Below are 57,671 nucleotides of genomic sequence, written 5' to 3' on the forward strand. Positions count from 1 at the left end.
TGTAATCCCTACCATAAGAAGACTAAAAATGAAAGCCAATTCGGACATGATGTATCAAGATATTAAGTTTTTGTTTTCTTTTGAATATATGAATCTAAATCAGATATAAACACCGATATATACAAAGCCGTTTATATGCGGTATTTATATCTGACTATTATCTATCAATACCCCGGATTATTTTCCAAAGGATTACCAGTATTGGCATCAATGAATGATTGCGGCAGCGGGAAAAGGACAGGAGTTTCATATTCATCCATACCACGTCCTGCAATACCAGCTATCTCATTGAGTTCACGCATGCGACGTTTGAAATAGTTATTGGTATCACGTTCGTCACCACCATTTTCTTGGCAAACACGTACCAATGTATGACGACGTTCTTCCTCCGTAAGCAGTTCACGGCTGCGTTCATCAAGAATGAAATCCATACCACCGATTCTAAGATCATCTTCAGTAATACTTACAGCATTGGAACGATTACGTACTTTATTTATCCATTTAATGGCCTCGCCTACTTGATTACTCTTGTAAAGAGCCTCTGCATAAAGTAAATATGTATCTGCCAAACGTAAATAAACAATGTCCGCATAGTGTCCATCATTAGCTGCATTAGCCAAAATAGGTGGAGTATAATCCCATTTACGAGTAGTAGGCCAATCATATTTTTTAATGGAAGTAGAAGTTAGCATGGCTGCATTAACCGTAGTATCAATAAGTGCAGTACCACCTAAATCAAATACCTTAGTTACATTGCCGGCAGCATCTACATCATTAATACTCCATACGATAGCATTGGCAGATACACGGTCATCTTGTTCTCCCATTCCTTTATAATTGTACAAACGAAGTGCTCCTCTGGAAGGAACTACACGTCCGGCTCCCTTACCACCATTAGCTTGCCAAAAGACTTGTGCAAATGAACCTTCACCACCGTTATTGATATAGTCCGGATTATGCTGGTTTGTCTTTTTACAATCGCCATCATTAGCATAATAGTTCTTATAAGTTGTAGTCATATAGACATTTGCAGTACCATAGGCACTATTCTCCTCTTCTGTGTTAATGAAAGCCAGTAACACCTCCGTATTTCCATCAGCATACATAGGAGTATAAAATACGTCAATAAAAGGACATCCATCATTGGAAGCATTACTACCAAAGCGTTGATTTATAAGGGAATATTCTCCACTTTCCACTAATGGTTTCAGTACTGAAACTGCTTTTTCAGCATTACCTTCTGCCAAATAAAGTTCACCCAAATAGTGACGTGCCACAGCACCAGAGACTTTACTATTATTAGAAGTACGCAAAGGAAGGTTATCGACTGCAAACTGGAAATCTTCTGCCATCACTTCGCGAATACTACTCAAGGAAGCACGGTCCCAATCATCACGATAATTCAATCCTGTAATTTCTTGTGTTGAAAGGGGCACTGCACCAAATGAATAGGTAAGGTGACGGTAAGCCCAAGCACGGAAAAAGCGAGCTTCGGCCAACACCTCATTTTTACGATTTTCAGCATCAGCACCACTTCCCCAGTTAATGCCATCATTGTCAGCTCTTGAGATAACCATATTGGCAGTGTTGATGATACGATATCCCCACTGGAAAATATTATTCCAAATAGCAAGATCAGTGTAAGTTATCTCTTTGGGATTGTAGAGGAACTTCATTTCCGCATGACTATTATTGGCCCATGAATTATCTACCCCTCCACCCCAGGCAGAATGCAGACAGAGCGCAATACTTCCTCCCATTGCATCAGCACGGCGATACTCTGCACGCATAAGACCATAAAGAGGCGTTATCATCGATTTAAATCCATTGTAATCTACAAGTAAATTTTCAGGATAAAGTGCATCACGAGGATCTTCCTTAAGAAACTTATCCTCATTACAGCCGCCCATAGTGAGCAATAATACTGTAAACACTAAGACATTGAAATATGTTATTTTTTTCATATGTGCAATTTCATTTTAGCTTTTTATGATATATTACTCTCATCAAATATCTAACTTTAGTCCAAAAGTGAACGAACGTACTGGAGGAGCAGCCAATTGATCATTGAGAAATTCCGGATCCATACCTGTCCAGCCAGTTATTGTAGCCAAATTCTTAATGTTCATGTAAAGATTGAGCCGTTTGATGAAAGTACGACGCAACCATTGTTGTGGGAAATTATAACCCAATGTAACGTCGGAAATACGTAAGAAATCTGTCTTTTCATAGAAACTGGCTCCCTCTGGATTCACATCACTATTCAAACTATTTTTCGGATAGCTATTCGTAGGATTCTCTGGAGTCCAAAAATCCACCAAAAAGCGGTTCTGGCGATATGAATTATGGCTTGTATCATACAAGGCATTCAGATGGGTTTGTCCTAACTGAGCCGTTAAGAACACACTCAGAGTGAAGTTTTTGTACTCAAAAGTGTTCATCAAACTCATATTTACTTTAGGAATAGCCGACCCTATAATAGTCTTATCAGCCGTTGTAATATCGTTACCATCTACATCAAGGTATTTCACATATCCAGGATACGAATTACGATAGTTAGGATCTTGCTGCCCTGTCGGGTTAGACGGATCAGCAATCTGCCATACACCGATAATTTTATAATCATAGTTCACATTGATAGGTTCACCAATAAACCACTTGGAAGCCACATCATCAACCGGCTTTCCATTAGCATCATACAAACCAACATCTACAATCTCCGAACGATAGTGTGAGAGGTTGAAAGAGGTGCTCCAGCTAAAACTCTTATGTGTAATGTTATTAGAAGTTATCTGGAATTCAAAACCACGATTACGGGTCTGTCCACGATTCTCAGTAATAGAGCCAGTACCATTAATGGTAGGAATAGAACGGGAAAGCAGCAAATCTTTGGTTTTAGACCAATAAATATCAAATGAACTCTGAATACGTCCATTCCAAAGTGCAATATCAAAGCCAGTATTAATAGATGTAGTAGTTTCCCAACCTAAACCGGGCGAAGCTAACTTCGACGGATAGAAACCAAACTGTGCAGTATGATCATCATTCAGATAATTGTAAGTTGAAAGATTAGGTAGTGTACTATAAGCACTGATAGCCTCATTGCCATTTTTACCCCATGACAAGCGATATTTCAGATTGCTAATGGTTTCACTTATAGGCTTGTCTTTAAAAAAAGATTCATTGGAAATATTCCATCCAATAGCGGCTGAAGGAAAAACGCCGAATTTAGAACTTTCACCAAAAGCGGAGTAACCATCACGACGAGCAGTAAGAGTCAACAAGTAACGATCATCATAAGTATAATTCAAACGCCCCATTTGTGAAATATGATTTTCTTTATAATAATTGGAATTACCAGACATTGTGGCAGCTTTAGAAATCTGGTAATAATACATCACATCATTGGGAAAATTCTTACCTTCCATTGTATTCTGTTCATATTCCTTGCTTTGAGCAGAATATAATCCTGTGAAAAATATACGATGTTTGCCAAATTCACGTTGATAAGAAATAATATTCTCCAAAATCCATTCTTCTGAATGCCAGTCATCAGTATTCAATACGCCATTAGCACTAGCTCCTTCGTAGGTATCCAAACCTTGATAATTCTTATAGGAGCTGTTTTGGTAAGTGAAGCCTGTATTCAATTTATAGCTCAGCCCTTTAATAAAGGGAAACTTTACCTCAAGCACATTATTAGTGATAACCTTTGCACGAATATCTTTTGTCTTATTATTAAGAGATCCCAACGGATTAATGCTGAAAGCTGAAGAGGAGTCCTCAGTAGCAGAAAGTGTAAGTGAACCATCCTCGTTATAAGCACGTCCCAACGGAACTTGTTTTATAGCCCGCCAAAAAGAAGCACTGCTACCACTACGATCGTAGCGACCTAACTGTGTAGTAGTAGAAAATTTCAACCAACTATTAAACTCCTGATCAAGATTGAAACGTACATTATAACGCTTGAACTCATTGCCTACCGCAGTTCCTTTCACATCCGTATAGTTCAATGAAATGAAATAGCTGGTTTTGTTAGCTCCACCACGGAAAGAAAGGTTATGCTGTTGTTTTATACCGGTCTGTGTTGCCAACTTCATCCAATCAGTACTCTGACCGGCAGCATACATAGCTAATTCAGTAGGAGTAAAGTTATCTAACCAAGGTTCAGGATTCTCTTCTGTAGGAGGAGTAGTATTGGTAGCCTTGAAAGCTTCAGATTTATACTTATAGAATTCTTTGCCATTCATCATACGAGGTAAATTGATAGGCTGGTCAATAGTAACATAAGTATCGTATGATACCGTCAATCTGTCTTTCTTACCGCGCTTAGAAGTAATAAGGATTACACCGTTAGAACCGCGAGCACCATAAATGGCTGCTGAAGAGGCATCCTTCAATACTTCTATACTCTCTACATCATTGGGATTGATTTCCGACCATGGACCATCAAAAGGTATTCCATCAAGAATAACAAGAGGTTTATTATCGGCCGTAATGGAGTTGTTACCACGAATACGTGTAGTAGTAGACGAACCTTCAGCATTACTACCCGTCACACTAATATTCAATCCTGGAACTGCTCCTTGCAAAGATTGAATCAAATTAGCTTGTGGGCGACTTTCAAGTACATCCGAGTTAACTGAAGCAACCGAACCTGTAAGATCACTTTTGCGCTGTACACCATAACCTACTACTACCACCTCATCCAGTGCCTGGTTATCTTCTTTCAGTACAATCTTTAACGATGATGCGTCTTTCACCTGCAATGTCTTGGATATATACCCAATGAAACTTATCTCCATTACCGCCCCCTTAGTCACTGAAGCGAGTTTAAAGTTTCCTTCTACATCGGTAATGGTGCCCGTACCCGTACCTTGTATCACTACATTGGCACCGATTATCGGTTCTCCTTGTTCATCTGTCACATTTCCGTTAATATTCCATGTCTGTGCATGAAGTGAGCTTGAAAGTGACAGCATCCACATAAGACAGACAAGCAAAATACCACTTGCGTCTCTCGATTTTTGTCTGGTTTTCATAAATTACATTTTTAAGTTAATAGGAACTTGTGTGTAAAAAATCTCGAGAGCAAAATTAGACAATGTAACAACCGATTATATTCACAGGTAGAGGATTTGGTAAATTCACAAAGTTATATATTACTGATTATCTTTCAATTACAGACAGACTCAATAGATTTTCAGTAGTGATTTAAATTAAATCGGTAATCAAAAACATGTATATAGATAATTGCCATTCGATAGTATTAAGCTATTGAATGGCAATTATCTATATACATGTGGGTAAAAAATGAGAGAAACGCTCAGTCTTCAAATTACTTTTTACAAACCTCTTTCACAGCTCGAAGAAATTCCTCCTTACTGAGCGAAGATTTATTTAAAGTTATAGAACGATTATTATATACGGTTTGCAGTGAACAGTGCAAAAATTCTGCAATCTTCTCACTATCCGTTACCCCCATTCGTATCAAAGCATGAATACGAAGTTCTGTATTAAGCCGCCCAGACTTCACTTCAATATGTTCTTCGGGACGTAGCAAACTATTGAAGTGCTCTACAAAATCAGGGTATAAATGTAGAATAATGGAATCAAATTTCTCATAAAAATCCTTCATTTCATCGCTCATGGTAGAAGTAGAACTAATCATCTTCTTTAAATCTTCAAGTTGCCCAGCCTTTAATTTACGGTTTAACTTTTTACGATACTCCTCCATACGGCAAATATAGGATGAACAAAGTTTGAATACCTGACCAATATACTCCTCCTTAATATAATTTGTGTCACGTAGAACCAAATTGAGCTTTTGCAGTTCACTATTAAGACTCTTCAATCTACCATTGGCCACATGTAGCTCAACCAAAGCTTTCCTACGTCTTCTTGTTTGCCTTCTCAAAAAGAAAAGAGCTATCAGCAATACAATAGTGAGAAAACTAATAAATAAAAGGAATAGCTTTAGCTGCTTCTGTTGCATATGATCACGTTCAATGTAGCTTTGATGTATCCTTCTCTGCAACTTCTGCTGATGAAGCAGTCGTACACGGCTCTTAAAAGTTATACCGATATCAGAACAATAAGTACTATAACGATAGGCTCGGTCCAACTGACCTTGTTCATATAAATAGGAAGCCAATGCATACAACGAACCAATATCACGATTCACAGCATATACATCAGCAATACCTGAGAGAATCATATTTTCCAGCCACTTGGTATGGTTGTGTTCTTTTTCATAAAGTAGAGCCAAGTTATAAGCTAAAATAGAATAATTACGACTATTAGGTAGAAGACGTTGTTTTTCCTTTTCCAACTCATCCCTAATGGCAATACGTTGTGCACCGGGAACATCTTGATATTTCCACACACGGCTATAAAGGTAGCGTGGCTCGTCAGGAGTGGCCGTCTGCAATACTGAATCTGAATATAACGCATAAAGTTGACCATAATGCTCATGTAATGCATCATCACCTAATGAATAGAGTTGCAACCGCGAGCAGAGAGTACGCATCTGACCATAATAACGCGAACGTAAGTAGCGAGGCATACTGGAAGAACAGAGTGAATGCATTACTTCAGAGGCTTGACTAAGCAAGCCATTAGCCGTATAAACAAAACCAATACCTAATAAAGATTCAATCTCACGATTCTTATCATGATATTGTCGTGCTAAATCAAGGCTTTGTGTAGTATACTTCATAGCCGAATCTGCATCATACACGCGATATTCTTGATAAATAGCCTGATTAAGTTCATACTGTTTCTCAAATGCCTTAGATTGTCTTAGTGAATGCTTCAACGCCTCTATTCGCTCCTCTTTCTGCAAAATAAGTTTATCAGAATTATCTATCAGACTATCTAATTGAGTAAACAATGCCTCATTTGCCTTAGCAGCACTATCTGAGATATGCTGCTTGCATCCAGCACAAAAAAACAAATATAGTAAGAAGAATAGGTTTAAACAAAAATGGTTTTTCATATTTCTATACTCGTTGGTAGAATTCATTTATTTAATAAATGAATTAAAAAAGTTACATACATCTTTGATTTTTAATATCAAAGTTCTAATTACAATCAATTCTACACACAACTTGTATGCAATATTCGCAAGAATTCTCGACATCTGCAAACAATTAACTAGTAATTTGGCTGCTTAACATAGAAATAACCAAATACGAAACACAAAAGCATCCACTCTTCTATTATACTTATATTGTTACTCTTAAATGCTTAACATTAATGATTATTGGGAGAATAAGAGCAATCGCTCTTAGCACAATACCATTCTATTCCAAAACATTTGTAACATTTCTGTAACATGTATGACATTTCCCTGCAACACCAAACTCTTTCCTTTGCAGCCGGAAATAAAATACATGTCTATGGAAACAATTTATCTGGGTATCGTCATCTTTCTGTTCGTACTCGCGATTTTCGACCTCGTGGTAGGTGTCAGTAATGATGCGGTCAATTTTCTTCAGTCGGCTGTCGGAGCAAAGGCAGCATCTTTCAAAACCATACTGTTCATTGCAGGCATTGGCGTCTTCATCGGTGCGGCACTCAGCAATGGCATGATGGACATTGCACGACACGGCATCTATCAACCGGAGCACTTCTACTTTGCCGAAATCATGTGCATTCTGCTTGCCGTCATGTTGACGGACGTCGTGCTATTAGATGTCTTCAACACTATGGGAATGCCTACCTCCACCACTGTATCCATGGTGTTCGAACTGTTGGGAGGTACGTTCGCACTGGCGCTCATCAAGGTCTATAATAGCGATGCATTGGGACTGGGCGACCTCATCAATACAGACAAGGCACTGTCTGTCATCATGGCCATTTTTGTATCCGTAGCCATTGCCTTCTTCTTCGGTATGCTGGTACAGTGGCTGGCACGTATCGTGTTCACCTTCAACTACAAGAAGAACATGAAATACAGCATCGCGCTGTTCGGTGGTATAGCTGCCACCAGCATCATCTACTTCATGCTGATAAAGGGGCTGAAAGACAGCTCATTCATGACCCCTGAAAACAAGCAATGGATACACGACAATACCGCATTGCTGATAACCGGTTTCTTTGTATTCTTCACCATACTGATGCAGATACTGCATTGGTGCAAGATAAATGTCTTCAAAGTAGTGGTTCTGATGGGTACTTTCGCCCTCGCTCTTGCCTTTGCCGGCAATGACTTGGTGAACTTTATCGGTGTCCCCCTCGCAGGATATTCCTCATTTATTGACTATACAGCCAATGGTACGGCCGCCGGCCCCGACGGATTCCTGATGTCCTCACTCCTCGGTGCAGCCAAAACCCCGTGGTATTTCCTTATCGGTGCAGGCGCCATTATGGTTTATGCACTCTGCACATCCAAGAAAGCCCACAACGTTATCAAGACTTCCGTGGACCTTGCCCGCCAGGATGACGGTGAAGAGAACTTCGGAAGTACCCCGATAGCCCGTACGCTGGTACGCTTCAGCATGACTCTGGCTAACGGAATATCCAAAACGATGCCTGAAAGCAGCAAGCGGTGGATGAACACACGCTTCCAGAAGGATGAAGCCATCATAGCCGACGGCGCCGCTTTTGACTTGGTTCGCGCCTCCGTCAATCTCGTATTGGCTGGTCTGCTCATCGCCTTGGGAACTTCCTTGAAACTTCCCCTTTCCACCACTTACGTCACCTTTATGGTAGCCATGGGTACATCGCTTGCCGACCGTGCCTGGGGACGTGATTCGGCGGTATTCCGCATTACGGGTGTGCTCAGCGTTATCGGCGGTTGGTTCATCACTGCCGGAGCAGCGTTCACCATCTGTTTCTTCGTAGCACTGATTATCCATTTCGGCGGTACGGTTGCCATCCTGGCACTGATTGGTCTGGCAGTCTTCATGCTGATTCGTAGCCAAGTGATGTACAAAAAGCGCAAGGAGAAAGAAAAAGGCAACGAGACCTTGAAACAGTTGATGAAGAGTACGGACAACAATGAAGTCATCGAATTGCTCCGCAAGCATACCCGTGAAGAACTGGTGAAGATTATGGAATTCACAGAAGAGAATTTTGAACGTACCGTCACTTCCTTCCTACACGAGAATCTACGCGGACTGCGTCGTGCCATGGGCTCAGTAAAATTCGAAAAACAACTCATCAAGCAGATGAAGCGTACCGGAACACTTGCCATGTGCCGTCTCGACAACAATACCGTACTGGAAAAAGGACTCTATTACTATCAAGGCAACGACTTTGCCAGCGAACTGGTGTACAGCGTAGGCCGTCTTTGCGAACCTTGCTTAGAGCATATAGACAATAACTTCAATCCGCTGGATGCCATTCAGAAAGGAGAATTTACAGACGTAGCCGAAGACATCTGCTATCTGTTACAAGTATGCCGCCACAAGCTGGAAACGAACAATTATGATGAACTGGAAACAGAGATTCGCAAAGCCAACGACCTCAACGGACAGTTGTCTCACCTGAAACGCGAAGAGCTGCAACGCATCCAAAGCCAGAGCGGCAGCATCAAAGTCAGCATGGTATACCTGACTATGATACAAGAAGCCCAGAACGTAGTGACCTACACCATCAACCTGATGAAAGTAAGCCGCAAGTTCCAAGTAGAAAAAGAAGAGTTATAAGTTATAAGTTATGAGTTATAACGCATGGTACATAACATGCAACTTATAACTCATAACTCCTTAAGCCCCATCTTCTCCGCCCGTTGCAACATAAATGCACGGGCGGCTTCGTATTCATTGGGAATGATGCCGTCCAAAATGGCATCCTTAATGGCACTCTTCAAGGCACCTACCTGCTGGCAAGGAGAAAGGCCGAAAGTCTTCATGATTTCTTCACCACTGACCGGAGGCTGGAAATTACGGATACGGTCGCGTTCCTCCAAATCCTTCAGCTTCTGGCGTACCAACTGAAAATTATTAAGGAAGCGTTTCTTACGCTCCATATTCTTGGAAGTAATGTCGGCTTCGCACAGTGTCATCAGGTCGTCTATATCATCACCTGCCTCAAACAAGAGACGACGCACTGCCGAGTCGGTCACTACATCATCCGCTATCACAATGGGACGCATGTGCAGGCTCACCATTTTCTGCACATATTTCATCTTCTCATTCATAGGGAGCTTCATCTTGCGGAAAATATCGGGTATCATCTTCTCGCCAATGAAATTATGGTTATGGAACGTCCAGCCCGCACGGGGTTCCCAACGCTTGGTGGCAGGCTTGGCTATATCATGCAGAAGAGCTGCCCAGCGTAGCCAAAGGTTGTCGGTCTTCTTGCTGATGTTGTCGAGTACTTCGAGCGTATGGTAGAAATTGTCCTTATGGGCGCGTCCATTGCGCGTCTCCACGCCTTGCAGCCTGACAAGTTCCGGGAATATCAGTTCCAGCAGACCACAGCGGTCCAGCTCAATGAATCCCTTAGACGGAATAGGTGACAAGATGATTTTGTTCAGTTCGTCTGCAATGCGTTCTTTGGAGATGATGGAGATGCGTTCGCGATTACGCTCCAGAGAATCGAATGTCTCATCGTCAATATAGAATCCCAGCTGGGTGGCAAAACGGACACAGCGCATCATGCGCAAAGGGTCATCACTGAAAGTTATATCAGGGTCGAGGGGAGTCCGGATGGTCTTTTCCTTCAAGTCTCCAATACCGCCAAAGGGGTCGACCAACTCGCCATAACGCACCCGGTTCAGGCAAACAGCCAGTGCATTGATGGTAAAATCACGGCGGTTCTGGTCATCCTCCAATGTACCGTCCTCTACAATAGGCTTGCGGGAATCGTGTGTATACGATTCTTTTCTTGCACCCACAAACTCAACTTCCGTACCATAGTACTTCAATTGTGCCGTACCGAAATTCTTGAAGACGGAAACATGCGCCCCACGCCCCAGACGCTTACCCAGCGCCTCGGCCATGGCAATGCCACTGCCTACCACCACCACATCAATATCCTTGGAAGGACGTTGCAGGAAAATATCACGTACATATCCACCGACTACGTAACATTCCAATCCCAATTCATCAGCCGTTTCGGATATCCGCTTGAATATATCATCACTAAAATATTGCTTCAGTTCTTCTGCCGTCAAATCTATCATAAATAATGCGCTAATGTAATGAATACGCAAATGTGTTAATGGTCTATTAGCACATTTGCACATTAAAATGCTGCAAAGATAAAGATATTATTTCTATTTTTGTGGACTCTAACTCCAAGAACAACAAATATGAAAAAAGTAATACTCCTTGCATGCCTATGCTGTACACTCTTCTCTTGCGAAGATGTGGAGAAGAAGGCCGGTGAAAAACTACAAGCTGCCCGCGAAGCGTTTGAACTCGGCAACTACAATGAAGCGAAGATTCTGATTGACAGCATCAAGATGCTCTATCCCAAAGCGTTTGAAACTCGCCGTGCAGGCATCGGCCTGATGCAGGAAGTGGAACTGAAAGAGCAGGAAAAGAGCCTGGTCTATCTGGACAGTATGCTTCAAGCCAAGCAAAAGGATTTCGATGCAATCAAAGGGAAATACACTTTTGAAAAAGATGCCGAATACCAGAATATCGGCAATTACCTTCATCCTTCCCAAGTGATAGAAAAAAATCTGCATCGCTCTTTCCTTCGCTTCCAGGTAGACGAAAACGGAGTCATGAGCATGACTTCCATTTATTGCGGAGCCCATAATATCCACCATGTGGCCATCAAAGTCACTGCTCCCGACGGTAGTTTTGCCGAAACACCCGCCGCCAAAGACAGCTACGAAACCACTGACCTCGGTGAAAAGATTGAAAAGGCAGACTTCAAACTGGGAGAAGACGGAAACGTCATGGGGTTCCTTTATCTGAACAAGGACAAGAATATCAAAGTCAACTATCAAGGGGAACGTCCCTATTCCATCACCATGACTGCCGCCGACCGCCAGGCCCTTGCCAGCGTCTACGAACTGGCACAACTGCTGTCATCCATGACGGAAATAAAGAAGAATATGGAAGAAGCCAATCTCAAAATCGAATTTGTAAAAAAGAAGATGGAAGAGAGAAAAGACAATGCACAAGAATAAAAAGAAGGAAACCGGATGATATATTCATTACTTAGTCATCCGGTTCCCTTTTTATTATCAGTAAAGCCTTACCAAACTAATTTAGGTAAATAACGGCTCAGACATGTACGCAAAGCAGACAGAGTGATGGGTTTTACCAACACTTCCGAGGCTCCGCACTCCAAGGCTTTTTCGCGGTCGGCAGTAAAGGCGTAAGCGGTCTGCATAATGATGGGAAGTTCCTTATCCTTCTTGCGAATAATCACCGTAGCATCCAGCCCGTTCATAATAGGCATTTTTATATCCATCAGAATAGCTTCCGCCTTGTCGCGATTCTCTTCGAACAAATTTACAATATCCTCACCATTCTTTGCCCATAGTATCTCGCATTTCTTGCCGATAATAGCCTTTATCAGTTTAAAGTTACTATCATCATCTTCCGCAACCAGAATAAGCGGACGGTAATCTCCTGACACTTTTTCTATTTCCATGACCTATGCGTTTTGTTTATATAGGGGCAAAGATATAAAAAATAATAGATTTGCACTATCTTTGCAGCTCATTAAAAAAATATATAATGATTTCTATAGACGGGCTGGCCGTAGAATTCGGCGGAACTACTTTATTCAGTGACATATCTTTCGTTATCAACGAAAAAGACCGTATCGCCCTGATGGGTAAAAATGGAGCGGGGAAAAGTACATTGTTGAAAATCCTGGCAGGTGTAAGACAACCTACCCGTGGAAAAATCTCAGCCCCCAAGGACAGTGTCATAGCTTACCTTCCACAGCACCTTATGACGGAAGACGGACGTACCGTATTCCAGGAAGCGGCGCAAGCCTTTGCCCACCTGCATGAAATGGAAGCTGAAATAGAGCGCCTCAACAAGGAACTGGAAACGCGTACCGACTACGAAAGCGACAGCTACATGGAACTTATCGAGAATGTCTCCGCCTTAAGCGAAAAGTTCTATGCCATCGACTCCACCAATTACGAGGAGGATGTGGAAAAAGCACTGCTCGGACTGGGCTTTGTACGCGAAGACTTCAACCGCCAGACCAGTGACTTCAGCGGCGGATGGCGCATGCGCATCGAGCTTGCCAAGCTGTTGCTGCAAAAGCCTGACGTGCTGTTGCTAGACGAGCCTACCAACCATCTGGACATAGAATCCATACAATGGCTGGAAGATTTCCTTATCAGCAATGGAAAGGCTGTCATCGTCATCAGCCACGACCGTAAATTCGTAGACAACATCACCACCCGTACCATTGAAGTGACCATGGGACGGATATACGATTACAAAGTAAACTACTCCAAATACCTGGAACTCCGCAAGGAACGCCGCGAACAGCAACAGAAAGCCTACGACGACCAGCAGAAGTTCATTGCCGAAACCAAGGAATTCATCGAACGGTTCAAAGGCACCTACTCCAAAACCCTGCAAGTGCAAAGCCGCGTAAAAATGCTGGAGAAGCTGGAACTGCTGGAAGTGGATGAAGAAGACACTTCAGCGTTACGCCTCAAATTCCCTCCTTCTCCCCGCTCAGGCAATTATCCCGTCATCATGGAGGGAGTAGGGAAAAGTTACGGTGACCATGTGGTCTTCAAGAATGCCAACCTCACCATAGAACGGGGAGACAAGGTTGCTTTCGTTGGTAAGAACGGTGAAGGAAAGTCAACGTTAGTGAAGTGCATCATGAAGGAAATAGAACATGAAGGCACCCTCACGATAGGACACAACGTGCAGATTGGATATTTCGCACAAAACCAGGCCTCATTGTTGGATGAGAACCTGACCGTATTCCAGACCATCGACGATGTGGCAAAAGGGGAAATCCGCAACAAGATACGCGACCTGCTGGGTGCCTTCATGTTCGGTGGCCCCGAAGAGTCCATGAAGAAGGTCAAGGTGCTTTCCGGTGGAGAGCGCACGCGCCTCACCATGATAAAGCTTTTGCTCGAACCGGTGAATCTGCTGATACTGGACGAACCGACCAACCATCTGGACATGAAAACCAAAGATATCCTGAAGCAAGCGTTACTGGATTTTGACGGTACCCTTATCCTCGTCAGCCACGACCGTGACTTCCTGGACGGACTGGTAAGCAAGGTATATGAATTCGGCAACAAACAAGTGAAAGAGCACTTGAGCGGCATCTACGAATTCCTTGAAAAGAAGAAAATGGACTCCCTCCGCGAACTGGAACGATAAGCATCTGCTAAACCCGGCGTCCGAACAAATGGCCGATACATATTGTTTTCATTTTACTAAACACTTAACTAAGAGATATTAAAATGAAACAATATGATGCCATCATAATAGGATTCGGCAAGGGCGGCAAGTTATTGGCCGCCGAACTGGCCGAACGGAATTGGAAAGTAGCCATCGTGGAACGTTCCCCTCAGATGTACGGAGGAACATGTGTAAACGTAGGATGTATCCCTACCAAAGCTCTGATTCACGAATCGGAATATGCGGAAAAAAGATACTATGACGATTATAAGAACCAGTCCAAACTGTATGCACTTGCCGTGGCGCGGAAAGACAAGCTTGTATCCTTCCTGCGTGAGAAAAATTATGAAAATGTAAAAAACAAGCCTAATATAACCCTCTATGACGGAACTGCTTCTTTCTTGTCCGAAAATACAATCCGTATAGTCTCCGGCAAGGACGAAACGATTCTTGAGGGAAAAGAGATATTCATCAACACCGGGTCCACCCCTATCCTGCCTGCCATCGACGGACTCAAGGAGAGCAAGTACGTATATACCAGTGAGACCTTGCTGCAATCGAACAAACTGCCCGCACACCTGCTCGTCATCGGCGGCGGTGCTGTCGGATTGGAGTTTGCCACTATGTATGCAGGCTTTGGAAGCCATGTCACACTGCTGGAAGCGGGAAACCGCTTTCTGCCTAAAGTGGACCGCGACATTGCCGCCTCCATGCTGGAAGCATTGAACCGAAAACGTATCAATGTCCGGTTGAACGCCCGTGTCCAATCCGTGTACGACACAGCCGAAGGAATAACTCTGACCTATACGGACAGTGCAAACGGCACTCCCTACTACCTGAAAGGAGATGCCTTGCTGGTAGCCATCGGTCGCAAGCCTATGACTGCAGAGCTGAATCTGGAAAAAGCGGGTATACAAACAGACAAGCGGGGAGCCATCGTTGTCGACAACCAATTACGGACTACAGCCCCACACGTATGGGCCCTGGGGGACGTAAAAGGAGACGAACAGTTCGACTACTTGTCCATCGATGATTTCCGTATCATCCGTAATCAACTCTTTGAAAACAAAAAAAGGAGTACAAAAGACCGGTATCCAATCCCCTTTGCCATTTTCACCGACCCACCGCTGGCACATATAGGACTGACGGAAGAGGAAGCGATGAAGAACGGTTATTCCATACATGTGGCACGTATCCCTGCTGCCATGATTCCACGTGCCCGTACGCTACACAGCATAGACGGTATGCTCAAAGCTATTGTAGACATCCATACCGGACGGATTCTGGGTTGTACCCTACTTTGTGCCGATGCACCAGAAGTAATCAATACCGTAGCATCAATCATGAAAACGGGACAGCGTTACCATTTCCTGCGGGACTTCATTTTCACCCACCCCAGCATGAATGAGGGATTGAATATGTTATTCAAACCTTTTTAGCATTTTCTATTTGGTAATTAAGTCCTTAACCTCTATCTTTGCATCCGTCCAAAGATAGAGGAATGAAAAAGAAACAGTACATAACCTATATTCTTTTTTTCATCAGCTTGATAATGCTGGTGATACCCGTCATTCCCCACCATCATCATGCCGACGGAATGATATGCATGAAGAATGATATCACCGCCGATTGCTGCGGACACCGTCATAGCCCGGGCAACGAGCACTGCTGTTGCGACACGGGATGCATGACAACCCACTTTGTACAACAGACGCCCAGCTCTTCCAATGATGTGTGTTCACATCCGGATGCCTTGTGGGCAGTTACCCTACTCATTGAACCTTTTTCCAAGTTACTCATCCTACCCGAGTTTGACATAAGCAGGCAGGAGTGTATCTATCTGGAATCTCTTCATAGCACATTTATCATATGTGCTACGGGACTTCGTGCCCCTCCGTCTCTTCTTGCTTAACTGTTACCGGAACATCACCGGGACAGATTTCTATCCGGCATAAGGAACAATGCAATTTGGTTGCACGCCCTATGCCCTAACTTTGTATTCAAAATCAAAAAGTAAGAACAAATATCATCATGAAAAAAGTTATTTTCATGGGAGTCTTGGGATTATTCCTTTTAGGCTCCTGTAACAGTAAGTCCGGAGACAGCCACGAAGGACATAATCACGAAACAGAAGAGCACAATCATGACGGACATGACCACGAGGGACATGACCACGAACATGAGGGACACAACCATGAGCACGAAGAGCAGGAAAACCATGCCGGAGGAAGCGATGAAATCATCCTGCCACCAGCAAAGGCGCAAGCTGCCGGCGTAGCAGTCAGCACTGTTGAACCGGGTAGTTTCCATCAAGTCATCAAGACCAGCGGCCAGGTGATGGCAGCCCAGGGAGACGAGAGCGTAGCCGTAGCTACAGTAGCAGGCGTGGTTTCCTTCAAGGGAAAAGTTATCGAAGGAATGAGTGTCAGCAAAGGTACTCCTTTGGTGGTATTGTCATCCAAAAACATGGCCGACGGAGACCCGGTGCAGAAAGCCCGGATAGCCTACGAGGTTTCCAAAAAAGAATACGAGCGTATGAAAGCGCTTGTAGGCAACAAAATCGTATCTGAAAAGGAATTCGCGCAAGCCGAACAGATTTACGAAAATGCCCGTATCAGTTACGAGGCAGTCGCAAAGAACCATTCGGCAAGCGGCCAGGCTGTTGTTTCTCCCATCAGCGGTTATGTGAAGAATCTGTTGGTGAAAGAAGGGGACTACGTCAGCGTCGGCCAGCCGTTGGTAAGCGTCACCCAGAACCGCAAGCTTTTCCTGCGTGCGGATGTATCCGAAAAGTACTATCCTTACCTAAACAGCATCGGTTCTGCCAACTTCTGTACTCCTTATAATAATAAGGTATATACATTGAAAGAACTGGGCGGGCGCATGCTTTCTTATGGAAAGGCTTCGGGTGAGAACGGATATTATGTACCCGTAACTTTTGAATTCGACAATAAGGGAGACGTTATTCCCGGCTCGTTTGTAGAAGTATTCCTATTATCCTCACCAATGGAGAACGTGTTGTCTCTTCCTCACAGTGCGCTGACCGAGGAACAAGGCAGCTTCTTTGTCTACCTGCAACTGGATGAAGAGGGCTACAAAAAACAGCTTGTCACCCTGGGTGCCGACAATGGCGAAAGTGTACAAATCCTTTCCGGCATAAAAGCAGGCGATCGCGTCGTAACCCAAGGAGCCTATCAAGTGAAGCTGGCATCGGCAACGAATGCTATTCCGGCACATAGCCATGAACACTAATCTCATGTACAATTTGACAATTTACAAAGTACCATTTCGCTATGCAGTATAAGGGTTACGTGACGAATGGGGAGTGTAAAGTCAGATAAACAAGAAATATTAGATAAAACAGCAAGTGCGGCTGACATTGCGCAGCCCAATTGTACATTGTAAATAGTAAATAAAAAGATGTTAAACAAAATAATTGGTTTTTCTCTTCAGAACCGCATCCTGGTGCTGGTAGCATCGGTGCTGTTGCTGATTGGCGGTACTTATACCGCCATGCATACGGAAGTGGATGTGTTCCCTGACCTCAATGCGCCGACCGTGGTCATCATGACCGAAGCAAATGGTATGGCAGCAGAGGAAGTGGAACAGCTGGTCACTTTTCCCGTAGAAACGGCTGTAAACGGTGCAACGGGTGTGCGCCGTGTACGCTCTTCCTCAACGAACGGTTTTTCTGTAGTCTGGGTAGAATTCGACTGGGATACAGATATCTATCTTGCCCGGCAGATTGTCAGTGAGAAGCTGGCAGTCGTCAGCGAATCCTTACCGGCCAACGTAGGCAAGCCGACACTAGGCCCACAATCGTCCATTTTGGGCGAGATGTTGATTGTAGGTCTGACAGCAGATTCGACCTCTATGCTGGATTTGCGTACCATTGCCGACTGGACCATACGTCCCCGCCTGCTCTCTACGGGCGGTGTGGCACAAGTTGCTGTACTGGGTGGCGACATCAAGGAATATCAAGTGCAGCTGGACCCGGAACGGATGCGCCATTACGGCGTAACATTGAGCGAAGTGATGAACATCACCCGCGAAATGAACCTGAATGCCAATGGTGGAGTGCTCTATGAATATGGCAATGAATATATCGTACGCGGCGTACTTTCTACCGACAAGGTAGACCAGATAGCCAAGGCCGTGGTGCGGAGCAACGGAGTCTCCGGCGCCCCTATCCTGCTGGAAGATATTGCCGACGTCCAAGTCGGAGCCAAACTTCCTAAACTGGGTACCGCCTCGGAACGCGGTAAGCATGCCGTACTGCTGACAGTCACCAAGCAACCCGCCACAAGCACGCTGGAGCTTACAGACAAACTGGAAGCTTCCCTGCAAGACCTGCAGAAGAATCTACCGGCGGACGTAAAGGTTTCCACAGACATCTTCCGTCAAAGCCGTTTCATCGAAAGTTCCATCGGAAACGTTCAGAAGTCGTTGTTGGAGGGAGGTATTTTCGTTGTCATCGTGCTTTTCCTGTTCCTTGCCAACATACGTACCACAGTCATCTCGCTGGTGACACTGCCGTTGTCACTGATTGCCTCCATCCTTGCCCTGCACTATATGGGCTTTACGATAAATACCATGAGCCTGGGAGGTATGGCTATCGCCATCGGTTCGCTGGTGGATGATGCCATCGTGGACGTGGAGAATGTCTACAAGCGTTTGCACGAAAACCGACTGAAACCTGCCGGCGAGCAACTTCCTATTCTGGAAGTGGTGTTCAATGCTTCGAAAGAAGTGCGTATGCCTATCCTCAATTCAACGCTGATTATCATTGTCAGCTTCGTACCACTGTTCTTCCTTAGTGGTATGGAAGGTAGGATGTTGGTACCACTGGGTATTGCGTTCATTGTGGCATTGGCGGCTTCAACTGTTGTGGCACTGACCGTAACGCCGGTACTTTGCTCCTATCTATTGGGAAAAGAGAAAACGAAAAAACAAAACAACGAAAACAGCGATTCTGCCGTAGCACGCAAGATGAAGCAATGGTATGGTTCTGCACTGACTTTCGTATTGGGGCATAAGAAAGGGGTACTGGGAGGTACTATCGGACTATTTGTAGTAGCGCTCGGCTGTTTCTTCACCCTGGGCCGCTCGTTCCTGCCGCCTTTCAATGAAGGTTCGTTCACCATCAATATCTCCTCGCTTCCAGGCATTTCCCTGGAAGAAAGCGACAAGATGGGGCACCGTGCCGAGGAGCTGCTGCTTTCCATCCCCGAAATACAGACCGTGGCCCGTAAAACGGGACGTGCAGAGCTGGACGAACACGCTCTGGGAGTAAACGTCTCTGAGATCGAGGCACCGTTTGAGTTGAAAGACCGCTCGCGCAGCGAGCTCGTGGCAGAAGTCCGCGAAAAACTGGGTACCATTGTAGGGGCAAACGTGGAAATAGGCCAGCCTATCAGCCACCGTATAGACGCCATGCTATCCGGTACAAAGGCGAACATCGCCATCAAACTGTTCGGCGACGACCTGAACCGCATGTTCACTCTGGGCAATGAAATCAAGAGTGCCATCCAGGGGATTCCCGGTATTGCCGACCTGAACGTGGAACAGCAGATTGAGCGTCCGCAACTTGTCATTTCACCCAAACGGGAAATGCTTGCCAAATACGGCATTTCACTGCCCGAATTTTCGGAGTTTGTCAATGTCTGCCTGGCCGGTGAAGCCGTTTCCCAAGTTTACGAAAAGGGAAAGAGCTTCGACCTGACCGTACGCGTGAAAGACAACCTACGCGACGAAATGGAAAAAATACGCAACTTGATGATTGATACGGGTGACGGACAGAAAATTCCACTGAACTATGTAGCGGAAATCCGCTCGGCCATGGGTCCGAACACCATCAGCCGCGAGAATGTAAAGCGTAAAATCGTCATCTCCGCCAACGTGGCCGACCGCGACCTGCGAAGTGTAGTCAATGATATACAAGCCCAGGTAGACGCACAAATCAAACTGCCGGAAGGATACCACATCGAATACGGCGGACAATTCGAAAGCGAGCAGGCAGCAAGCCGCACGCTGGCACTTACTTCGTTCATGTCCATCGTGGTGATATTCCTGCTCCTCTACCATGAATTCCGCAGTGTGAAGGAGAGTGCCATCATCCTTATCAATCTGCCGCTGGCATTGATAGGCGGTGTATTCGCCCTGCTCATCACAACGGGAGAAGTGAGTATCCCCGCCATCATCGGTTTCATCTCACTGTTCGGTATCGCCACCCGAAACGGAATGCTGCTCATCAGCCATTACAACCACTTGCAGCAGGAAGAAGGCTATGGCGTCTACGACAGCGTTATCCGCGGTTCGCTCGACCGTCTGAATCCAATCCTGATGACCGCCCTATCCAGTGCACTGGCACTTATCCCGCTGGCTCTCAGTGGCGACCTGCCGGGCAACGAGATACAAAGCCCGATGGCAAAGGTTATCTTGGGCGGCCTTTTAACATCCACGTTCCTGAACGGTTTCATCATTCCGATTGTTTACCTGATGATGCACCATAACCAACAACCTAAAACGTCAGACAATGAATAAAAGATTTTTCATATTCAGCGCCGCCATCCTCGCTTTTGCGGGGATGAGCGCACAAACGTCCGGCATTGATGCCGTGCTCCAGCAGATAGAGGCCAACAACAAGGAATTGCAGGCTAACTCCCACCTCATTTCCTCACAAAAACTGGAGAACAAGACAAACAACAACCTCCCCGACCCTACACTGTCATACGCCCACCTTTGGGACTCCAAGAACAGTGACGAGACAGTCGGCGAAATGGTCATCTCGCAAAGCTTCGACTTCCCCACGCTTTACGCCACCCGAGGGAAGATGAACCGACTCAAGACAAATGCACTGGATGCACAAGCCACCGCCTTCCGCCAGCAGATATTGTTGCAAGCGAAGGAAGTATGCTTGGACATCATCATGCTGCAACGCCAGCAAGCCCTGCTCGACGAACGGTTGAAGAATGCGGAGGAACTGTCGGCCATGTACACCCGGCGTTTGGAAACGGGAGATGCCAATGCACTGGAAACCAACAAGATTAATCTGGAGTTGCTGAATGTACGCACGGAAGCCCGCATGAACCAGACGGCACTTAACAATAAACTGAAAGAGCTGCTTGTCCTCAACGGAAACCAGCCGCTCACACCGGGACGTCCCAGACCCGGTACCACACCCGACGCCCAAACACTCGGATTGACAGAATACCCGGCAGTGCCGTTGCCGGCCGACTTCCACCCGCTGGCCGACGAACTGCTGGCTTCAGACCCCACCCTGCAATCCTTGCAGGGTGAAAGTTCTGCCGCCCGGAAACAGATTTCGGCAAGCAAGCAAGGCTGGCTACCCAAACTGGAACTGGGTTACCGTAGAAATACCGAATCGGGGCATCCGCTGAACGGTGTAGTAGTAGGCTTCTCTTTCCCGCTTTTCGAAAACCGCAATAAGGTCAAGATAGCCAAGACACAAGCGCTCAACATTGACTACCAAAAGGAGAACGCCGCACTGCAAGCCAGCTTCGCCTTGTGGCAACTCTATGAAGAGGCCAAGAACCTGCACGCTTCCATGGAGGAATACGAGCGCACCTTCCATCAACAGCAAGACCTTTCTTTACTGAAACAAGCACTTATGGGAGGACAAATCAGTATGATTGAATACTTCGTTGAAATATCGGTTGTCTATCAAAGCAAGACAAACCTCCTGCAACTGGAAAACCAGTATCAGAAGGCAATGGCACAGATATACAAGAGCCGGTTATAAATAGAAAGAGCTGTCTGCGGTTGGCAGACAGCTCTTTCTATTTCAATATATTGTAGTTATAGTTTTGTGACTTTACCCATAAACAGAATAACTCCCGTACTCTTCTCCTTTATCAGGAAGATGAAAGGACGGTCCACATAGAACGGAATTACCATACTTGGTCCGGAAGCGGCCACGTCCATTCCTCCGACAGTTACAGCCGCAGCTTCCGTCCCCTCTTCATTCACTTTCACATAAGTGAACTGTTGCAGCAAACTGATAAACAAATCCTCATCCGCCATTCCGGAAAAATCGGCCGATGGAGTAAAAGCCTCTTGCATTCCCATTGCCATCATATCGTCAATGAGTTCTTTATCATATTCCATTTCAAACCGGGGTAACTTAAGGTTCAAGGCAGAGCTTGATAAACTACTGTTCCATTCCCCCCAGCGCTCGTCATTCAGCTGCGGCAGGCACTCATCCAACGATTTTCCCTCTGCCGGCAAGAGCACCACCATACTGAAAGCCTCATTGCCGTAAGGCAACTCTGCCATTGAGAAATACTCATTCTCGGCATAGTTGAATCTCTCGTCACGAAGATTCATCATGTGTACAGTCGATTTGCTTCCGTCAGCATTCGTAAAAGCCTCTTCTGCCGTATCCGATTTTTTGAATTGATTCTTCCAAATCCCCTTGAAATAAAGCGCATTCAACAGATAAAGACGCGCCGTCTCCGGAATCTCATTCAAGACTTTGGGGATGCAATTATTCGTTTTCCCGGCACACCAGCCGTTTATAATGTCCGGAGCCTTGGGAGAGGCAAAATCCAGCTCCTGCACTTGCGCGTCATACATCTTTTTGTTTACGCTTACAAAGTCGTCATGAACACCGAACCCTTTCTTTATCCAGATGGAATTGGCAATTCCCAACTGTGTGGTATTGTCCAAATCGAGCAACGCCTCCACCAGCTTCTTATTATAGTTGTTCATTTCTTCCAACGAATAGCCCGAAAAGCCCAGGACATCTGTCATCTCAGATAGTGTGTTTCCCAACGCTCCATTGGCAATCATAGACAGACAGAGCGAAGCGCTCAAAGGAGAGATGAACAGATTGGGCTTTTCCACCTCAGTTTTACAAACCTGATTAAAGAAACGGAAAGCGAAATCCGTTCCTAAATCCATCATCTCCTGCTCGGCACGGGTCAAGGCAATGTCTTTGCGAGGCTTGGGTTGTGGTGAAGAGTTGTCGTCACTCTGGCAGGCTGCAAGGATACAAAGTAGGCTTAAGGCAGTAATCGTTTTTTTAAGCATAAGCAAAATAGTATTAGTTTTAAAACAGTTATCTATATATAGAAAATGCTTGAACAAACAAAATACTGCATTGAAGAAACAATAAAAAAATGATACACTCCTACTCAATTATTCCTCTACCAACATCAACCCCACCCCTCTGACTGTCTTTATGGACACCGTAGGATCGTCTTCCAAGCATTTGCGTAGTTTCACCAGATAGGTATCAAGGCTACGCGAGATAAAGTAGTCGTTTTCATCCTGAGTCTCCCAATTGTGGCTGACAATAGCACCCCGTTTCACTACTTGATTCTTGTTCTGTGCAAGAAGTCTGAGAATTCCGGCTTCGCGCCGACTTAACACTGTTTTCTCACCGTTTTTGTCATTCCTAAGGGTTGCGTGTGCGGCATCCAGTGTGTATTGCCCGAAGTGGTAGCAATCTGTTTCATTGCGCGAAGGCTGTCCTTTTCTCAATTTAAGCAAAGCATGTATATGTGCATCCAGTTCTTCAGCCACAAAAGGCTTCTTCACGTAGTTGTCGGCTCCTAACTTATATCCACTGGTCACATCTTTGGGCGAGCCCAACGCCGAAGCCAGTAGGATAGGTATATTTCCATCCACTTCACGGATGCGCTCCACCATCTGAAGACCATTCATCACCGGCATATCCACATCCGAGATAATAATATCCGGATGATACTCCTGATATGCTTTCAAGCCTTCTTGCCCATTAACAGCCGTAATAACCTCATATCCTCCAATCAGTCCTTCCAGACTGCTCTTTACGACATAGGTCAACATGGAATCATCTTCCACCAAAAGCAATTTAATTTTGTTTTCCATCTATCATTTTGTTTTCAGTATCCTCTTCCTCCGATGCTGACATATACAATGTAAATTCACTGAATTTTCCAACCACGCTGCTTGCCGTCACTGTCCCTCCATGTGCCTCCATCACCCGATACACATAGTTCAGTCCCAATCCAAACCCTGCGACCTTGCCCAAACGGGAGCTTTTGATGGCAGAACCACGCTCAAATTTATCAAATATCTTACGTTTATCTTCTTCAGAAAAACCGATACCGTTGTCGCGCACCTTGATGCAGGAATAACCTCCGCTGCACTCCGAAGTTATTTCTATCTCTACCTCCCCCTCGTCTTTAGAATATTTCACGGCATTGTCCACCAAGTTATAGACAGCCTCTTCCAGATATTCCTTGTCAGCATTCACTTCCTTGGCTTGCAGGTTTAACGTGAAATGCAACGGCTTGGTAGATTTTGCCTTAAAGGTTTCCCTTATTCTTTCAAGCATCGGTTCTAGCTTCACTTTCTCTTTTACCATCGTTAGTTTATCGTTTTCCAGCTTCGAGATAGTCAACAGTCTGTTTATCAACTTCAGCAAATGCACGGTTTCAGACTTCACCACTCCCAGAAAGCTTTTTTTCAATTCCGGCATACTTTCTATCTTCTCGTCATTCAACGCATCAGAGCACATCATGATAGAGCTAAGCGGTGTCTTCATGTCATGAATCATAGCATATGAGAAGTCTTCACGAAGCTTGGCCACTTTCTTCTGATAGATGATTACTTTAATCTGATAGATAATGCAACCGATTACCAAAACCAGCATGATAAAGGAGGCTATCATCAACAAGCCCATACGTTCAAAAAATACTTTATAAGGATTGACAAGAACAAGTTGTACAGCTTCAGTGGAATCTGATTTTATAGCAAATGGGGCAGACTTTATGATGCCCCATAGAGGTAATTTTTCTTTCTTACTAACTTGCAAAATGCTATCATTCTGAGGATTCATGGTACAAACAACAAAATTACTTTCAATACTATATTCCTTCAGCAAAGCAGATGCTATGGAATCCACTTTTAACAGAGACATTTTATATCCCATATTAGACAAGTTCTCACAAAAATAAGTCAGCGGATTTATGGTACCATTCACTTCACCTCCTATGACTTGTGTTCCTTCTGGAGTACATGCCATTCTTATTTTCATTTCATTTTCAATAGCCTCTTCCAAAACCTCACAACAATCCTTCTGAATATTATACCTTATAAGCATATAAGTATTATATATCCATACTGTCTGCAATGACAGTACAGCAATCAAACCTAAAAAGGTAAACAAACGAATGTATTTATATTTTTGTTTCTTCATTAATTTCATTTACGTTGCAAAGATATTAATTAAATTAAAACTTTAACCTAAAACTGACATTTTTCTAACAGATTATAAAAATCTTCCCTTATATTTTTGCGGTATTAAAAGAAAGAAATAATGTATAACTTTAAATTATTAGAACAATGAAAGAACTTATTATTGAATTAACCAAGGAAGAAGAAATGCAAATTTTTGGAGGAAGAGTTGTATATGAAATAATAAATATCAACGGAAAAGACATCCTCATCGTAAAGAATATACCAGAATAGCTTTACGCCACCAAATGAGAACTACAAATCCTCAAAAAACAAAGACGTAAACTTTAACGTAGAACTGACATTGCTCTAACATTAGTCCCGAAACAAAGCCCATAACTTTGCAACATCAAACCAAGAGAACACTAACAATTAAAGACTAAAATCAATGAAAACGAAAAAGAAGTATTATAACCCGCAATATCCGCAGAACACACTAAAGTTTCCGCCCCTGCTCTGTTGAGGAACAATGAAAGTTTAACGTAAAACTAACATTACCCTAACAAAAGATACAAAGTGAAGCGCTTAACTTTGCAACATCAACTTAAAACAAATACAACAACAGCAAAAAACAAAGAACAATGAAAGACATCAAATTCATAAGAGCCGGCAGATGCAGCAGGCCCAATCTGTGGAAACCACCCCGATAGGGAAATAAAGGAGATTCTTGAAAAAGTCTGTGCTTGAACAAAAAGTCAAAACAACACAAACACAGCAGCAACACAAACACACTCTCTTAAAGACAGGAAAGGGGATTTCAAGACAGACTTTTTCAAGCAAACCTCCAAACAGAGAAACAGCAAGTTTAACGTAGAACTAACATAACAATAACATACACAATGAAAGTCCCTACTTATCTTTGCAGTAACAAAATAGAACATATTTATTAATTTTTAAAATCAACTACTTATGAAATCAAGCTTATTATTCGCTGCAATTGTAGCAGTATCAATCACCTCATGTCAATCTACAGATGAGCCCGTCACAAACCAACCATTGCCTCAAAAAAATGCGGTTTATTCCTCCATTTACACTTCTGAGAAAATTGAAACGGCAATAAGAGAAATAGAATTTCAAAGTGCAAAAACCCAAAGACAACTTTCACTAACTGAAATCAGCCTTATTCATAAAGAGATATTCAAATCTCCTGAAAAATCTCCAATAACAGACGTTGATTTCTCTACTGTACAATTAACAGCAGAACAGAATGATTTCTTAAGTAAACTCTCTGCATATGCCTCCATTAGAAGCTCTTACAAGGATTTTTATTCTTTTTTAGAAGCGGTAAAAGAATCATTTGAAGAAGAACATGAGAAAGAAGCTGCAACAAAGATTTTCATTTTCCTTGAGAGTAACCACAATTTATTTAAAAACATCAATTTTGCCACAAATACAATCTCAACGAGGGCAAATATTTCAGCATGCGATGTCGCAGCAAGCCTCTCGAGTGTCATCATAGCTGACTTAGCCACTATGACGGGAGTAGGAGCTGCTGTCGGTGGAGCTATAGGAGTGGGTGCAGCATGGGGAGCAGCCTTAGTAGGCTGTGTAGGCGGACTTGCATATACAGCCGCATTTTGTTAAACCTATTATAAATGATGATGATTATGAATAAGATACTTTTCAGCGGTACCATTAGTCTGATTTTGATTATTACAGCATTCTTTATACCTATCGAATGGGTACAGAAACCGATTTTCTTATTAGGGATAATATCCATCTATACTCTTCTTAGAAAAAGATATACTGTTATGGATTATCTTCACCATCCTATACCCGCATTGGTAGCCATCGTCATCATCTTTCTTTTATCCCTCATTCTACTGTCAGGATATAACGCCACAATAAAGGTTGCAGGAGGAATTGTTTTGATTGTTTTATTGTACAAGCGCTTTGTACATATAAAAAGATTCAACCATTGAGTATATCACTAATACAAATAAACCCTTTCGGACATGAACAATTTATTACAGCAAGGAGATTTTCATATCTTTTCTTTCGACAAAAAGAAATATGTATTCCTATCCGGCAGCCAGCAGATTCTGGAAATAAGCAATCCCACGATGGATGCCTATTTCAAAAGATGCGCGGGAAGAGACGACGGCAATACCTTAGGAGACACCACCATTGACAAGGTGACGGAAACCCTTAAAAGTTTATGTACAGTACCTTCCGCCTGCTGCGAAAAGCAAAAACAAGATATGCTGACACTGAACATAACGCATGGCTGCAACATGTCCTGCAAATATTGTTTTGCTTCGACCCTGCAAGACAGAAAAAGCGTGATGTCCCTTTCGGTAGCCAGAAACGCAATTGCCAACATGCTTGAAGGTAATCCCGACAGCGAACGATACACCATTTACTTCTTCGGCGGCGAGCCGCTATTACACAAGCAGTTTGTCAGAGACGTAGTGGAAATAGCCAAAGAAGAAATCATATTCCGACGGAACAAAAACGTATGCTTCCTACTGAACACCAATGGCACATTGATAGACGATGACATGATGAACTTCTTTGTACAAGAAAAGTTCACCGTTACAGTCAGCATTGACGGGCCGCAAAAGGTGAATGATGCAAACCGGGTATTCTTTAACGGTCGCGGCAGTTTCAGACGAATAACCGAAAATATAGAAAGACTCAAAAAAGGTGGTGTGGATTTCAATCTAAGGGCTACCATCAGCCCAAAGAACACAAGGTTACTCGAGACGTTCCTTTTTTTCGAGAGCATGGAAGTCCCTTACTCTTATGCCTTTACAATTGATTCCGACGTAAAGGACCGGAGCACGACCCACTTTGATGCCAACGGCATTAAGACAATAGACAAGCAACTGGGCGAGGTCATGAACTTTTTTACCCGAAAGTTTATGGGCAAAGAAACCATCTACTGCAACGACTTTCAAAGGAATATCAACCGTCTAAGAACCAAGAGCGTAAGATACCAGGGATGTGCAGCAGGCAGAAGCAGCCTTATTGTAGACGAAGCAGGAGAGTATTATCCATGCCAGAACATGCTTTCCTATCAAGATATGTCCGTAGGAAATGTGTCCGAAGGTATTGATAACAGCAGATTACAGCTTTTCCGTTCAAAAGAAGTATCACAACTTGCAAGTTGCCGACAATGCTGGGCTAAATACTTATGTGGTGGCAGTTGCGAAGCAGAGCGACAGCTTCTGGGTCAAGAAAGTAAAGACTGGAAACAAAAATGCAAAATGATTCGGTTGGAATGGAAACATTTGATTCATTCCTATATCAAGCTAAACGATTTTATTAACAATATGTCTAACAAACACAAAATTATCGATTATGAAAAATTTAAAAGAGCTGGGGCTTAACCCCATTGACGAGAAGCAAGCAGAGAGTATTAACGGTGGATATATTGGAATACCTCCAATGATTATAAGACCGGAAGATTTAGTAGTATGTTGCCACAATATACCACCAATAAACATGCCAGGAGACATATGGAGCGACTTAATGTAATGTCTCCTTATTGGGGAAAAGAGTCAATCGAGCTATGAGAGCCCTCACATTGGAAGAATGTATCAACACGTATGGCGGTTGTTGCGTCTGCGATGCAGATACCGGTTTCAGCAATGTATTTGCAACACCGCTTACTATCAGAGACTCACTATTCAAACAGTAACTTTAAAAAAGAAAAAACAATGAACAAGTATTTTTATTTATTAGCATCATTATGTTTGGCTGCATTCTTCGGATGCCAAAACGACAATGACATGAATGCCTCCTTCAGCAAAGAAAAGGGAACAATTTCTGCTACTATAGATAGTGTCGGAAAAGTTCACAATTACCTATTGGAACAAATGAAAGATTCGGAAATCGGATTATGCATAAGCAATAAAACTAAAATGAAAGATTTAGTCAACTGTTTTCAGAGGCTGAATGACAATGGCAAATATTGCTATAATGAAATTATGACCAGAGCGGACAACGACAATGCCGACTTCAGCGAGTTTGAGAATATGGCAATCGAAGACTTTGACGTAAAAAGCATCCGCACACTCGTCTTAAAACGCATTAATGCAAATGACAATATCGACATTGACGTAAAAAAGGCTATTGAAATCATTTCCGACCCAGACGGAAATCCATTAAGCGAACAGAACCTTTCACTCATTGAGCAGAACAAGAACAAGAAAGGAGGGCATCTTCTAATCGTATTCAAAAATATAGCCGAAGGCTCGGATGAATATTGGCCACAAACAAGAGATTCCCAATCACGGGCCGTAATCGTTGCAGATGGGATAGGAGGAGTACTTGGCACAACCTGTAGCGGAGTGATGGGAATACTTTGGGGAGCAGGATTTTCATATGCCTGCGACATGTGTTTAAGCAACTAAATTGAGACTTATGTGTGCAAATACTACTGCAAAATACAATATGTCAATCATCGTGCTTTATATGATTTTCATTGTGTCATTTCTATATGACAAGCATTATGACATCATCGGAATATTGACATCAATCGCATTTGCCGTCCTATTTCCCCTTAGCATCCGAAAAGAACCAAAACAGACGGATGGCAAGCGTTTAAAGTCTCTGCTATTTGCTTGTACCTTTATGATAGGATTTCCTTGCGCTTTGAAAATAACTGAATTCCTAACAAACAAATCGTTTCAAGCAGACGGATGGCTGGTTGTATTAACTGGAATTGCCTTACAAAGCGCCCATTATATCATAAGTGTACGTAGAGAAAAATCAAAACCCTAAGATATGTTTTTAAGCGGTTGTTGCATCAGCGATGCAGATATCGGTTTCAGCAGCGCATTTACAACACCGCTTACTATCAGAGATTCATTATTCAAACATTAACTTTAAAAAGAAAAACAATGGAAAAGAACATCGAACACAAGGTAAAGCCTTTAACAAAAAAAGAGCAGAGAGTTGTATCGGGAGGATATGCCCCCACCGATTCTCCCATTAAGCCCATAGACGACAACAATGGTATGCCGGATTTTAAGACACCAAGCAAAGAGGATTTCAAATTCTATTAATCGCAATAGAAAAGCGCATTAACTAATAATAACCTAATAATATGAGAATTAGAGACACCCCGATTAAGAAAATAAACGAATAGAACGCAAATTAACAACATTAAAGAAGATGAAAACAATTAAATTGTGTGATGACAGAAGATTGGATGCAATACTTAAGACTATAATCGCATTTACATCATTAACATTAATGGCGCTTTGCGTTTTATATTTAAAAGATGAATGTTTTGATTTAAAAAAGGAAATAATGCATTCGATGAGAGTAGCTATTAGGATTTTAGTACTCTTTATAATGATAGATTATATTAAAATAAAAAAAAGAATGAACAATGAATAATACAGAAATACTTATCAGTTTGAGTAAGACTGAATTACAGAACATTAATGGTGGAGAGGTTCCTAGAGCATACTATATGGACCAAGATGTTATAAACCAAAATTGGGATAACCTTTGCACTTTGGGAGGTTTAATATGTGGCTTTTTTCAAGGATTAGTAGGTCTTTAATAAAATATGAAGTATGAAAAATTTAACACTTAATGAACAGCAGGAAATATATGGTGGCGGCTTTGAAGAAGGCCGAGAAATTGGGCATGCAATTGGCTCAACCCTTACTGGTGCCTTAGCTCTCTTCGGTGCATATGTATTTTTCAAAGGATTCATTCCTATTGTATAGAAAAAAATATTTGTGAAAGCCTGCTTTAATGCAGGCTTTTTCTTTTTCGCATCCCGAAGATGCCTTTCACCGTTAGCCCTCAAAAGAAAATCTGCAAATAAGATCTTTACAGACAAGCGGAGTCAGCGTGGAACTTTAACCTACGACTAACATTCCCCTAACATATCTTCTTCCTTTATCGCCCTACCTTTGCTCCATTAATTAAGAACAAAAGTATTAACCCTTAAAGCAAGAAGATATGTCACTTTTACCGAACGAATGGATAGAAAACAGCATTGAAGTCTACAACTATCAGCACACCACCAAATCACAAGCCATCTATTGGGTAGTATTGGCAGCCGTTACCGCCGCCCTCATCTCCCTCCCCTTTATCTATATAGACATCTCCGTACAAGGCAGCGGAGTGATACGCCCGGTAACGGAAAAGACGGAAATCAAGGCAGCCGTCACCGAACTGGTAGATTCCGTATACGTCCGCGAAGGGCAGCAAGTGAACAAAGGGGATATTCTGCTGCGATTCCGCACCAGCAATCCCGATTACAAGATTACTTATCAGACCAACTGCCTGAACGACTATGAAGCGCATCTGGCAGACCTCACCTATCTGTCACGCGGAGAGGTTCCTGCAAATTTCCGTTCTCCGGTGCGCCAACAAGAATATACCTACTTCACCAAACGGAAAAACGAACTGGAAACATCCCTCACTAAAGCCAAGAAGGAATACGAACGCGAAAAGATTCTGTTCAACAAAAAACTGATTTCAGAAGAAGAATATGACAGCTACTACTTTCAATATCAAAGCCAGCAGAATGAACTTGCCTCACTGATACAAAGCCAAATCAGTACTTGGCAAGCAGACCTGAACAGCTATCGCAACCAGTGCAACGAAATGAGCACCACACTGAAACAAGAGCAGAAGGACAAGGACATGTACATTGTACGCAGCCCGGTGGCAGGTACCGTAGACCAGTTCTCGGGCATCTACAAGGGCAGCAGCATTCAGGCAGGCCAGTCGCTTGCAGTAATCAGCCCCGACTCCACGCTGTGTACGGAAGTCTACGTAGCCCCACGAAACATAGGGTTCATGAGCATAGGCATGCCGGTGCATGTGCAAGTGGAATCCTTCAACTACAACGAGTGGGGAACTCTACCGGGAAAGGTGAAAGACATATCATCGGACTTCCTGACCGATGCCCAAGGCAACTCCTTCTACAAGGTGAAATGTGAAATGGAGCGCGATTACCTGAAACGGAAAAACGGACGGATAGGCCGGTTGAAGAAGGGAATGACAGTCAGCGCCCATTTCATGGTGACACGCCGTTCGCTCTTCGACCTGCTATACCAGAAGATGGACGACTGGGCAAACCCGCGACAATATGAAAGCGAAAACATGATGGCAAGAAACAATTAAAAAAGGAAACAATTATGAGACTCAGAAAAGGAATCAAAATCAAACAACACGACATTACGGACTGTGGGGCTGCCTGCCTCGCCTCGGTATGTGCCTACTACGGGCTGCAATTTCCCGTGGCACGCATCCGCCAATATGCCTTCACCGACCAGAAGGGAACCAATGTGCTGGGAATGATAGAAGCAGCCGCCAAGCTGGGGCTGTCTGCCAAAGGCGTGCGCGCCGAGTTCGATGCATTGAAGCTGGTGCCCAAGCCCGCCATTGCCCACATCGTAGTGAAAAGAGAGCTGCAACACTTCATCGTAATCTACAAAGTGGCGGACACGCACATAGTCTACATGGACCCCGGAGACGGACAGATGCACAAAATGGACCATGAGGACTTCCTGATAGAGTGGACGGGAGTGCTCATCTTGATGGAACCGGAAGCAACCTTCAAAACCGGAAATGAGAAAACCGGCATGACGAAGAAATTCCTTTCGCTGATGGCACCGCACAAAAGCGTAATGCTGCAAGCCGTCTTCGGAGCACTTATCTACAGTATTCTGGGACTATCCACTTCCATTTACGTCGGGAAAATCACCGACTATGTACTGGTGGACAGAAACCTGAACCTGCTCAACCTCATGGGGGTCATCATGCTCGTCCTGCTGTTGCTGCGCACGTTCATCGGCGCCATGAAAAGCATCCTTGCCCTGAAAACCGGACAAAGGATTGATGCGGCGCTGATACTGGGCTATTACAAGCACCTGCTGACACTGCCCCAGCAGTTCTTCGACACCATGCGGGTGGGCGAAATCATATCGCGCGTGAACGATGCCGTAAAAATCCGCAACTTCATCAACAACGTATCGCTCGACCTGCTGGTCAACGTCATGATACTGCTGTTTTCCGTATGCCTGATGTTCGTCTACTCGTGGAAGCTAGCACTGATTACCCTGCTGGCCGCGCCTCTGTTCCTGGTGATATTCTACAGCTTCAACAAGCTGAACCGCAAATACCAGCGCCACATCATGGAGAGCAGTGCCGACCTGGAGGCCCAACTGGTAGAATCTCTCAACTCCATCTCCACCATCAAGCGCTTCGGCATCGAGGAATATGCCAACCTGAAAACGGAAACGCGCTTCGTACATCTGCTGAAGAACACTTACCGCAGCATCTACGGTTCCATCATGGCGCAAGGAGGCATACAGTTCGTATCAACCGGAATCACAATCGCCATCCTGTGGCTGGGCAGTGTGCTGGTCATCGACCAGGAGCTTACGCCGGGCACGCTGATGGTATTCTACTCGCTGGTAGGATACGTCATATCGCCCATCGGTTCACTGATTTCTTCCAACCAGACCATACAAGACGCACTGATTGCCGCCGACCGCCTTTTCCAAATCATGGACCTGGAACGCGAACAGAACGAGGAGCAGAAGATAGAACTGACCGAGGAGATGGTAGGAGACATCAGCTTTGAAGACGTCTGCTTCAGGTATGGTTCGCGCAAGGAAATCTTCTCTGCGCTGAACCTGACGATAGAGAAGGGAAAGATGACAGCCATCGTGGGTGAAAGCGGTTCCGGAAAAACCACACTGATGTCACTGCTACAACATATCTACCCCATTCAAGGAGGACATATCCGCATCGGCAAGCATGACATCGCCGAAATAGACAACCGGAGCCTGCGCCAACGCATCGGCACCGTGCCCCAGCACATCGAGCTTTTCTCCGGAACCATCACCGAAAACATTGCCGTAGGCGAACTGCATCCCAAGATGATACGGATAAAGGCCTTGATGGAAATGCTCGGACTGGAAGAGTTCATCGAACGCCAGCCCAAAGGCTACCAGACCCAAATCGGTGAGCACGGCGTGAACCTCTCAGGCGGCGAACGGCAACGGATTGCCATAGCACGTGCCTTGTACAAGAATCCGGAGATTATTATTCTGGACGAAGCAACCTCTTCGCTGGACAACATTGCCGAAAATCAGGTAAAAATAGTAATGGAAGTGATGAAAGATGCGGGCAAGACAGTTATCATCATTGCCCATAGGCTGAGTACCGTGAAGCATGCCGACCGGATTATTGTGCTGCACAATGGTGAAGTAAAAGAGGAAGGGACACACGAGGAACTTTCGCAGAAAGACGGTTTATACCGCAAACTCTGGAAAGAACAGTTCGAGGTCCTTAAATGACAAGAACCCGAAAAGCTCCCGGACTGCAAATCCGGGAGGACGAAGCTCCTTGCCCGCTGTAGCCGAAAAGTATTTTCCTGCCTACGGAAAGTGAGCCTCGCCCCTACGGAAATATGGAATAGAGGTTTCATTTCTACAAACAAAGCCTTTATTCTTAAAAATAGAACTTCTATTCTTAGGAACAAAGGCTTTATTCTAAGATTTCTTAGGCACGAAAGGAACTTTGCATCACATGGAAAGGGAGTTTCTATAGAATCGCAGCCAATTCCAGTACCTCTTCCGGCAAATGCCCGCTGCGTATGCGCCATTCCTGGGGATAGAGGTTGTTGGCACGGTTACCTATATTCTTGACAAATCCCAAAGGAATCTGTTTGTAGGTGAGCAGAACAATGCCGCGCGGAGCAATCTCCGAAAGGACAACAGCCTCCTTGCGCAGATAGTTGATGGCTTGCTCGTAACTAATGTCTTCACGGGCAAAGGCATCCGGTTGCAATGCTATATTCATGGCAAGACCGTGAGCAGGCATCCAGTCTTTTCCTTTCAACTCGGCAACATCCACCCCGGCCTGCACGATACGGAGTGACGAACGCAAAGCCGACAACTCGGAGAGATATTCTTTAGGGAAAGCGCTGACGTTATTGTCATTGACGATAAATTCATAATTGTCCGGAGCCACAAGCCACTCACGCAGTGCCGAAAGCTGTTCTTTGGAAACACCCGGAATTTTCGCTCCTTTTCCTTGGGGTTTTCTTCCTTTTTCCCTGGATTTCACCTGCCCGGCCCAGATATTCCCGTCGCTCACGCCCGGTTTGCGGAGAACTGCCAAAAAGAATCCTTCCCCCTTCGTCCGATGGGGCAGGAAACGATAGGCGGGAAAGTCCTCTCCCGACAATAGATTACCCGTAATATTCCAGTCAGTAGAAATTTCCAACGGCAATACTTCCGCCCCGAATTCATCCCGTATCCAACGGATGTTCTCTTCGTTTTCCTTTGTATTATAGGTACAAGTACTGTAGATGAGAATGCCTCCGGGCTTCAAGCAAGGCCAGATATCCGTAACGATGCGACGCTGGCGCTGCCAGCAGATTTCCACATTCTCCCCACTCCACTCACTTACCGCAACGGGGTCTTTACGGAACATCCCCTCGCCAGAGCAGGGGACATCCGTCAATATGACGTCGAAGAAGTCCGTCAAGGAAGAAAAATCCGCCGGGTCATTATTAGTGACCACCACACCGGAATGCCCCCATTTCGTAAGATTCTCCGCCAATACCTGCGAGCGGTTGCGGATTACCTCATTGGCCACCAGCAAACTGCCTGCGGGCAACACGCTACGGGCATGCGTGGATTTCCCGCCGGGAGCCGCACAGAGGTCAAGCATCACCACCGGTCCTTCGCCCACATACCGCCTCAAAGCCTGCTCCACAAACATGGACGAAGCCTCCTGCACATAGTAGCAGCCTGCATGAAACAGCGGGTCGAAAGTGAATGTCAGCCGCTTGTCCAGATAGTATCCGGCAGCAGACCAGGGAACATGCTCCAAAGAGGAACGAAAAAGACTGAATGAAGATTCCGGTAATTTATCTTCATTCAGTCGGATACTGACCGGCTGCTCCCCTTCCAGGGCAGCAGCCAGCTTTTCATATTCTTCCACACCCAAGAGGGCGCGTGTATAATCGGTGAAAGATGAGGGTAACTCCATGCTTTGAACTGTTTTATGGCAGCAAAGATAGTGCAAAATACGTTTCACCAATCTACGGGGCTAAACAAAAAGCACGGTTCAATACTCTTTTTAAAAACTGAGTTTCACCCCTGCAAAATAGGAACGCGGTGCACCTGGTCCGTAGATATAACCGGAGTCACGGCTTGCCCCCTTGTCAAAATCTTTTTGATAAGAATTGAATATATTCTGTACACCGGCATTGAGCTGTAAACAGAACCCTTGAAAATCAAAGTCGTAAGCTATCTTTGTTCCAAGCTCAAAGAAGTCCGGACTCTTTACCAATACGTCTGCCTCACCGTTCACCTCCGAAAGCAGATGGGGAACGTACATCCGCCCGGTATAATTGCCATTCAAAGCTATTGAGAAGGCTTTAACCGGCATATAGGTAGCTGTAAAGTAGCCGTAAACGTCGGGAGTACGCAGTATCTTGTCGCTGTAACGTTCTTTCTCCGACAAGTGCTCCTCATCCGCACTCCATTCTTCGGGAGAGTCATAGATACTTCGTTGAAGCGTCAGCCCTGCCTGCAACTGAACCTTATCCTTATAGGCAACCTTTCCTTCCAATGTGCCGCCATACACTTTAGCTCCCGAACCATTGATGCGGGTCCGTATCAGATAAGCACTACCGTCCGGGTCTTTCACCGGAGGCGTCAAGACAAACGGGTCGGAAAGTTTCGTGTAGAAGCCTTCCACCAGTAAGTTTGCCTGGAAATCTCCGAAATAGTGGTACCAATCTACCGAAGCATTGAAGCTGCGCGAACGCTCTTCCTTCAATCCTTTGGCGCGGACAATGGAAACCAACTCTCCACCCACATTACTGATATGCAGATCTTCATCAAACGCTTGTGGAGCACGGAATCCCTCAGCATAACTGAAACGGATATTCACATCCTGAGTAGGATTATAACGGATATTGGCACGGGGACTGAAAACAGCCTTGTCCATGATGCTGTTTTTATCCACGCGCCCGCCAATCAGGAAACTCCACTGTTCGTTCTTCCACTCATTCTGGGCATAGGCGCTTGCTATATTCACCATTTGGTTCAACGGGACGGGGGTATATTTCTCAATCAGTTGTTGCAAGCGGTCACCCGTTGCCGTAGGATCTTCGGCCAAAGCAGCATCACGATACTTCTGTACGTCCGTTGCCTTGTCATGCAGATTGTCGTGATTGAACTCAATGCCTCCGGTCAAATCGGCAGGCATGAACAAGCACTTGTCAAAATGATAAATATACTGGGCACCCAGCACACCGGTAAAGTCCGTAGTCATCCCATAAGCGCTGTAATAACTATCGCGCACGATATGCTGAGCCGAAGCATAGGTGCTGAACGTATGTTTCTGGTCCTTAGAGAAAGCTGTGAACTTGAGCCCACCCGTATTGATAGAGTGCTTCAGCTGCTCCACAAGTCCGGGTGCTCCGGTACCATTCAAGTCGGCATCCTCGGCTATATGGGGCGGCAAGCTGAAACCACTTCCACCACGGCGGAATTCCTCCATATGATGGTATTCAAGGCTTAGCTTGGAATAGGCACTTGTCCGGTAGTAAGCATTCAGACCGATAGTCTGGTTCTTCAGTTTCGGCAATTCGGAGAAACCGTCTCCATTGGAATCCCAGGCCGAACGGTGCCTATTTTGTCCATACACATAAGCCCCCATCTTATTGTCCGAAGAGACAAGGGAGAGGTTCAAGGCCGTATTGTTATCGAACGAACCGGAACTGTCGAAATTGGAAATGGTATGCGAGAAAGAACCTGAATTACAGACCGGTTCCTTCGTAATGATGTTCACTGTTCCGGCAATGGCCGAAGAGCCGAACAAGGCGGAACCGCCTCCACGCACCACTTCCACACGCTCTATCATATTGGCCGGAATCTGCTCCAGCCCATACACACCTGCCAAAGAGGAGAAAATGGGACGCGAATCTATCAATATCTGGGTATATTTTCCACCCAGGCCGTTGATGCGTACTTGTGAGTAGCCGCAATTCTGGCAATCGGTCTCTACCCGCACACCGGGCTGAAAGACCAGTCCTTGCGACAAAGTATGCGAGTTTGTCTGTTCAAACAGTTTAGGAGTGACCACTTTGACCAAGGTAGGTGCCAAGCGCCGGGCAGTCTCGCTACGATTGGCAGTAACTACCACTCCATCCAGTGCCACCATATCTTCTTCCAATTCAAAGTTCTCCTCCAAGGTCTTGCCACGTTTCAGAACGACTTTGCGCTCCTGCGACTTATACCCTACAGCACTGACGGACAAGGTAAACTCACCTTCGGGCAGATTCTTTAGAAAATAGTGACCGGTGGCATCGGTCATGGTCCCGATGGTGGTGCCTTTCAGCGAAACTGTCATATAAGGCAAATGTTCCCTTGTACTTTTTTCTATTACATGACCGACAATATTGGCATCGGTACTCTTCAAATCTTCGGCATAAACAGTTGATGAGAGTAACAGACATACTGCTCCCACCACAAAAAATATATATTTTTTCATGTACTTCTAAAATAATATGTTAATCAATGAAGTTGACGCAATCCCACAACGGAATCGCCATAATCTATCGGATTCAAAGAAAGGAAGGGGGAGCGCGCAAACAGATGCCGCCACGAGGCTTTACACACTTAATGCATTCCGTGGCAGGCATGCTCAGTACACGCAACAAAACAAGGAAAACCGTCGCGGCAACCGGAAGCGGCGGAAAGGAAGAGGAAACGAAAGAGGCAAGATAGAAAATGGTTTCCAACTGCACCTCTGTATGCCCATGCTGCCCCTTGAATGGATGGGAATGCACAATGATAACGCCATTCACCACATGCGAGTGGGTAAACAGCGTAATTCCTCCCAGATAGGCAATGAACAGCAGAGGGAGGATATACTTCATTATATTCTTCAACTTCGTCAAGACTTCCCAATAAAACAGATGTGCGAAGATAGCAGTATTTACAATAAGAGACAACCCGGTTTATATATTTACCTCTATTTACAGTCACAAATACCTACTTCTTGTTATTCCAGGAAAAAGACAATAGAGCATTTCCATTAAAAATATCGTCTTATTTCCGGTTTTCTAAAAAAAATATCTTCTCTTTGCAACTTTATAAAGGTGACGATACGTCTAACCAACAAAGAAACAAATTAAAAGACCATAGATTATGAAACGTATCATTTTTGGATTAATGCTTGCCATGATGTTCTGCACACTGGTGCAAGGCGCAAACAGAACCGTAACAGAGAACGACGGTCAAGGGAACAAGAAAAGAGTCATCGAATTGAGGGACACTGTCATCAATGGAGAAACCGTAACAGACACACTCAGTGTCATGACTTATGAAAACAGTGCCGGCAGTAGCAATGCTCCGGAAAAATGGAGAACCCACCACAGCAGCGGTATGGACTGGAATGGGTTCGACCTCGGGAGCAAGACCTCGGAAACCGTGATTGCCGTAACAGCCATCGTCTTTGTATTCGGACTGCCGCTACTCATCATATTCGTAGTATTCTTCTTCCGCTATAAAAACCGGAAAGCCAAGTACCGCCTGGCGGAACAGGCCCTGGCCAGCGGACAGCAACTGCCTGAAAACTTCTTCAAAGAAGCCGCAGCAACGGATATCCGCAGCAAAGGCATCAACAACATATTCGTCGGCATCGGCCTGTTCATCTTCCTTTGGGCCATTACCGGAGAATTCGGTCTCGGATGTATCGGCTTGCTCGTCATGTTCACCGGCTTCGGGCAATTGGTGATTTTCTACAGCCAACAGAAGAAGAACGAAGAAAAATGAGTCAGATGGGTGACATATCGTTAGTCGCACAGGTCGTGGTGTTTCACAACACCAGGGCCTTCGACCAGTTGGTAAAGAAGTACCAGTCGCCCGTGCGGCGGTTCTTCCTGCACCAGACCTGCGGCGACAGCGAGTTGAGTGACGACCTGGCACAAGATACGTTTATCAAGGCCTATACAAACATCGCTTCGTTCAAGAATCTGTCCAGCTTCTCAACCTGGCTCTACCGTATTGCCTATAACGTTTTTTATGATTATATTCGCAGCCGGAAAGAAACGGACGATTTGGATACGTACCGAGTGGACGCTCAATGCAGCACACTGCAGCAGGACGTGGGACAGCACATGGACATTTACCGTGCCCTGGCCACACTGAAGGAAATGGAACGCACCTGCATCACGCTCTTCTACATGGAAGACCAAAGCATCGAAAAGATTGCAGGTATCACCGGATGTCCGGCGGGAACGGTAAAAAGCCACCTCTCGCGGGCGAAAGACAAAATGGCTTCCTACTTAAAACAAAATGGTTATGATGGAAAATGATGATAAACTCCTGACTTCATTCTTTGCCGAACACCGGCAGGAAATAGCCGATAACGGGTTCAGCCGCCGCGTACTGCGACATCTGCCCGACCGTAGCCGCCACTTGGCGCAGATATGGACAGCATTCTGCTTTACTCTGGCCCTCGTACTGTTCGTCTCCCTCGACGGAGTGCAGCTGATACTGGACACCTTGCGCGAAACCTTCGACACTGCCATCCGGAGCGGAGCTTCAGAGCTTGACCCCAAGTCGTTAATCATTGCCGGAGTGGTATTGCTCTATTTCGGTTACCGCAAGATTTCATCTATGGCATAGTTGTTTTTCAATGATAAATCGTATCTTTGTCCCCTCATAAAACTAACTAAGAGGAGAAAGTTTTGAGAAAGATTCTATTCATCATATTATTCGTTTTTTCTATTGGGAATGCCGGGGCGCAAGCAACAAGCGATTCCATTGTCATGAATTATTTGAAGGAAATGGGCGCCCCCGTCACTTATAACAATGAAGTGAAATTGCTGATGACCGGCCATGACAAGTTCGTCGATCTCTTCGAGAATATCCGCCATGCCCGGCATCATATCCATTTGGAATACTTCAACTTCCGCAACGACTCCATAGCCAATGCCTTGTTCAGCCTTCTGGCAGAGAAAGTCAAGGAGGGGGTTAAAGTCCGTGCCATGTTCGATGCCTTCGGCAACTGGTCCAACAACCAACCATTGAAGGAACGCCATCTGAGATCCATCCGCGCCCAAGGCATCGAAATCGTTAAGTTCGATCCTATCACTTTTCCCTGGGTGAATCATGCCATACACCGCGACCATCGGAAAATAGTAGTGATTGACGGCAAGATAGGTTATACCGGCGGCATGAACATTGCCGACTACTACATCAACGGATTGCCTAAAATCGGTAAATGGCACGATATGCACATACATCTTGAAGGAGATGCCGTGCGCTATCTGCAGGGCATCTTCCTGACCATGTGGAACCGGGAAACGGGACAACACGTAGGTGGACCTGCCTACTTCCCGGATACTCAGCAACTGCCCGACAGTATTGCCGAAGAAATAGCCATCGTGGACCGCACGCCACGCGAAACACCACGCTCCATCAGCCATGCCTATGCTGCTTCCATACAAGCCGCACAGAAGAATATCCGAATCGTGAATCCCTATTTCGTTCCGACCAAATCAATCCGCAAGGCAATCAAGAACGCACTGAAAAAAGGTACTGAAGTGGAAATCATGATACCTGCCGTGTCAGACATAGCCTTTACACCGGATGCCTCATTCTATATAGCACATAAGCTGATGAAGAAAGGAGCCAAGATATATCTCTTCAACGGCGGCTTCCACCATTCCAAGATAATGATGGTAGACAGCACTTTCTGCACAGTAGGTACCGCCAATCTCAACAGCCGCAGCCTGCGCTACGACTACGAGACAAACGCTTTCATCTTCGACCCTAAGACCACCAATGAGCTGAATGCCATGTTCGAACGGGACGTGCAAAACAGTACACTACTCACTCCCGAAGTCTGGAAAAAGCGTTCCGGATGGAAGAAATTCGTAGGCTGGGTGGGAAACCTGATGACCCCCTTCCTCTAATTTTTAATTATTAATTATTAATTATTAATTAATTCTCCTACCTTTGCGTTCGGATAAAAACAGAGCATTACATCATGAAACAATATTTAGACCTGCTGAACCGCGTACTGACCGAAGGCGTAGAGAAAAGCGACCGTACGGGTACCGGCACCATCAGCGTATTCGGCCACCAGATGCGTTTCAACATGGATGAAGGCTTCCCCTGCCTTACTACCAAGAAGCTGCATCTGAAATCAATCATATACGAACTGCTATGGTTCCTCCAAGGAGACACCAATGTGAAATATCTTCAGGACAACGGTGTACGCATCTGGAACGAATGGGCGGACGAAAACGGTGACCTGGGACATATTTACGGGTATCAATGGCGCTCCTGGCCGAACTATAAAGGTGGATTCATCGACCAAATCAGCGAAGCTGTAGAAACCATCAAGCACAATCCCGACTCACGCCGGATTATAGTCAGCGCATGGAATGTAGGTGATTTGGACAACATGAACCTCCCTCCCTGCCACGCCTTCTTCCAGTTCTATGTCGCCAACGGACGGCTGAGCCTACAACTGTATCAGCGTAGTGCGGACATTTTTTTAGGAGTGCCCTTCAATATTGCTTCCTATGCCCTGCTCCTGCAGATGATGGCGCAAGTCACCGGACTGAAAGCCGGAGATTTCATCCATACCTTAGGAGATGCTCACATCTATCTGAACCATTTGGAGCAGGTAAAACTCCAACTATCTCGTGAACCGCGGGATTTGCCGCAGATGAGAATCAATCCGGATGTGAAAAACATCTTCGACTTCAAGTTCGAGGATTTTGAGTTGGTCAACTATAACCCGCATCCGCATATTGCAGGAAAAGTGTCAGTATAAATCCTACAATAAAAAGATAGAAAGAGAAAAGAATTTTACACACATATGATTAGTATTATTGCTGCAGTAGACAGAAAGAGAGGTATCGGCTATCAGAACCGGTTGTTATTCTGGCTTCCCAATGATTTGAAGCGTTTCAAAGCCCTCACCACGGGAAATACCATCATCATGGGCCGAAAGACTTTTGAATCTCTCCCCAAAGGTGCGCTTCCCAACCGCCGCAACGTTGTTCTGTCCACTCAAAAAGATTTGATCTGTCCCGGTACAGAAGTTTTTCCCTCATTGGAAGAAGCACTAAGCAGTTGCCAGCCCGACGAACACGTCTACATCATCGGCGGTGCAAGCGTTTATCGCCAGGCACTCCCCTTTGCAGATACCCTCTGCCTGACCGAAGTGGATGCAGAAGCCCCTCAGGTGGACGCCTACTTTCCCGAAGTCGCTCCGACTGTATGGCAAGAAAAAAGCAGGGAGTCCCATCCCGCAGATGAGAAGCATCCCTGCCCTTATGCATTCGTCGATTATATCCACCGGTAAAATTAATCTTCCTCTTCTTCTACCGTTATAGGCATCTGCCGCTTGATGGCTTCGTGGAAAGAAATCAAGGTTTCCGTACGCGCCAGTCCCAGCGGCTGCAACTTATCATGTATGATGCTCAGCAAATGATGGTTGTTGCGGGCATAAAGCTTTATGAACATATCATACTTGCCCGTTGTAAAATGGCATTCCACAATCTCGGGAATAGCTTCCAATGCTCTCGTTACAGCATCAAAAGAAGCAGGATCCTTTAGATAGATACCGATATAGGCGCATGTTTCATATCCTATCTTCTCCGGATCAATCACATATTCAGAACCTTTCAATATACCTAAGTTTGTCAGCTTTTGAATGCGCTGATGAATGGCTGCTCCCGATACATTACAAGCTCTGGCCACTTCAAGAAAAGGAATGCGTGCATTATCGGCTATAAGTTTTAAAATCTGTTCGTCTAAAGTATCCAATTGATGATGTCCCATTTCAAATTCTAATGATTAATAAATTACTATATCTCCCGCATATCTATACGGCAACATGCAAAGTTAGCTATTTTTTCGCCAATAAAAATACGGTTTATAACTTTTCTTGCAAAAAAAAGAATAATACCGCATATCAGGCATTTCAAAGTGCATATGCAAAATTCCATCTCGCACGACCGGAAAATTGCAGATGAGCTTTAAAGATATTATCTTTGTAGTAGCAATAATAATGAACCGTTATGAAAAAGTATTCCTTATTCCTATTATGCCTGATGGCAGCAATATCCTTGCATGCCCAAAGTTTTGCCGATTATTTTGCAGATAAAACCCTGCGTGTCGACTATATCTTTACCGGAAATGCAGCCAAACAAGAGATATGCCTGGACGGATTGTCTTGTCTCCCCTCTTGGGCAGGAAGGAAGCATCATTTATCTGAGTTGCCCCTGCAAGGAAACGGACAAATCATTATGCGAGATGCAGCCAATGGCAGCGTAATCTACAAAACATCCTTTTCTTCGCTCTTCCAGGAGTGGCTGGAAACGGATGAAGCCAAAGCGGTGACCAAAGGATTCGAAAACACCTTTCTCCTTCCCTATCCCCTCCGTCCTGCAGAAATAGAAATAACACTTCTCGACCCGCGTAGAAATGTACGGGCAAGCATGAAACATACGGTCAGTCCCGACGACATCCTGATACATCAGAAAGGTACTGCCCACATCACACCACATAAATATCTGCTGCAAAGCGACAATACGGCCAAATGCATCGACGTAGCCATCCTTGCAGAAGGATATACTCCCGAAGAGATGCCGGTATTCTACGAAGACGCAGCCATTGCCTGCGAAAGTCTGTTTGCCCACGAACCCTTCCGGTCCATGAAAAAGCACTTCAACATTGTAGCAGTGGCCAGCCCCTCCGAAGACAGCGGAGTAAGCGTACCACGCCTCGGAGAATGGAAACGGACAGCATTCAGCTCTCATTTCAGCACATTCTATTCAGACCGGTATCTGACAACCTCCCGTGTCAAATCCATACACGATGCGCTGGCGGGAATACCGTATGAACACATCATCATCCTTGCCAATACGGAAGAATACGGAGGCGGTGGAATCTATAATTCCTATACCCTTACTACCGCCCACCATCCCATGTTCCGCCCCGTTGTGGTACATGAGTTCGGACATAGCTTTGGCGGACTGGCCGATGAATACTTCTACGACAATGACGTGATGACAGATACCTATCCACTAGATGTGGAACCCTGGGAACAGAACATCAGCACAAGAATCGATTTCATTTCCAAATGGGAAGATATGCTTGCTCAAGGAACTCCCGTTCCTACTCCCTCTTCTGAAAGTGGAACATATCCCGTAGGTGTATATGAAGGAGCTGGCTATTCTGCCAAAGGCATTTACCGTCCGGCAGACAATTGCCGCATGCGCACCAATGAATACCCTACTTTCTGCCCGGTCTGCCAACGGGCCATCCGCCGCGTCATTGAATTTTATACTGAATAAAAACAAACTAAACTAAAAGAACTTATGATCAGACTTCAACGTATTACAACAGCTGACACAGACTTGTACAGCTACATGGAGAAATTAATGACTCAATCGTTCCCTTCAGAGGAGTACCGGGAACTGGAGGAATTGCGCAAGTATACAGATACCAAAACGCACTTCTATAACAATATCATCTTCCATAACAATACCCCGGTAGGTCTCATCACTTACTGGGATTTCGGACATTTTTATTATATAGAGCATTTTGCCATTGACCCCGCACAGCGTAACGGTGGATATGGAAAGAGCGTACTAAACCATTTATGCCAACTCTTAAAACATCCCATCGTCTTGGAGGTGGAAATACCCGAAGAAGAAATAGCTAAACGCCGCATTAACTTCTATCAACGGCAAGGATTCTCCTTATGGGAAAAGCCCTACCAACAACCACCCTATAAAACAGGCGACAACTACCTGCCTATGCTCATCATGGCCTATGGAGATATAGAATGTGGAAAGGATTTTGACTCTGTAAAGGAACACATCTACCGCGAAGTATATAATGTGAAATCTTAAAAACCCAATATACTTAAAACAATAAAGGTCGTTTCAACAAATGAAACGACCTTTATTATATCATTAAACTAACTTTTACTGACGCGGTTGCGCAGAATAGTTAATCTTCAAAGCATAAGCCTTACGAAGCGCTTCTTTGATATCTGTTACGATACCCATTTTCGTATCTTGGTCAACTTTCAAAGACACTGTCATCTGCGGCTGATCTTCTTCCTTCATACTGGCACGTTCACCAATAATGTAATCTTGAATTTCAGCAACTTCAGCATAGCTGTCGTTCAACTGGATACGGCTCTCATTACCTAACTTCTTACGAAATTCGGCAGTAGGTTTTCCTACATAGATAAACGTAACCAAAGACTTCTTTTCAAGTTTCTCCAATTCTGTAGCTTGCGGAACCTTAAACTCAACCTTCAATGTTACCTCACGCATCGTTGTTACAATCATGAAGAAGAACAACAAGGTGAAGATAAGGTCAGGCAGAGAAGAAGTGTTCAACGCCGGCATTCCACGTTTACCAGTCTTATTAAATTTTCCCATTACTTCTTTTCTCCGTACTTTTTAGGTTCTGCCTCAGAAATCTTCTGAGAATAAATTTCACGAATTGCATCTTGTTGTTCTTGATCCAACTCCATATAATTCTTCTGCCACTTTTCCTGAGCCAATTCATCACGCAACTCGTTATAAGCTGCTACCAACTCATTCTGTACAGACATATATGCTTTGTATGAAGAACCACGGTCACAACGCAAAGAAATCACATGGCCTTCCGTCACTTGTACTGTACCGAAGAAAGGAACATTCTTAGAAATCTTTTCCGGTTTTGTATCTTCGTTATACGGATTGGCAATAAATTCTTTTGCTTTTGCACGCAATTGGTCAACAGTAATATAATCATTCCCGCACATTAACTGGTCCTGCATGTTCAAGAAGACTTGCAATACGTTGCGTTCCTTCTTCTTTGCATCGTCCAACTTCTGGTCCTTTTCCGGTGGAGGCGGCAAACGTCTTGCCAAACCACGGTCGGTATCCATAGATGTTGTAATCAAGAAGAAAATCAGCAACAAGAAAGCGATGTCCGCAGTAGAACTTGAGTTAATTTCAGGAACTTCTCTTTTCTTTTTAGCCATTGTAATTATATCTTTAAATTGAGTTACCTCAATTGATTATGATAATTTTTTCTTAATGCTACTAAAAATGATTGCCAAGACTGTACCAGCAAACAAGATATAGATAGAATAAAGGAACATGTCAGTAAGCTTCAACCAGAAAGGTACGTTCTCAGTTCCGCTATAACCCGGAATAACAAGTGGTTCTTCACTACCCATAGTCCAAGAAATAACAACAACTGCAACCAATATAACCAAACCAATCAAAGATTTCAACGCTGCTCCCGGATTGTCTTTCAGTGCAGCTCCAAATTGGAACAAAACACCAACCACGGTAGCAATAATAGCTACAAAGAACAGAATGTACATCAAATAAATCAATGCGTCTGTATGAGCCGGTTGCCACATTTCTGCGTCAACGCTTGCCAACACTGCATCGCCCTGAGCATCTCCACCGAAGAAGAACATGCCCAACACTACCAAGATGATAGCGAACATGACATACAGTGCATAGTATGATACTTTATATGATAACTTAGCCATCTTAATTATTTTTTGTATTTCAAGTCATATTTGATAACCATATCCAACAGAGAGATAGAAGAATCTTCCATTTCGCTGGTCAAAGCTTCAATCTTAGCCAGGATGTAGTTATAGAATACCTGCAGAATCAAGGCAACGATCAAACCGAAGATAGTTGTAATCAAGGCAACCTTCATACCACCTGCTACAACCGTCGGAGAGATATCACCTACCTGCTGGATCTTATCAAATGCCTGCACCATACCGATTACAGTACCCAAGAATCCCAAAGACGGAGCCATAGCGATGAACAGTGTAATCCAAGAGCAACCTTTTTCCAGGTAACCAGCTTGTACACCACCGTAAGAAACTACTGACTTTTCTACTACGTCGATACCTTGGTCAATTCTCATCAGACCTTGATAGTAGATAGAAGCAATAGGACCTCTAGTGTTACGTGCGATGTCTTTAGCAGCTTCAACGTCACCTTTTTCCAAAGCAGCTTCAATAGCAGCCAAGAACTTCTTTGTGTTGATTTCAGCCAAGCTCAAATAAATGATACGTTCAATACAGAATGCAAGACCGATAACCAATGCGATAGCTACCAAACTCATGAAAGATGCAGTACCTTCAATAAACTTAGTTTTGAGTTCTTTGTGGATACCACCTTCTGCAGCTTCCATAGCGGCAGGAGCAGCAGCGTCAGCAGCAGGTGCTACAGCTGCTTGTTCAGTTTGTTCAGCTGCAGGAGCATCTTGAGCCTGAGCAAGTTGAGTTGAGCCAAATGTTAAGACTCCCATCACAGCAACAATTGCAAATAACTTTTTCATTGTGTGTCTAATTTTTAAGATTAATTAATTGATTTATTTATTATAATTTGTTGTTTTATCTCCATTTTATCACACTGCGGAGAGACGGGGATTCGAACCCCGGATACCCTTTAGGGGTATACACGCTTTCCAGGCGTGCCTCTTCAACCACTCGAGCATCTCTCCAATAGACGCCTTTTCTGAAATCGGGTGCAAATTACAAAAAAAATGCGAACCACCAGCGTTTTCAGCTACAAATGTATTCTTTTTTTTGTTGTTCTGCCTCATTCTCCCCGTTTTATATTAAATAAAATCTCAAAATTAATAAACTTTAAAATCTTAAAGAGCTTATTTGAGCATTCCGAACACTTTTAAAGCGTTATCAGAAGTAACCTGGGCCACCTTTTCAGGAGAGTTCCCATAGATTCCGGCCACCTTTACCAAAGTATCCTTAACATATGCGCTTTCGTTCCTCTTGCCTCGATTGGGAACCGGAGTCAGATAAGGGGAATCGGTTTCCAGCACGATGCGTTCCAAAGGAATATTCTTCAAGACTTCGGGCAAAGTTGATTTCTTGAAAGTCACCACACCATTTATTCCTATCATGAAATCCGCAAATTCCATAATCCTGCAGGCCTCTTCCGAGGTTCCCGTAAAACTATGGAAAATTCCTTTCAAAGGAGTCTGCTGATAGGGTTTCAACACATTATATATATGGTCAAACGCTTCCCTACAATGCAGCACTACCGGCAAACCGTATTCCAAAGCCCACTCAATCTGCTTGTCCAACACCCTTTGCTGCTCTCTAAGAAAAGTCTTATCCCAATACAAGTCCATACCAATCTCGCCAACCGCAACAAATTCATTCGGTGAAGCCAGCTCCCGGGCCACTATTTCCAACTCCTTTTCATAATCCGCACCCACAGAGGTAGGGTGCAATCCAATCATCGGATAGCAATACCCTTTATATTCACGGCACACCCGAAGCATAGGTCCTATGGTGGTACTATCGATATTGGGCATAAAAATATGCGTGACTCCTGCCTCACGGGCACGAGCCATCACTTGAGGCAAATCCTCTGCAAACTCTTCTAAAAAAAGATGGGAATGTGAATCAATCAATCTCATTCTTCAACTTACTCTTTGCGTTTCTCACCGGTACGGTAATAATAGATTATTCCATAATCACGGCATAAATCCAAACGTTTCTCATTGGGAGTGACCTCCTCGAATTTCTTTTCAACCTGGTTCCATATATCCAAAATCAAACCATCCGCCTCTGCACGCATCGAAGCCAAGGTGTCCAAACTGCGGGCTGTCAAAGATTGAAGATTCTTTTGCTTCTCATAACTATCCATGAAAATATCATAATGCACCCTCACTTTTGCAATCGTAGGGTTATAAATGGGAATTCCTCCCTGGGATATACGTTTGTTTTCCCCATCCACGATTTTACGCCCCCACTCTGCCAAGGCAGGCTCTGTCGATAAATCAGGCACATTATTGTTGCTTGTGTCCAAACCGTAATATTCCTTATGAGCAATACGCACTTCAGAACGGATGACAGCTAAATTCAACACCTGGATAAAATGAGAAATATACAGACGGGCAGTCTTTACATTAGCCTGATGCTTACGTCCCGCCCGAGCCTGCCGCTCAAAACAGTCGGCATAATAAGCTTGCGCAGCTTCAAACTTTGTAAGAAAATTCCGCGCATCAGTCAACGCCTTCAAAGATACGGCCAAATCATACACATTACATATATCACCCTTGACGACCACTGCTTTCAGCGCCCGTATTCTCGCTTGATCTGTATTAGGCAATCTTCTATAAGGCATTTTCTCCCGGATTTAAAGTTATACTTCCCGATGCATCAGGTTAGCCATCAGGTTCTTCAATTCCTCTTTCTTTTCATCTGCCACCTTCACCGCCAACAGACTTTCCATTGCGCGTTCACAATACTCTTCCATCTTTTTCTCACACAGTTCCTTGACGCCAATCCGGTTATACAGTTCCGTCACCGCAGCAACTTTCTCCTCCGGGTTGAATGCAACAGCATCCACCCAAGCATTCAAGCGGGTCAACTGCTCCTCATCCGCATGTTCAAAAGCCTTTATCAGCATGTAGGTCTTTTTATTGCACAGAATATCACCTCCAATATTCTTTCCAAAGACGGCAGCATCGCCATAAACATCCAGGAAATCATCTTTCAACTGAAAAGCGACACCCAAGTTCATGCCAAAATCATACAACTGCTCCGCATCTTCAGAAGAAGCCCCTCCCAAAAGAGCGCCAATCTTCAAGCTTGCAGCCAACAATACCGAAGTTTTCAGACGAATCATTTCCAGATACTCCTCTGCCTTCACATCCTTCCGATGTTCAAACTCCATATCCAGCTGCTGTCCTTCACAGATTTCCAGTGCAGTCAGGCTAAATATATCCATCACCTCTTTCAGGTGTTCAACCGGACATTGAGCCATAAACTGATAAGCTAATACAAGCATTGCATCCCCCGAAAGGATGGCAGCATTGTCATCCCAAACTTTATGTACCGTCTCCTTACCACGGCGACGGTCTGCATGGTCCATCAAGTCGTCATGCAAAAGAGTATAATTATGATACACTTCAATCCCCGTTGCAGGGTTAAAAATACGGGTAATATCCTCCTGATACAGATTGTAGGCCATCAACATCAATACCGGACGGATTCTTTTTCCGCCCATGGACAACACATAGGTAACGGGAGCATATAAACCTTGAGGAGTACGGGTAAACTGCAATTCTGCAATATGAGAATTTATTCTTTCTAAAAGCTCGGAAGCTGTAAACATGGCATTTTCAGAATTTAGGGAATAGCGGATAATGAAAAGAGGCTGCATTCCGGCAGCCTCTCCCACTTATATATATTTTATTACTGCAATCTAAACATTACAGGCACGGTATACTTAACACGAACGGGTTTACCACGCTGCATACCGGGTTTCCACTTCGGCATGCCCATAATCACGCGGACAGCTTCTTTGTCCAAATACGGGTCAACGCCTCTCAGAACTTTAGCATCTACGATACTACCGTCCTTATTAACCACGAACTGTACAGTTACACGGCCTTGAGTTCCGTTTTCCTGTGCAATAGTAGGATATTTAATATTCTTGCTCAAATACTGCATCAAACCAGCCATACCACCATTCGGGAACTCAGGCATCTGTTCTACCACCTCGAAAATAGTCTGTTCTTCCGGTTCTTCCTCTTCCACTGCTACGGGAACATATTTGATTTCCACTGCCTGGTTCAATTCTTCAGAAGATACAATGGCCGTTTCTTCCACGTCAGCATCGTCTTCAACGATAGTCAACGTCTCTGCAATTGAAGGGGCTTCGGGAGGCGGAGGAGTAACCTGCTCCGGCTGTTCTGTAATAGGGATGATTTCCTCTTCAAAAAATACGTCGGTAATAGCCTGGCTCGTGTCAATCTTGATGTCACGCTTTGTCCACTCGAACGCAACAAACATGAAAGCGAGCACGATTACATAACCGACAAGCAGCCAAGTCGACTTCTTACTCTCCAGGTCTGCCTTAGGTGATTTCTTAATTTCCATAATTTATAATATAATTTTAGTGTTTCTCATTTGGGGCAAATATAGCACTTTTCCCAAGAATGTTCACGCTCTGCTGTTTTTTTTTACACAATAGGCGCTCCATTTTCATTTTTTTAATCCTTCAAAAACCTCCATGTGCTTTTGTGCCACAAATGTAACGAGATATTTTAAAAATACCGTATCTTTGGCAAGAATTTTAAATGAAATATTGAAATTTTCTGTTTTGCAGGTGTTATACCTATATAACTATAGCATAAAAGTCATGAAAAAGATAACAATAGCAATCGACGGTTTTTCCTCTTGCGGGAAAAGCACTATGGCCAAAGACCTCGCCCGCGAAATCGGTTACATATATATAGATAGTGGTGCCATGTATCGGGCAGTAACATTATATAGTATAGAGAATGGTATTTTCCAGGGTGACCGCATAGATGCCGAAAAACTGAAAAGTCTAATAAAGGATATACATATTTCTTTCCGCCTGAACCCCGAAACCGGACGCCCAGATACCTACCTGAACGGAGTAAATGTAGAAAACAAAATCCGTACCATGGAAGTATCTTCACGTGTCAGCCCCATTGCAACATTGGATTTCGTACGCGAAGCTATGGTAGCACAGCAACAAGAGATGGGCAAGGCCAAGGGTATCGTTATGGATGGGCGCGACATCGGCACTACCGTTTTTCCGGATGCCGAGCTGAAAATTTTTGTAACCGCCACCCCCGAGATACGGGCACAACGCCGCTATGACGAACTGAAGGCCAAAGGGGAAGAAGCCAGCTTTGACGAAATTCTGGAAAATGTGAAACAACGGGACTATATTGACCAAAACCGGGATGTAAGTCCGCTGCGCAAAGCTTCTGACGCTTTATTGTTGGACAACAGCCACCTGAGCATTTCCCAACAAAAGGAATGGCTGGCGGAACAATTCGAACGGGTTACAAAGGAGAAGAACTGAACCGGATATGGCAAAAGTAGAAATAGACGAAGGCTCCGGCTTCTGTTTCGGAGTTGTCACCGCAATAAACAAGGCAGAAGAGGAACTGGCGAAAGGAGGAACCCTCTATTGTCTGGGAGACATCGTGCACAACAGCCGTGAAGTGGAACGCCTGAAGGCAATGGGGCTGATTACCATCAACCATGAGGAATTCAACCACCTCCACAACGCCAAAGTGCTGCTGCGTGCTCATGGAGAGCCCCCTGAAACTTATGACATTGCCCGCCGCAACAATATAGAAATCATTGACGCAACCTGCCCGGTCGTACTCCGCCTGCAAAAGAAGATTAAGCAAGAGTACGTCCAGGAAGACAACCGCGACAAGCAAATTGTCATCTATGGCAAAAATGGACACGCCGAAGTACTGGGTCTGGTAGGACAAACCACCGGAAAGGCCATCGTCATCGAAAAGCAGGAAGAGGCAAGGAAACTGGATTTCAGCAAAGACATCCGTCTCTACTCCCAGACCACAAAGTCTCTGGACGGATTTCAAAACATTGTGAAATACATAGAGGGACATATCTCACCGAAAGTCACTTTCGAGTCCTATGACACTATCTGCCGACAAGTGGCAAACCGGATACCTAATATCCGGAAATTTGCAGCTTCCCATGATTTAATATTCTTTGTCAGCGGCAAAAAAAGCTCTAACGGCAAGATGCTGTTCAGTGAGTGTAAAAAAGTCAATGCCAATTCACATTTGATAGACAGTGCCGAAGAAATAGATAGTTCTCTGTTAGCCGGTGCCAATTCCATCGGTGTCTGCGGAGCCACTTCCACCCCCAAATGGCTGATGGAAGAAATTTCAGAAGCCATAAAGTCAAAACTTAAATAACAGTTTGTCATCCTTTTGGAACAGCAAATTAACGTAATTTATTAGTCACCGCCTCAGCTTTTTACTATCTTTGCGGCATGAAAAAATAGTCCAAATCTATTTTTCATCATGATTATTAATACTAAACAAAAAGATTGTTATGGGAACAGTTAAGTGCATTGGTATCTTGACATCAGGAGGTGATGCTCCGGGAATGAACGCAGCCATACGTGCCGTGACACGTTCGGCTATTTACAACGGACTTTCAGTTAAAGGTATATATAGAGGTTACAAAGGTCTGGTAACCGGCGAAATCAAAGAATTCAAAAGCCAAAATGTCAGCAACATCATCCAGCTGGGTGGTACAATCCTGAAGACAGCCCGCTGCAAAGAGTTCACGACTCCCGAGGGCCGCCAGATTGCTTACGACAACATGAAGAAAGAAGGCATTGACGCCTTAGTGATTATCGGAGGCGACGGTTCGCTGACCGGTGCTCGTATCTTTGCACAAGAGTTTGACGTGCCTTGTATCGGGCTGCCGGGAACTATCGACAATGACCTTTATGGAACAGATACCACTATCGGCTACGACACCGCGCTGAACACGATTCTGGATGCTGTGGACAAAATCCGTGATACAGCCACTTCCCATGAGCGCTTGTTTTTCGTAGAAGTCATGGGACGCGATGCCGGTTTCCTCGCTCTGAACGGCGCCATCGCCTCCGGAGCAGAAGCAGCCATTATCCCGGAATTCAGTACGGAAGTGGACCAACTGGAAGAATTCATCAAGAACGGTTTCCGGAAATCCAAGAACAGCAGTATCGTACTGGTAGCCGAGAGTGAACTGACCGGCGGTGCAATGCACTATGCAGAGCGTGTAAAGAACGAATACCCCCAATATGACGTACGCGTAACCATCCTCGGTCACTTGCAACGCGGTGGTAGCCCTACGGCACACGACCGTATCCTTGCCAGCCGTCTGGGCGCAGCCGCCATCGACGCCATCATGGAAGGACAGCGCAATGTCATGATAGGCATTGACCACGATGAAGTGGTATACGTTCCCTTCACGAAGGCCATCAAGAATGACAAACCCATCAAGAAAGACCTTGTAAATGTATTGAGAGAACTGTCTATCTAATGACAGACTGTTCAGATACCCCATAAACAGAGAAGGCGACATATGCGCCTTCTCTGTTTTTTACAACCATTTTTTCACTATACTTTCCGTCCTCTCCCACAGTTCTTCCATCTGTACATGCCGGGTGTACTTCTCCGAAAGAGACTTGGGACGGCAACTGGCATTCAATGTCCCCGTACGTTTACCGGCATCCTCATCCAGCAATAAGCCGACAGCTGTTGCAGCTCCCTTACGGGGAGTACGGATAAAAGGCCTAAAAAGTATATCTGTCAGCGGGTCAAACCACATATGCATGGTGATGATATTGGTAGACACAATCCCCGGGTCGGCCGCATTCACAACAATACCTTTGTGTTTGACGCGACTGGCCAAGTCGATGGTGAACAGAGTCAATGCCAGCTTCGTGTTGCTATATATAGGAATGCGCCAAAAGCCACCCTTCCTTCCCCGGAGGAAAAAATCCGGAAAGTCAAGATGACCGATGGCATACGTACAAGATACCATATTCACAATACGGCTCCCCTCTCCCATCAATGGCAGCAGCTTGCGGGTCAGCAGGTAAGGCCCTACATAATTGACACTCACCGTCCGTTCCAGTCCGTCTTCGGTAATGCGGCGTTCCGTTTCCATGGTTCCGGCATTGTTCATCAACAACGCCAACGGCTCTCCCCGCTTCAACAGATGCTCTGCAAATGCGGCCACTGAAGCCAGAGATGCCAAATCAATGGGAGCAGTCTCAATACGCGGATTACCGGTTTCACGCATCAGCAGTTGCCGCTTGGGTTCGGCAGCTTGGGGGTCACGGCATGCCATGATGACCTGATAGCCGGCAGTTGCCACTGCGCGGGTAATTTCCATGCCCATGCCACCGTCTGCCCCGGTTATAACAGCTAAATTCACTTTAATAATTAAAAATTGAAAATTAAAAACTAAAAATCAGCCTTTCGCTTCGATTTTCTCTATCTCCCTTTTCAGACAAGGTGGAAGCTCCTCCTTCAAATGCTGATGGCATGCCATCTCGATGGAATACATCCGGGCAATGCAATAATTACTATGCCGGCAGTTGCAACGTGCATTCTCTTCGGCACGCATGCGGTTGACAAACCCCGGCTCATTGAGCAGAGCGCGCGCCATTTGCACAGCCTCGAAGCCGTCATCCAGCACCTCATCTATCTTGTCCCTGGAAACCAGGCCACCCACATAAACCAACGGTATCTTCAAGGCGGCACGGAATTTCAAGGCATCTTCCAGGAAATAGGCTTCCTTAAACGGTACGCTCGGTATCATCCATTTGCCTACCATGCGTACACCGTATTTCAACCACCAGCAGGTCATGTAATGCGTCATGCTGCGGATAGGCATTTCGCCCCGCATGACATACATCGGCGCCTTACTGACGAACCCACCGCTCAAGACCAGCGCATGTGCTCCCGACTGCTCCAGCCTGCGCGCCACCTGCATCGTCTCGTCCAGCTCCATCCCTCCACGGAAACCGTCGCGCATGTTCATCTTCACCAGCACAGCCATATCACTGCCGGCAGCCTTCATCACTTCTTCCATCACCATATCCATAAACCGCATACGGTTCTGCAACGAGCCCCCGAATTCGTCTTTCCGATGATTGGTGGACGGGGACAAGAACTGGCTGATGAGATAACCATGCCCTGCATGAATCTCTACAGAATCAAATCCGGCCTCCCGTGCCAGATTCACCGAGCGTCCGTATGCACGCGCCATCTCCGGCAGCTCATCGGCACGAAGTCCGCGCACAAAGGTAGGAGAATAAAGATTGAATCCGGAAGATGCGCCGACGGGCATACAACCGCAAATACTTTTATGGGACATGTTGCCACAGTGTCCCAACTGGATGCCTGCCGCAGCCCCTTCCGCATGTATGGCATCAGTCAGCCTACGGAGTCCGGGGATAATCTCGGGACGCATCCACAACTGGCGGTCAAAAGACAGGCCGCTCTGAGTAACTGCCGCATAGGCAACAGTAGTCATACCTATACCTCCCGCCGCTACCGACCGATGATAGTCGAGCAACATGTCCGACGGAGCGTTTCCGGGACACATGCTCTCGAAAGCAGCCGAACGGATGGTACGGTTACGCAAGGTCAACGGTCCGAAAGTGACGGGTGTGAATAACTTGGATTCCATCGTTATGAGTTATGAGTTATGAATTATAAGTTATGAATTATTCATTTTCCATTTTCAACTTTCCATTTTCCATTAATAAAG

The 57,671-nt window shown here is 44.9% G+C and carries 56 protein-coding genes and 1 tRNA gene (2 of these 57 running past the window's edge); 32 read left to right on the top strand and 25 right to left on the bottom strand.

All coding sequences use genetic code 11. The features are described 5' to 3' along the window. From dcuC to DW800_RS06895, 4 genes are all read right to left on the bottom strand, one after another. Window positions 1-48: the 5' end (the start) of a C4-dicarboxylate transporter DcuC gene (dcuC, locus tag DW800_RS06880; protein WP_057087225.1), read on the bottom strand. It extends 1,347 nt beyond the left edge of the window; 48 of the gene's 1,395 nt are visible here — the first part of the coding sequence; the start codon lies at window positions 46-48; the stop codon falls past the left edge of the window. Window positions 49-164: 116 nt separating this feature from the next. Then, entirely contained in the window at window positions 165-1,964 is a 1,800-nt protein-coding gene (locus DW800_RS06885; RefSeq protein ID WP_022401142.1) for a RagB/SusD family nutrient uptake outer membrane protein, read from the bottom strand. Between the two features lie 42 nt (window positions 1,965-2,006). Then, window positions 2,007-5,042, bottom strand: a complete 3,036-nt coding sequence (locus DW800_RS06890) for a SusC/RagA family TonB-linked outer membrane protein (RefSeq protein ID WP_009037981.1) — start codon at window positions 5,040-5,042, stop codon at window positions 2,007-2,009. A 296-nt stretch (window positions 5,043-5,338) separates the two neighbouring features. Continuing rightward, window positions 5,339-6,997 carry a DUF6377 domain-containing protein gene (locus tag DW800_RS06895; RefSeq protein ID WP_035449344.1) on the bottom strand — a complete coding sequence of 553 codons (1,659 nt, stop codon included), beginning with the start codon at window positions 6,995-6,997 and terminating at the stop codon, window positions 5,339-5,341. A gap of 403 nt (window positions 6,998-7,400) precedes the next feature. On the opposite strand from DW800_RS06895, the gene DW800_RS06900 reads away from it, so the two are divergent. Continuing rightward, window positions 7,401-9,653, top strand: a complete 2,253-nt coding sequence (locus tag DW800_RS06900) for an inorganic phosphate transporter (protein ID WP_117703666.1) — start codon at window positions 7,401-7,403, stop codon at window positions 9,651-9,653. Between the two features lie 50 nt (window positions 9,654-9,703). Here the strand turns inward: DW800_RS06900 and DW800_RS06905 are convergent, their stop codons facing one another. Beyond that, the gene (locus tag DW800_RS06905) at window positions 9,704-11,134 is read right to left on the bottom strand and encodes a CCA tRNA nucleotidyltransferase (protein ID WP_008664002.1); all 1,431 of its coding nucleotides are present in this window, start codon (window positions 11,132-11,134) and stop codon (window positions 9,704-9,706) included. 129 nt (window positions 11,135-11,263) lie between these two features. Between DW800_RS06905 and DW800_RS06910 the strand changes: the two genes are divergently transcribed. Continuing rightward, window positions 11,264-12,094 carry a hypothetical protein gene (locus DW800_RS06910; RefSeq protein ID WP_117703645.1) on the top strand — a complete coding sequence of 277 codons (831 nt, stop codon included), beginning with the start codon at window positions 11,264-11,266 and terminating at the stop codon, window positions 12,092-12,094. A 68-nt stretch (window positions 12,095-12,162) separates the two neighbouring features. On the opposite strand, the gene DW800_RS06915 is transcribed toward DW800_RS06910, so the two are convergent. Then, on the bottom strand, window positions 12,163-12,564 hold the full coding sequence (locus tag DW800_RS06915; RefSeq protein ID WP_005827060.1) for a response regulator: 402 nt from the start codon (window positions 12,562-12,564) through the stop codon (window positions 12,163-12,165). A gap of 86 nt (window positions 12,565-12,650) precedes the next feature. Between DW800_RS06915 and DW800_RS06920 the strand changes: the two genes are divergently transcribed. From DW800_RS06920 to DW800_RS06945, 6 genes are all read left to right on the top strand, one after another. Continuing rightward, complete coding sequence (locus tag DW800_RS06920) at window positions 12,651-14,285, top strand: ABC-F family ATP-binding cassette domain-containing protein (RefSeq protein WP_117703644.1); 1,635 nt, start codon at window positions 12,651-12,653, stop codon at window positions 14,283-14,285. Window positions 14,286-14,368: 83 nt separating this feature from the next. Continuing rightward, on the top strand, window positions 14,369-15,745 hold the full coding sequence (locus DW800_RS06925; RefSeq protein ID WP_005833075.1) for an FAD-dependent oxidoreductase: 1,377 nt from the start codon (window positions 14,369-14,371) through the stop codon (window positions 15,743-15,745). A gap of 62 nt (window positions 15,746-15,807) precedes the next feature. Continuing rightward, a complete protein-coding gene (locus DW800_RS06930) occupies window positions 15,808-16,218 on the top strand; it encodes a DUF6769 family protein (protein WP_005827068.1) in 411 nt (136 codons plus the stop codon). 119 nt (window positions 16,219-16,337) lie between these two features. Beyond that, on the top strand, window positions 16,338-17,558 hold the full coding sequence (locus DW800_RS06935; protein ID WP_005833077.1) for an efflux RND transporter periplasmic adaptor subunit: 1,221 nt from the start codon (window positions 16,338-16,340) through the stop codon (window positions 17,556-17,558). Window positions 17,559-17,726: 168 nt separating this feature from the next. Then, a complete protein-coding gene (locus DW800_RS06940; protein ID WP_057097545.1) occupies window positions 17,727-20,849 on the top strand; it encodes an efflux RND transporter permease subunit in 3,123 nt (1,040 codons plus the stop codon). Then, complete coding sequence (locus tag DW800_RS06945; RefSeq protein ID WP_117703643.1) at window positions 20,842-22,068, top strand: TolC family protein; 1,227 nt, start codon at window positions 20,842-20,844, stop codon at window positions 22,066-22,068. Before DW800_RS06940 ends, DW800_RS06945 begins: the two co-directional genes overlap by 8 nt. Window positions 22,069-22,124: 56 nt before the next feature. Here DW800_RS06945 and DW800_RS06950 read toward each other — a convergent pair whose 3' ends face one another. The 3 genes from DW800_RS06950 to DW800_RS06960 form a co-directional block, all read right to left on the bottom strand. After that, the gene (locus DW800_RS06950) at window positions 22,125-23,357 is read right to left on the bottom strand and encodes a serpin family protein (RefSeq protein ID WP_119957930.1); all 1,233 of its coding nucleotides are present in this window, start codon (window positions 23,355-23,357) and stop codon (window positions 22,125-22,127) included. A gap of 108 nt (window positions 23,358-23,465) precedes the next feature. Beyond that, window positions 23,466-24,179 (bottom strand): response regulator transcription factor, encoded by a 714-nt coding sequence (locus tag DW800_RS06955; protein WP_057281630.1) that lies wholly within the window; start codon window positions 24,177-24,179, stop codon window positions 23,466-23,468. After that, window positions 24,163-25,350: a sensor histidine kinase gene (locus DW800_RS06960; RefSeq protein ID WP_165859892.1), complete on the bottom strand. Its 1,188-nt coding sequence runs from the start codon at window positions 25,348-25,350 to the stop codon at window positions 24,163-24,165. Before DW800_RS06960 ends, DW800_RS06955 begins: the two co-directional genes overlap by 17 nt. Before the next feature lie 308 nt (window positions 25,351-25,658). On the opposite strand from DW800_RS06960, the gene DW800_RS20025 reads away from it, so the two are divergent. The 13 genes from DW800_RS20025 (at window position 25,659) to DW800_RS07005 (ending at window position 34,831) form a co-directional block, all read left to right on the top strand. Beyond that, window positions 25,659-25,784, top strand: coding sequence for a hypothetical protein (locus DW800_RS20025; RefSeq protein WP_255260550.1), 126 nt, complete (start codon window positions 25,659-25,661; stop codon window positions 25,782-25,784). Window positions 25,785-26,459: 675 nt separating this feature from the next. Continuing rightward, window positions 26,460-27,134, top strand: coding sequence for a glycine zipper family protein (locus DW800_RS06965; RefSeq protein ID WP_057281628.1), 675 nt, complete (start codon window positions 26,460-26,462; stop codon window positions 27,132-27,134). Window positions 27,135-27,157: 23 nt separating this feature from the next. Beyond that, the gene (locus DW800_RS06970) at window positions 27,158-27,472 is read left to right on the top strand and encodes a hypothetical protein (protein WP_133303831.1); all 315 of its coding nucleotides are present in this window, start codon (window positions 27,158-27,160) and stop codon (window positions 27,470-27,472) included. A 33-nt stretch (window positions 27,473-27,505) separates the two neighbouring features. Further along, window positions 27,506-28,882 (top strand): radical SAM/SPASM domain-containing protein, encoded by a 1,377-nt coding sequence (locus DW800_RS06975; RefSeq protein ID WP_057281626.1) that lies wholly within the window; start codon window positions 27,506-27,508, stop codon window positions 28,880-28,882. Further along, window positions 28,854-29,030 (top strand): hypothetical protein, encoded by a 177-nt coding sequence (locus DW800_RS19625; RefSeq protein ID WP_153881081.1) that lies wholly within the window; start codon window positions 28,854-28,856, stop codon window positions 29,028-29,030. Before DW800_RS06975 ends, DW800_RS19625 begins: the two co-directional genes overlap by 29 nt. 34 nt (window positions 29,031-29,064) lie before the next feature. Next, window positions 29,065-29,193 carry a hypothetical protein gene (locus DW800_RS20030; RefSeq protein WP_259296632.1) on the top strand — a complete coding sequence of 43 codons (129 nt, stop codon included), beginning with the start codon at window positions 29,065-29,067 and terminating at the stop codon, window positions 29,191-29,193. 19 nt (window positions 29,194-29,212) lie between these two features. Next, window positions 29,213-29,908, top strand: coding sequence for a hypothetical protein (locus DW800_RS06980; protein WP_133303832.1), 696 nt, complete (start codon window positions 29,213-29,215; stop codon window positions 29,906-29,908). Between the two features lie 489 nt (window positions 29,909-30,397). Beyond that, window positions 30,398-30,562 carry a hypothetical protein gene (locus DW800_RS19630; RefSeq protein WP_153881080.1) on the top strand — a complete coding sequence of 55 codons (165 nt, stop codon included), beginning with the start codon at window positions 30,398-30,400 and terminating at the stop codon, window positions 30,560-30,562. 109 nt (window positions 30,563-30,671) lie between these two features. Then, window positions 30,672-30,899 carry a hypothetical protein gene (locus tag DW800_RS06990; RefSeq protein WP_057281623.1) on the top strand — a complete coding sequence of 76 codons (228 nt, stop codon included), beginning with the start codon at window positions 30,672-30,674 and terminating at the stop codon, window positions 30,897-30,899. After that, on the top strand, window positions 30,892-31,068 hold the full coding sequence (locus DW800_RS06995; protein ID WP_117703640.1) for a bacteriocin: 177 nt from the start codon (window positions 30,892-30,894) through the stop codon (window positions 31,066-31,068). Before DW800_RS06990 ends, DW800_RS06995 begins: the two co-directional genes overlap by 8 nt. A 13-nt stretch (window positions 31,069-31,081) precedes the next feature. Continuing rightward, window positions 31,082-31,237 carry a hypothetical protein gene (locus tag DW800_RS19635; RefSeq protein ID WP_165852445.1) on the top strand — a complete coding sequence of 52 codons (156 nt, stop codon included), beginning with the start codon at window positions 31,082-31,084 and terminating at the stop codon, window positions 31,235-31,237. Window positions 31,238-31,475: 238 nt separating this feature from the next. Beyond that, window positions 31,476-32,648 carry an HlyD family secretion protein gene (locus tag DW800_RS07000; protein ID WP_057281622.1) on the top strand — a complete coding sequence of 391 codons (1,173 nt, stop codon included), beginning with the start codon at window positions 31,476-31,478 and terminating at the stop codon, window positions 32,646-32,648. Between the two features lie 14 nt (window positions 32,649-32,662). Beyond that, window positions 32,663-34,831 carry a peptidase domain-containing ABC transporter gene (locus DW800_RS07005; RefSeq protein WP_057281621.1) on the top strand — a complete coding sequence of 723 codons (2,169 nt, stop codon included), beginning with the start codon at window positions 32,663-32,665 and terminating at the stop codon, window positions 34,829-34,831. 247 nt (window positions 34,832-35,078) lie between these two features. Here DW800_RS07005 and DW800_RS07015 read toward each other — a convergent pair whose 3' ends face one another. The 3 genes from DW800_RS07015 to DW800_RS07025 all read right to left on the bottom strand — a co-directional run bounded on the left by DW800_RS07015 (window position 35,079) and on the right by DW800_RS07025 (window position 39,435). Then, complete coding sequence (locus DW800_RS07015; protein WP_057281620.1) at window positions 35,079-36,533, bottom strand: methyltransferase RsmF C-terminal domain-like protein; 1,455 nt, start codon at window positions 36,531-36,533, stop codon at window positions 35,079-35,081. A 90-nt stretch (window positions 36,534-36,623) separates the two neighbouring features. Further along, a complete protein-coding gene (locus tag DW800_RS07020; RefSeq protein ID WP_057281619.1) occupies window positions 36,624-39,047 on the bottom strand; it encodes a TonB-dependent receptor in 2,424 nt (807 codons plus the stop codon). A gap of 73 nt (window positions 39,048-39,120) precedes the next feature. After that, the gene (locus tag DW800_RS07025) at window positions 39,121-39,435 is read right to left on the bottom strand and encodes a hypothetical protein (RefSeq protein ID WP_081030696.1); all 315 of its coding nucleotides are present in this window, start codon (window positions 39,433-39,435) and stop codon (window positions 39,121-39,123) included. 271 nt (window positions 39,436-39,706) lie between these two features. On the opposite strand from DW800_RS07025, the gene DW800_RS07035 reads away from it, so the two are divergent. The 6 genes from DW800_RS07035 (at window position 39,707) to DW800_RS07060 (ending at window position 43,883) form a co-directional block, all read left to right on the top strand. Continuing rightward, a complete protein-coding gene (locus tag DW800_RS07035) occupies window positions 39,707-40,333 on the top strand; it encodes a DUF6249 domain-containing protein (RefSeq protein WP_057281618.1) in 627 nt (208 codons plus the stop codon). Further along, window positions 40,330-40,875 (top strand): RNA polymerase sigma factor, encoded by a 546-nt coding sequence (locus DW800_RS07040; RefSeq protein ID WP_009037971.1) that lies wholly within the window; start codon window positions 40,330-40,332, stop codon window positions 40,873-40,875. The genes DW800_RS07035 and DW800_RS07040 overlap by 4 nt, the downstream gene beginning before the upstream one ends. Beyond that, window positions 40,862-41,188: a DUF5056 domain-containing protein gene (locus tag DW800_RS07045; protein WP_005827095.1), complete on the top strand. Its 327-nt coding sequence runs from the start codon at window positions 40,862-40,864 to the stop codon at window positions 41,186-41,188. Before DW800_RS07040 ends, DW800_RS07045 begins: the two co-directional genes overlap by 14 nt. 62 nt (window positions 41,189-41,250) lie before the next feature. Further along, a complete protein-coding gene (gene cls / locus DW800_RS07050) occupies window positions 41,251-42,480 on the top strand; it encodes a cardiolipin synthase (RefSeq protein ID WP_207814326.1) in 1,230 nt (409 codons plus the stop codon). Window positions 42,481-42,554: 74 nt separating this feature from the next. Next, window positions 42,555-43,349, top strand: a complete 795-nt coding sequence (locus tag DW800_RS07055) for a thymidylate synthase (RefSeq protein ID WP_005827101.1) — start codon at window positions 42,555-42,557, stop codon at window positions 43,347-43,349. A 45-nt stretch (window positions 43,350-43,394) separates the two neighbouring features. Then, window positions 43,395-43,883, top strand: a complete 489-nt coding sequence (locus DW800_RS07060; protein ID WP_008664019.1) for a dihydrofolate reductase — start codon at window positions 43,395-43,397, stop codon at window positions 43,881-43,883. Between the two features lie 2 nt (window positions 43,884-43,885). Here the strand turns inward: DW800_RS07060 and DW800_RS07065 are convergent, their stop codons facing one another. Beyond that, window positions 43,886-44,362, bottom strand: a complete 477-nt coding sequence (locus DW800_RS07065) for an Lrp/AsnC family transcriptional regulator (protein WP_005827104.1) — start codon at window positions 44,360-44,362, stop codon at window positions 43,886-43,888. A 239-nt stretch (window positions 44,363-44,601) separates the two neighbouring features. On the opposite strand from DW800_RS07065, the gene DW800_RS07075 reads away from it, so the two are divergent. Continuing rightward, window positions 44,602-45,879, top strand: coding sequence for an IgA Peptidase M64 (locus DW800_RS07075; RefSeq protein WP_117703639.1), 1,278 nt, complete (start codon window positions 44,602-44,604; stop codon window positions 45,877-45,879). A 24-nt stretch (window positions 45,880-45,903) separates the two neighbouring features. Continuing rightward, window positions 45,904-46,440 (top strand): GNAT family N-acetyltransferase, encoded by a 537-nt coding sequence (locus DW800_RS07080; protein ID WP_117703638.1) that lies wholly within the window; start codon window positions 45,904-45,906, stop codon window positions 46,438-46,440. Between the two features lie 75 nt (window positions 46,441-46,515). On the opposite strand, the gene DW800_RS07085 is transcribed toward DW800_RS07080, so the two are convergent. The 9 genes from DW800_RS07085 to DW800_RS07125 all read right to left on the bottom strand — a co-directional run bounded on the left by DW800_RS07085 (window position 46,516) and on the right by DW800_RS07125 (window position 52,478). Next, window positions 46,516-46,980 carry an ExbD/TolR family protein gene (locus DW800_RS07085; RefSeq protein WP_005827114.1) on the bottom strand — a complete coding sequence of 155 codons (465 nt, stop codon included), beginning with the start codon at window positions 46,978-46,980 and terminating at the stop codon, window positions 46,516-46,518. After that, on the bottom strand, window positions 46,980-47,570 hold the full coding sequence (locus DW800_RS07090) for an ExbD/TolR family protein (RefSeq protein ID WP_005827116.1): 591 nt from the start codon (window positions 47,568-47,570) through the stop codon (window positions 46,980-46,982). Before DW800_RS07090 ends, DW800_RS07085 begins: the two co-directional genes overlap by 1 nt. Before the next feature lie 36 nt (window positions 47,571-47,606). Next, window positions 47,607-48,092 carry a hypothetical protein gene (locus DW800_RS07095; protein WP_005827118.1) on the bottom strand — a complete coding sequence of 162 codons (486 nt, stop codon included), beginning with the start codon at window positions 48,090-48,092 and terminating at the stop codon, window positions 47,607-47,609. Between the two features lie 5 nt (window positions 48,093-48,097). Continuing rightward, entirely contained in the window at window positions 48,098-48,901 is an 804-nt protein-coding gene (locus DW800_RS07100) for a MotA/TolQ/ExbB proton channel family protein (protein ID WP_009037966.1), read from the bottom strand. A gap of 77 nt (window positions 48,902-48,978) precedes the next feature. Further along, a tRNA-Ser gene (locus DW800_RS07105) sits at window positions 48,979-49,066 on the bottom strand. Between the two features lie 162 nt (window positions 49,067-49,228). Then, on the bottom strand, window positions 49,229-50,008 hold the full coding sequence (locus tag DW800_RS07110) for a TatD family hydrolase (protein ID WP_005827124.1): 780 nt from the start codon (window positions 50,006-50,008) through the stop codon (window positions 49,229-49,231). A gap of 8 nt (window positions 50,009-50,016) precedes the next feature. Continuing rightward, window positions 50,017-50,718: a hypothetical protein gene (locus DW800_RS07115; protein WP_005827126.1), complete on the bottom strand. Its 702-nt coding sequence runs from the start codon at window positions 50,716-50,718 to the stop codon at window positions 50,017-50,019. A gap of 18 nt (window positions 50,719-50,736) precedes the next feature. Beyond that, window positions 50,737-51,711, bottom strand: a complete 975-nt coding sequence (locus DW800_RS07120; RefSeq protein WP_044468428.1) for a polyprenyl synthetase family protein — start codon at window positions 51,709-51,711, stop codon at window positions 50,737-50,739. 80 nt (window positions 51,712-51,791) lie between these two features. Continuing rightward, window positions 51,792-52,478: an energy transducer TonB gene (locus DW800_RS07125; protein WP_005827130.1), complete on the bottom strand. Its 687-nt coding sequence runs from the start codon at window positions 52,476-52,478 to the stop codon at window positions 51,792-51,794. A gap of 262 nt (window positions 52,479-52,740) precedes the next feature. On the opposite strand from DW800_RS07125, the gene cmk reads away from it, so the two are divergent. From cmk to pfkA, 3 genes are all read left to right on the top strand, one after another. Then, window positions 52,741-53,436, top strand: a complete 696-nt coding sequence (gene cmk, locus DW800_RS07130) for a (d)CMP kinase (RefSeq protein ID WP_119957932.1) — start codon at window positions 52,741-52,743, stop codon at window positions 53,434-53,436. A gap of 7 nt (window positions 53,437-53,443) precedes the next feature. After that, a complete protein-coding gene (locus DW800_RS07135) occupies window positions 53,444-54,310 on the top strand; it encodes a 4-hydroxy-3-methylbut-2-enyl diphosphate reductase (RefSeq protein WP_005827134.1) in 867 nt (288 codons plus the stop codon). Window positions 54,311-54,449: 139 nt separating this feature from the next. Next, window positions 54,450-55,430 (top strand): 6-phosphofructokinase, encoded by a 981-nt coding sequence (gene pfkA / locus DW800_RS07140; protein WP_005827137.1) that lies wholly within the window; start codon window positions 54,450-54,452, stop codon window positions 55,428-55,430. 60 nt (window positions 55,431-55,490) lie between these two features. On the opposite strand, the gene DW800_RS07145 is transcribed toward pfkA, so the two are convergent. The 3 genes from DW800_RS07145 to DW800_RS07155 all read right to left on the bottom strand — a co-directional run. Next, complete coding sequence (locus DW800_RS07145) at window positions 55,491-56,330, bottom strand: SDR family oxidoreductase (RefSeq protein WP_005827139.1); 840 nt, start codon at window positions 56,328-56,330, stop codon at window positions 55,491-55,493. Between the two features lie 36 nt (window positions 56,331-56,366). Next, window positions 56,367-57,590: an NADH:flavin oxidoreductase gene (locus DW800_RS07150; protein WP_008664036.1), complete on the bottom strand. Its 1,224-nt coding sequence runs from the start codon at window positions 57,588-57,590 to the stop codon at window positions 56,367-56,369. A gap of 72 nt (window positions 57,591-57,662) precedes the next feature. Further along, a protein-coding gene (locus DW800_RS07155) for a DUF1295 domain-containing protein (protein WP_119957933.1) crosses the window boundary here: on the bottom strand, window positions 57,663-57,671 show its 3' end. The gene runs 762 nt beyond the window's last position; 9 of the gene's 771 nt are visible here — the last part of the coding sequence; its start codon lies off the right edge, out of view; it ends in the stop codon at window positions 57,663-57,665.

It is taken from the genome of Bacteroides sp. AM32-11AC (assembly GCF_003603515.1).
GTDB classification, from domain to species: Bacteria; Bacteroidota; Bacteroidia; order Bacteroidales; family Bacteroidaceae; genus Bacteroides; species Bacteroides uniformis.

Excerpts from the sequence above, each read along its gene's own strand:
- DW800_RS07125 (WP_005827130.1), bottom strand. The coding sequence starts at position 52,478 with ATGGAAATTAAGAAATCACCTAAGGCAGACCTGGAGAGTAAGAAGTCG.
- DW800_RS07075 (WP_117703639.1), top strand. The coding sequence starts at position 44,602 with ATGAAAAAGTATTCCTTATTCCTATTATGCCTGATGGCAGCAATATCC.
- DW800_RS07120 (WP_044468428.1), bottom strand. The coding sequence starts at position 51,711 with ATGTTTACAGCTTCCGAGCTTTTAGAAAGAATAAATTCTCATATTGCA.
- DW800_RS07000 (WP_057281622.1), top strand. The coding sequence starts at position 31,476 with ATGTCACTTTTACCGAACGAATGGATAGAAAACAGCATTGAAGTCTAC.
- DW800_RS06945 (WP_117703643.1), top strand. The coding sequence starts at position 20,842 with ATGAATAAAAGATTTTTCATATTCAGCGCCGCCATCCTCGCTTTTGCG.
- DW800_RS06990 (WP_057281623.1), top strand. The coding sequence starts at position 30,672 with ATGAAAACAATTAAATTGTGTGATGACAGAAGATTGGATGCAATACTT.
- DW800_RS06980 (WP_133303832.1), top strand. The coding sequence starts at position 29,213 with ATGAACAAGTATTTTTATTTATTAGCATCATTATGTTTGGCTGCATTC.
- pfkA (WP_005827137.1), top strand. The coding sequence starts at position 54,450 with ATGGGAACAGTTAAGTGCATTGGTATCTTGACATCAGGAGGTGATGCT.
- DW800_RS07005 (WP_057281621.1), top strand. The coding sequence starts at position 32,663 with ATGAGACTCAGAAAAGGAATCAAAATCAAACAACACGACATTACGGAC.
- DW800_RS07045 (WP_005827095.1), top strand. The coding sequence starts at position 40,862 with ATGATGGAAAATGATGATAAACTCCTGACTTCATTCTTTGCCGAACAC.
- DW800_RS06910 (WP_117703645.1), top strand. The coding sequence starts at position 11,264 with ATGAAAAAAGTAATACTCCTTGCATGCCTATGCTGTACACTCTTCTCT.
- DW800_RS19635 (WP_165852445.1), top strand. The coding sequence starts at position 31,082 with ATGAAAAATTTAACACTTAATGAACAGCAGGAAATATATGGTGGCGGC.
- DW800_RS07135 (WP_005827134.1), top strand. The coding sequence starts at position 53,444 with ATGGCAAAAGTAGAAATAGACGAAGGCTCCGGCTTCTGTTTCGGAGTT.
- DW800_RS20030 (WP_259296632.1), top strand. The coding sequence starts at position 29,065 with ATGAGAGCCCTCACATTGGAAGAATGTATCAACACGTATGGCGGTTGT.
- DW800_RS07035 (WP_057281618.1), top strand. The coding sequence starts at position 39,707 with ATGAAACGTATCATTTTTGGATTAATGCTTGCCATGATGTTCTGCACA.
- DW800_RS07055 (WP_005827101.1), top strand. The coding sequence starts at position 42,555 with ATGAAACAATATTTAGACCTGCTGAACCGCGTACTGACCGAAGGCGTA.
- DW800_RS20025 (WP_255260550.1), top strand. The coding sequence starts at position 25,659 with ATGAAAGAACTTATTATTGAATTAACCAAGGAAGAAGAAATGCAAATT.
- DW800_RS06895 (WP_035449344.1), bottom strand. The coding sequence starts at position 6,997 with ATGAAAAACCATTTTTGTTTAAACCTATTCTTCTTACTATATTTGTTT.
- DW800_RS07100 (WP_009037966.1), bottom strand. The coding sequence starts at position 48,901 with ATGAAAAAGTTATTTGCAATTGTTGCTGTGATGGGAGTCTTAACATTT.
- DW800_RS07085 (WP_005827114.1), bottom strand. The coding sequence starts at position 46,980 with ATGGGAAAATTTAATAAGACTGGTAAACGTGGAATGCCGGCGTTGAAC.
- DW800_RS06920 (WP_117703644.1), top strand. The coding sequence starts at position 12,651 with ATGATTTCTATAGACGGGCTGGCCGTAGAATTCGGCGGAACTACTTTA.
- DW800_RS06995 (WP_117703640.1), top strand. The coding sequence starts at position 30,892 with ATGAATAATACAGAAATACTTATCAGTTTGAGTAAGACTGAATTACAG.
- DW800_RS07090 (WP_005827116.1), bottom strand. The coding sequence starts at position 47,570 with ATGGCTAAAAAGAAAAGAGAAGTTCCTGAAATTAACTCAAGTTCTACT.
- DW800_RS07110 (WP_005827124.1), bottom strand. The coding sequence starts at position 50,008 with ATGAGATTGATTGATTCACATTCCCATCTTTTTTTAGAAGAGTTTGCA.
- DW800_RS06925 (WP_005833075.1), top strand. The coding sequence starts at position 14,369 with ATGAAACAATATGATGCCATCATAATAGGATTCGGCAAGGGCGGCAAG.
- DW800_RS06890 (WP_009037981.1), bottom strand. The coding sequence starts at position 5,042 with ATGAAAACCAGACAAAAATCGAGAGACGCAAGTGGTATTTTGCTTGTC.
- DW800_RS06935 (WP_005833077.1), top strand. The coding sequence starts at position 16,338 with ATGAAAAAAGTTATTTTCATGGGAGTCTTGGGATTATTCCTTTTAGGC.
- DW800_RS07060 (WP_008664019.1), top strand. The coding sequence starts at position 43,395 with ATGATTAGTATTATTGCTGCAGTAGACAGAAAGAGAGGTATCGGCTAT.
- DW800_RS06955 (WP_057281630.1), bottom strand. The coding sequence starts at position 24,179 with ATGGAAAACAAAATTAAATTGCTTTTGGTGGAAGATGATTCCATGTTG.
- DW800_RS07095 (WP_005827118.1), bottom strand. The coding sequence starts at position 48,092 with ATGGCTAAGTTATCATATAAAGTATCATACTATGCACTGTATGTCATG.
- DW800_RS07115 (WP_005827126.1), bottom strand. The coding sequence starts at position 50,718 with ATGCCTTATAGAAGATTGCCTAATACAGATCAAGCGAGAATACGGGCG.
- DW800_RS06885 (WP_022401142.1), bottom strand. The coding sequence starts at position 1,964 with ATGAAAAAAATAACATATTTCAATGTCTTAGTGTTTACAGTATTATTG.
- DW800_RS06900 (WP_117703666.1), top strand. The coding sequence starts at position 7,401 with ATGGAAACAATTTATCTGGGTATCGTCATCTTTCTGTTCGTACTCGCG.
- DW800_RS06930 (WP_005827068.1), top strand. The coding sequence starts at position 15,808 with ATGAAAAAGAAACAGTACATAACCTATATTCTTTTTTTCATCAGCTTG.
- DW800_RS19625 (WP_153881081.1), top strand. The coding sequence starts at position 28,854 with ATGAAAAATTTAAAAGAGCTGGGGCTTAACCCCATTGACGAGAAGCAA.
- DW800_RS07080 (WP_117703638.1), top strand. The coding sequence starts at position 45,904 with ATGATCAGACTTCAACGTATTACAACAGCTGACACAGACTTGTACAGC.
- DW800_RS07025 (WP_081030696.1), bottom strand. The coding sequence starts at position 39,435 with ATGAAGTATATCCTCCCTCTGCTGTTCATTGCCTATCTGGGAGGAATT.
- DW800_RS07065 (WP_005827104.1), bottom strand. The coding sequence starts at position 44,362 with ATGGGACATCATCAATTGGATACTTTAGACGAACAGATTTTAAAACTT.
- DW800_RS07040 (WP_009037971.1), top strand. The coding sequence starts at position 40,330 with ATGAGTCAGATGGGTGACATATCGTTAGTCGCACAGGTCGTGGTGTTT.
- DW800_RS07150 (WP_008664036.1), bottom strand. The coding sequence starts at position 57,590 with ATGGAATCCAAGTTATTCACACCCGTCACTTTCGGACCGTTGACCTTG.
- DW800_RS06975 (WP_057281626.1), top strand. The coding sequence starts at position 27,506 with ATGAACAATTTATTACAGCAAGGAGATTTTCATATCTTTTCTTTCGAC.
- DW800_RS07015 (WP_057281620.1), bottom strand. The coding sequence starts at position 36,533 with ATGGAGTTACCCTCATCTTTCACCGATTATACACGCGCCCTCTTGGGT.
- DW800_RS06960 (WP_165859892.1), bottom strand. The coding sequence starts at position 25,350 with ATGAAAATAAGAATGGCATGTACTCCAGAAGGAACACAAGTCATAGGA.
- DW800_RS06950 (WP_119957930.1), bottom strand. The coding sequence starts at position 23,357 with ATGCTTAAAAAAACGATTACTGCCTTAAGCCTACTTTGTATCCTTGCA.
- DW800_RS07020 (WP_057281619.1), bottom strand. The coding sequence starts at position 39,047 with ATGAAAAAATATATATTTTTTGTGGTGGGAGCAGTATGTCTGTTACTC.
- cmk (WP_119957932.1), top strand. The coding sequence starts at position 52,741 with ATGAAAAAGATAACAATAGCAATCGACGGTTTTTCCTCTTGCGGGAAA.
- DW800_RS06970 (WP_133303831.1), top strand. The coding sequence starts at position 27,158 with ATGAATAAGATACTTTTCAGCGGTACCATTAGTCTGATTTTGATTATT.
- DW800_RS19630 (WP_153881080.1), top strand. The coding sequence starts at position 30,398 with ATGGAAAAGAACATCGAACACAAGGTAAAGCCTTTAACAAAAAAAGAG.
- DW800_RS06915 (WP_005827060.1), bottom strand. The coding sequence starts at position 12,564 with ATGGAAATAGAAAAAGTGTCAGGAGATTACCGTCCGCTTATTCTGGTT.
- DW800_RS06905 (WP_008664002.1), bottom strand. The coding sequence starts at position 11,134 with ATGATAGATTTGACGGCAGAAGAACTGAAGCAATATTTTAGTGATGAT.
- DW800_RS06965 (WP_057281628.1), top strand. The coding sequence starts at position 26,460 with ATGAAATCAAGCTTATTATTCGCTGCAATTGTAGCAGTATCAATCACC.
- DW800_RS06940 (WP_057097545.1), top strand. The coding sequence starts at position 17,727 with ATGTTAAACAAAATAATTGGTTTTTCTCTTCAGAACCGCATCCTGGTG.